The organism is Halomonas sp. G15 (assembly GCF_021282295.1).
Classification (GTDB): Bacteria; Pseudomonadota; Gammaproteobacteria; order Pseudomonadales; family Halomonadaceae; genus Halomonas; species Halomonas alimentaria.
In genome coordinates, this window is record NZ_JAJSPA010000009.1 from 1 (window position 1) to 55,739 (window position 55,739).

Genomic DNA, 55,739 nt, shown 5'->3' on the forward strand with positions numbered 1-55,739 from the left:
CACCCGGCCCATGGCACCCCCTTCGACATAACGCTAACGGCCCCCGCCCACCTAGTGGTGGACGGGGGCCGAAGGAACCTCCCTGGGGAGGGTACAACGCTCTGTAGCGCGATACTTCAGCCCTTGGCGACCAGCGCCAGGGCGTCATTCAGGGTCTTGCTGGGACGCATGACCGCACGGGCCAGTTCGGCGTCGGCATGGTAGTAACCCTTGATATCCACCGGCTGTCCCTGAACACCATTCAGCTCCTCGAGGATGGTCGCCTCGTTGGCCTCCAGGGTTTCGGCCAGACGCCCGAACAGCGCCTTGAGGTCGGCATCCTCGTCCTGGGCGGCCAACGCCTCTGCCCAGTACAGTGCCAGGTAGAAGTGGCTGCCGCGGTTGTCGATCTCGCCGACCTTGCGCGACGGCGACTTGTTCTCCTCGAGGAAGCGGCCGGTGGCCTTGTCCAGCGCATCCGCCAGCAGGGTAGCGCGCGTGTTGCCGAAGGTCTTGGCGAGATGCTCCAGGGAGGCGGTCATGGCCAGGAACTCGCCGAGGCTGTCCCAGCGCAGGTGGTTCTCCTCGAGCAGCTGCTGCACGTGCTTGGGCGCCGAGCCGCCGGCACCGGTCTCGAACAGGCCGCCACCCTCCATCAGGGGCACGATGGAGAGCATCTTGGCACTGGTACCGAGCTCGAGGATCGGGAACAGGTCGGTGAGGTAATCACGCAGGATGTTGCCGGTCACCGAGATGGTGTCGAGGCCACGGATCACACGCTCCAGGGTGTAACGCATGGCACGAACCTGGGACATGATCTGGATATCCAGGCCCTCGGTGTCGTGGTCCTTGAGGTAGGTGCGGACCTTCTTGATCAGCTCATTCTCATGGGGGCGATAGGGGTCGAGCCAGAACACCGCCGGCATGCCGGAGTCGCGGCAACGGTTCACGGCAAGCTTGACCCAGTCGCGGATCGGCGCGTCCTTGACCTGGCACATCCGCCAGATATCGCCCTCCTCGACATTCTGGGTGAGCAGCACCTCGCCGGTTTCCAGATCGGTGATATTGGCCACGCCCGCCTCCGGCACCTCGAAGGTCTTGTCGTGGGAGCCGTACTCCTCGGCCTTCTGGGCCATCAGACCGACGTTGGGCACGGTGCCCATGGTGGCGGGATCGAAGGCGCCATGCCACTTGCAGAAGTTGATCATCTCCTGGTAGATGCGGGCGAAGGTGGACTCCGGCATCACTGCCTTGACGTCCTTCATGCGGCCATCGGCGCCGTACATCTTGCCGCCGGCTCGGATCATGGCCGGCATCGAGGCGTCGACGATCACGTCGCTGGGCGAGTGGAAGTTGGTGATGCCCCGTGCCGAGTCCACCATGGCCAGCTCCGGGCGCTCATCGTGGCAGGCGTGCAGGTCGCGGACGATCTCGTCACGCTGAGCCTCGGGCAGGGTATCAAGCTTCTCGTAGAGGTTGGCGATACCGTTGTTGACGTCGACGCCCAGCTCATCGAACAGCGCGCCATGCTTCTCGAAGGCCTCCTTGTAGAAGATCCTGACGCAGTGGCCGAACACGATGGGGTGCGAGACCTTCATCATCGTTGCCTTGACGTGCAGCGAGAACATCACGCCGGTCTTGCGCGCGTCCTCGATCTCCCGCTCGTAGAAGGCCAGCAGCGCTTTCTTGCTCATGAACATGCTGTCGATGACTTCGCCTTCCTGCAGCTCGACACGGGGCTTGAGCACCCGGGTCTCGCCGCTGGCGGTAATCAATTCCATCTTCACGTTGCGCGGCCGATCCAGGGTCATCGACTTCTCGCCATCGTAGAAGTCGCCCTCATGCATGTGGGAGACGTGGCTGCGAGAGGCCTGGCTCCACTCCCCCATGTGGTGGGGATACTTGCGGGCATACTCCTTGACGGCCCGGGGTGCGCGGCGGTCGGAGTTACCCTCGCGCAGCACCGGGTTCACGGCGCTACCCATGACCTTGCTGTAGCGCGCCTTGACGTCCTTCTCCTGCTCATTGCTCGGCTCATCCGGGTAGTCCGGCAGAGCGTAGCCCTGGCCCTGCAGCTCCTTGATGGCGGCGCGCAGCTGCGGCATGGACGCACTGATGTTGGGCAGCTTGATGATGTTGGCTTCCGGCGTCTTGGCCAGGGCACCCAGCTCGGCCAGGTGATCCTCGACGCGCTGCTCGTCGGTCAGGTAATCGGGAAACTGGGAGAGAATACGCGCCGCCAGGGAGATGTCCCGAGTCTCGACCTCGACGCCGGCGGCGTCGGTGAAGGCGTCGATGACCGGCAGCAGCGAATGGGTCGCCAGCGCAGGCGCTTCGTCGGTGAACGTGTAGATAATCTTCGGCGTTTTTGACATGTTGGCGTTGATCTCTCTGGTCGCTGCGGTAGCAAGAAACGGGTTCGCTAGCGCGCTCACGATGACTGGAACGGGGACCCCGGCGTGCTCTCCCCAGGTTGTGATCCGGCGGGGATGCGCTCGGCACCGCGCCGCTGGCGGAGTCTCGGCAGGCCTTGTAATGACGATGCACTGCCGGCAAGCGGGCGCATTATACCAGCCACCCCGCCCCGGCGTATGCGCAATAAGGCTGACGCGCCCCTGCCATCCCACCCGGCTTGCCGGTAAGCTTGCCCCATGAGCAACCTCTATCTGCTGCACAAGCCCTACCGCATGCTGTCCCAGTTCACCGACCGCGAGGACGGCGACAAGGGGCCGCGCGCCACCCTGGCCGATGTGATCGACGTGCCCGGCATCTACCCGGCCGGCCGCCTCGACCACGATTCGGAAGGACTCCTGCTGCTCAGCGACGACGGCGAACTGATCCATCGCATCAGCCACCCCCGCCACAAGCAGCCCAAGACCTATCGCGTTCAGGTAGAAGGCACCCCAGGGGAAGACGCCCTGCAGGCGCTGCGGGCGGGCGTCGAGCTCGGCGACGGCATGACACTCCCGGCCAAGGTGCGCCGCCTTGCGCAGAGCGGGCTGCCGGAGCGCGACCCGCCGCTGGATCCGAAGCGCCACCCCGTGACCACCTGGCTGGAGTTGACCATCAGCGAGGGGCGCAATCGACAGGTAAGGCGCATGACCGCCCACGTGGGCCACCCGACCCTACGCCTGGTGCGGGTGGCCATCGGCCCCTGGCGGCTCGACGGGCTGGCCCCCGGGGAGTGGCGCCGCGAGACGCTGCATGCCCCCTCCGCCACCCGCCGCACTCAAGGGCCCCGCCGCGGGGCGCCCGGCAAGAGACCCACCAACAAGCGAGGAGGCAGACGATGAGCCGCTGGCACCCCTATGTGACCGTGGCCTGCGTGGTGGAGCGCGCCGGCGCCTTCCTGATGGTGGAAGAGGAGCGCGGAGGCCCGCAGACGCTGTTCAACCAGCCCGCCGGCCACCTGGAGCCAGGCGAGCGCATCCGGGATGCCGCCCTGCGCGAGGTGGAGGAGGAGACCGCCTGGCGGGTCGGCATCAGCGACTATCTCGGCATGTACGTCTACCAGGCCCCCGACGGCAAGACCTTCCATAGCCACGCCTTCCTCGGCATGGCGCTGGCGCATATGGGCAATGATCTGGACCCGGCGATCCATGCAGTGCACTGGCTGACCCTGGAGCAGATCGAGGCACTGGAGCGCGAGGGGCGCCTGAGAAGCCCCCTGGTGCTGCGCCGTATCCGCGACGCCCTGGCCGGACGCTTCTACCCCATGGACGTGATTCACGAACGTTGAGCGCTCGGCGACCAGCGCCCGGATCATGTATAATCTCGCCCCATTTATGTCACACCGATTTCGAGGGCGCCCATGACCGCCACCCCAGGCAAGGTGATCGTCGGCATGTCCGGCGGCGTCGACTCCTCCGTCTCCGCCCTGCTCCTTCTCGAGCAGGGCTATGACGTCGAGGGCCTGTTCATGAAGAACTGGGACGAGGACGACGGCACCGAGTACTGCACCGCCAAGGAGGACCTGGCGGACGCCGAGGCCGTGTGCGAGAAGCTCGGCATCCGGCTGCACACCGCCAACTTCGCCGCCGAGTACTGGGACAACGTCTTCGAGCACTTCCTCGCCGAGTACCAGGCCGGGCGCACGCCGAACCCGGACATCCTCTGCAACCGCGAGATCAAGTTCAAGGTGTTCCTGGAGTACGCCGAGATGCTCGGCGCGGAGAAGATTGCCACCGGCCACTATGTGCGCCAGGGGGTCCGCGGCGGCCGTCCGCGGCTGCTCAAAGGGCTCGATCCCAACAAGGACCAGAGCTACTTCCTGCATGCCGTGCCCGAGGCAGCCATCGCCCGCACCCTCTTTCCGGTAGGCGAGCTCGAGAAGCCCGAGGTACGCGCCATCGCCGAGCGCCACGACCTGGTCACCGCACGCAAGAAGGACTCCACCGGCATCTGCTTCATCGGCGAGCGGCGCTTCCGCGACTTCCTCCAGCAGTACCTGCCGGCCCAGCCCGGGGTGATCGAGACCCCCGAGGGCGAGGTGATCGGCGAGCATATGGGCCTGATGTACTACACCCTGGGCCAGCGCCAGGGACTCGGCATCGGCGGGCTGCCCGACCATCCTGAGGCGCCCTGGTACGTGGCCGCCAAGGACCTCGAGCGCAACGTGCTCGTCGCCGTGCAGGGCAAGCACCACCCGCTGCTCTATACCGACTCGCTGGCCACCGAGGCCATGGAGTGGGTCGCCGGCGAGGCGCCGATGAGCGAGGGGCGGCTTACCGCCAAGACCCGCTACCGCCAGGCCGACGTGCCCTGCACCTTCCGCGCCCGGCCGGACGGCGGCGTCGAGGTGGTCTTCGACGAGTCCCAGCGTGCCGTCACCCCCGGTCAGTCGCTGGTCCTCTACGACGGCGAGATCTGCCTGGGCGGCGGGGTCATCCGCGAGACCTGGAACGCCGCGGAGGTGGCCGCATGACCGCCACCACGCCGATCCACCGCGTCCCCGACGACCCCACCACCCGCCAGGCCCTGGCCCTGGCCGGCGTGTTCCAGGCCGCTAGCCTGGTCGACGAGCTGGCCCGCACCGGCCAGGTCGACCAGCGTGCCTGGGACACCCTGATCCGCGCCACCCTGGACACCAGCCCCGAGAGCTTCGAGGCGATCTACGGCGGCCACCCCAACAACCTGCGCCGGGGCCTCGAGGTGCTCGAGGGGGTGATCGGTCGCAAGCAGGCCAACCCGGTGGTGCTGCGCTACGGCTTCACCCTGCTGCTGCTGATGAACAAGCTGCGCCGCAACACCGCGATGATGGACGCCCTGGGCGAGAAGCTGACCCGCATCCAGGGCCAGGCCGAGCACTTCGGCGCGACCCACGAGAACGTCGTCGCCAGCCTCGGTGAGGCCTACCAGGAGACGCTCTCCACCTTCAAGACCCGTATCGTGGTCCAGGGCGACCCCTCGCTGCTGCAGAGCCGCATGATGCCGGAGCGGGTGCGTGCCTGCCTGCTGGCCGGCATCCGCTTCGCCCTGCTCTGGCACCAGCAGGGCGGCCGGCGCTGGAAGCTGATCGCCCAGCGCGGCGCTCTGAAGAAATCCCTGGATCGGCTCGCCTGAGCCACTCTCCCCTACGCTGCACAACGCCTTCACGAACCGGAACACGCCCATGCAAGCCCAGCCGCACTCTTCGCTCCCCCTGTCCGCCCTGACCGCCCTCTCTCCCGTCGACGGCCGCTACGGCGCCAAGGCCGAACGCCTGCGCGAGCACTTCAGCGAGTTCGGCCTGATCCGTGCCCGGGTCATCGTCGAGGTCCGCTGGCTCGAGCGCCTGGCCGAACTGCCCGGCATCACCGAGGTGCCACCGCTCTCCGCCGAGGCTACCGCCTTCCTCCAGGCGCTGATCCGCGACTTCTCGGTGGAGGACGCCGAGCGCATCAAGACCATCGAGCGCACCACCAACCACGACGTCAAGGCGGTGGAGTACTTCCTCAAGGAGCGTATCGCCGAGGTGCCGGAGCTCCACGCTATCAGCGAGTTCGTGCACTTCGCCTGCACCAGCGAGGATATCAACAACCTCTCCCACGGCGTGATGCTGAGCGACGGCCTCAAGGCGCTGCTGCCAGCGATGCACGAGGTGGCCGACCAGGTCGCCCGCCTGGCCCATGAGCACGCCGAGCTGCCGATGCTCTCGCGCACCCACGGCCAGACGGCGAGCCCCACCACCCTGGGCAAGGAGATGGCCAACGTCGCCTATCGCCTGCGCCGCCAGCTCAAGCTGATCGAGGGCGTGGAGATACTGGGCAAGATCAACGGCGCCGTGGGCAACTACAACGCCCACCTGACCACCTACCCCGAGGTGGACTGGCAGGCCAATGCGCGCACCTTCGTCGAGGGGCTGGGCCTGACCTTCAACCCCTACACCACCCAGATCGAACCCCACGACTATATCGCCGAGCTGTTCGATGCGGTGTGCCGCTTCAACACCATTCTCATCGACTTCGACCGCGACGTCTGGGGCTACATCTCGCTGGGCTACTTCAAGCAGAAGACCGTGGAGGGCGAGATTGGCTCCTCCACCATGCCCCACAAGGTCAACCCCATCGACTTCGAGAACTCCGAGGGCAACCTGGGCCTTGCCAACGCGATCCTCGGCCATCTGGCCCAGAAGCTGCCGATCTCACGCTGGCAGCGCGACCTTACCGACTCCACGGTGCTCAGGAACCTGGGCGTGGGCCTGGCCTATGGCCTGATCGCCTACGAGGCCGCGCTCAAGGGCATCGGCAAGCTCGAGGCCAACCCGGCGCGCATCGCCGAGGACCTCGACGCCAGCTGGGAGGTGCTCGCCGAGCCGATCCAGACCGTGATGCGTCGCTACGGCATCGAGAAGCCCTACGAGAAGCTCAAGGAGCTGACCCGCGGCAAGCGCATCGATCAGGCCGGCTTCGCCGCCTTCATCGATACCCTGGAACTGCCGGAAACCGTCAAGGCAGAACTCAAGGCGCTGACCCCGGCCACCTATATCGGCAACGCCGCCGAGCAGGCGAGGAGCCTATGAGCCCCACCACACCGCTGGCCATGCTGGGCGGCCTCTCTGCCGCCGAGTTCCTGCGCGACTACTGGCAGCAGAAACCGGTGCTGATCCGCGGCGCCTTCGCCGACTTCCAGTGCCCGCTCTCCCCCGACGAGCTCGCCGGTCTCGCCTGCGAAGAGGGCGTCGAGGCGCGCCTGGTCGAGGAGCACGGCGCCCGGGGTCCCTGGCAGGTCAGCCACGGCCCCTTCGATGAGGCGACCTTCGCATCCCTGCCCGACCGCGACTGGACCCTGCTGGTCCAGGCGGTGGACCACTACGTGCCCGAGGTGGCCGAACTGCTCGAGCGCTTCGCCTTCCTGCCCCGCTGGCGCCTCGACGACATCATGATCAGCTACGCCCCGCCGGGGGGCAGCGTCGGTCCCCACGTCGACCAGTATGACGTCTTCCTGCTCCAGGGCATGGGGAGCCGCCGCTGGCAGCTGGGCGGCCGAGTACCCGACGATGCCGCGATCATCCCCGGCATCGACCTGCGCATCCTCGAGCGCTTCGAGGTCGAGGCCGGCGACGACTGGGTGCTGGAGCCCGGCGACATGCTCTACCTGCCACCGGGCTGGGCCCACCACGGTGTCAGCCAGTCCGACGACTGCCTGACCCTCTCGGTGGGCTTCCGGGCCCCCTCGGCCGACGAGGCGATCGTCTCCTTCGCCGACTTCCTGGGCGACAAGCTACCCGACTCGTTGCGCTACGCCGACGCCGGCATGGCCCCGCCCGTCGACCCCGGCGAGCTCGATGACGCCGCCGTCGAGCGCATGCGCCGTCTGATCCTCGACACCCTGGACGACCCCGCCCGACTCGCCCAGTGGTTCGGCCGGGTGATGACCCAGCCCAAGTACGCCGACCAGCTGGTGGCCAACGAGACGCCCACCGCCCCAGCAGAGCTTGTCGCCGCACTACAGACGGGCGAGGAGCTGGTGCGCACCCCGGGCTCCCGCTTCGCCTGGCATGCCCTGGACGAGGGTCGCGCCACCCTGTTCGCCGACGGCGATGGCGCCGAGTGCGCGCTGCCACTGGCCCGGCTGATCGCCTCCGAGGCGGTGCTGGATGCCGAGCTGCTGGTCCACGAGGGGGCCGATGCACTGCTCGCAGCGCTGCTCGATGCCGGCAGCCTGGTCTGGGCGGAAGAGTTCGAAGAGTAGCGGCCTGCCACCGCATCAGCCCCGAGTACGGAAAGGAATGACATGCAAGAAGCCAAGCTTGAGATTCGTGAGGGACGCTGGGAGGCGCTCGGTCCCGAGGCCACCGAGATCCGTCGGGTGGTCTTCACCGAGGAGCAGGGGGTCTCCCGGGAGGAGGAGTGGGACGGCCGTGATGGCGAGTGCCACCACTTCCTTGCCCTCCTGAATGGCCGGCCGGTGGGCACCGCCCGCCTGCTGCCAGATGCCCATGTCGGACGGGTCGCGGTGCTCGCCGAGGCGCGCGGCCATGGCATCGGGGCGGCGCTGATGCACGCCGCCATCGAGGCCGCCCGCCGCCACGGCCACGCCGTCGTGGAACTCGCCTCCCAGACCCATGCCCTCGAATTCTACTCCCGGCTGGGCTTTGCGGCCCATGGCCCGGAGTTCCTCGACGCCGGCATACCGCACCGCAATATGCGCCTCCTGCTGGGCGACCGCTGAGCCAGCCCTCCCACCTTCAAACGAAAAATCACTACAGGAAGTCCCCGCAGGGCGGCTTCCTGTAGTCGAGCTACAACCCTGCCTTACCCTAAGGGGCGATTGTTGTGTCCCGCCGCCATGCGCCATAGTGCTGATCAAGGCGAGTGAGCAAACACCTGTTTAAGGTTTTTTTCAGGCCTGTCTCATACAGATGTTTCAAATCCGCCAGTGTTCGACCAAGGCAGCAGAGACAGACCGCCTTCGATCGATGACCCTGATCTCACTTCGCAGGTGCAGCATCGAGAGGCACCGGCAAGCGACCAACACCCGAGCGATTTCCCTGAGAGAGGATGGCCCCATGTCATACCAGGAAGATATCAAGGCACTGTCCCAGCTTCGTGAAGCCATGCAGGGCAAGTGGGCAGACATCAGCCCCGAGAACGCCGCCCGCATGCGTGCCCAGAACCGTTTCAAGACTGGCCTGGACATCGCCAAGTACACCGCGAAGATCATGCGCGAGGACATGGCGGCCTACGACGCCGACAGCGCCAAGTACACCCAGTCACTGGGCTGCTGGCACGGCTTCATCGGCCAGCAGAAGATGATCTCCATCAAGAAGCACTTCGGCACCACCAAGAGCCGCTACCTCTACCTCTCCGGCTGGATGGTCGCCGCCCTGCGTTCCGAGTTCGGCCCGCTGCCCGACCAGTCCATGCACGAGAAGACCGCCGTCTCCGGCCTGATCGAGGAGCTCTACACCTTCCTGCGCCAGGCCGACGCCTGGGAGCTCAACCACCTGTTCCGCGACCTGGAAGAGGCCCGTCAGGCCGGCGACAGCGCCAGGGTGACCGAGCTCGAGAAGGCGATCGACAACCACGAGACCCACATCGTGCCGATCATCGCCGACATCGACGCCGGTTTCGGCAACGCCGAGGCCACCTATCTGCTGGCCAAGCAGATGATCGAGGCGGGTGCCTGCTGCATCCAGATCGAGAACCAGGTCTCCGACGAGAAGCAGTGCGGCCACCAGGACGGCAAGGTCACCGTGCCCCACGAGGACTTCCTGGCCAAGATCAACGCCGTGCGCTACGCCTTCCTGGAACTCGGTATCGACGACGGCGTCATCGTTGCTCGCACCGACTCCCTGGGCGCCGGCCTGACCCAGAAGATCGCCGTGACCAACGAGCCGGGCGACCTGGGCGACCAGTACAACAGCTTCCTCGACGGCGACGTCATCGAGAAGGCCGAAGACATCAACAACGGTGACGTGGTCATCAAGCAGAACGGCAAGCTGGTCAAGGTCAAGCGCCTGGCCTCCGGCCTCTACCAGTTCAAGCCGGGTACCGGCGAGGACCGCGTGGTGCTGGACTGCATCACCAGCCTGCAGAACGGTGCCGACCTGATCTGGATCGAGACCGAGAAGCCCCACGTCGGTCAGATCGCCGGCATGGTGAACCGCATCCGTCAGGCGGTGCCCGATGCCAAGCTGGTCTACAACAACAGCCCCTCCTTCAACTGGACGCTGAACTTCCGCCAGCAGGTGTTCGACGCCTGGCAGGAAGAGGGCAAGGACGTCTCTGCCTACGATCGCGCCAAGCTGATGAGCCCGGAGTACGACGCCACCGAACTGGCCAAGCTGGCCGACGAGTGGACCCGCAACTTCCAGCGCGACGCCTCCCGCGATGCGGGCATCTTCCACCACCTGATCACCCTGCCCACCTACCACACCGCGGCACTCTCCACCGACACCCTGGCCAAGGGCTACTTCGGCGACGAGGGCATGCTGGCCTACGTGGAGGGCGTGCAGCGCCGCGAGATCCGCGAAGGCATCGCCACCGTCCGTCACCAGGACATGGCCGGCTCCAACATCGGCGACGACCACAAGGAGTTCTTCCACGGCGATGCGGCCCTCAAGGCCGGTGGCAAGGACAACACCATGAACCAGTTCTGAGCATGGTGACGCACTAGACGACTGGAACCTTGGGGAGGCTCACGCCTCCCCTTTTTTGTGTGCGCAAATTCTATTACCGCCGGTGAATATCCACTTTTCTTGTCACCTTATCGGGCTAGAATGAACAGCAATCGCCCGCCCGGTGCTGGCCAAGCATGGTGGCCCCGGGTAAACTCGGCTTAACAAAACAGTGTTCGCTCACTCGACAGGAAGTCATCGAAGCCATCGCGCTCGGTGAACGCCCCAGGAGGTCAAGCATGATTCCCATGAAACGTCTTCTCCCCGCACTCGCCATCGGCGCCCTGACGCTGGCCGGCTGTGCCAACACCGCTTCCATGGGCGGCAACGTCTACAGCAGCAACCAGGTCGGTGCCGAACAGACCGTGCGCTTCGGCACCATCCAGGCCCTGCGCCAGGTGCAGGTCCAGGCCGACAGCCGTGCCGGCGGCATTGTCGGTACCGGCGGTGGTGCGGTGATCGGTGGCCTGCTGGGCAACCAGGTGGGCGGTGGCTCCGGGCGTACCCTGGCCACCGCAGCTGGCGTCATCGCCGGCAGCGTGGCGGGCAGCAAGATCGAGGAGTCCGCCAACCGGGTCAGTGCCTGGGAGATGGAGATCCGTCGTGACGACGGCATCGATATCGTGGTCGTGCAGAAGGCCGACCAGGCCTTCCAGGTCGGTCAGCGCGTGCGCCTGATCGGCAGTGGCAGCAATATCACCGTCGCCCCCTACTGAGGCACCGGCGCTCATCGCTGCCTGGTGATGAACTGGCAATGCCGGTTTGAAATGCCGGCATAAACAGAGAAAGGCCCGCGGAGAGATCCGCGGGCCTTTTCGTTTCTCTTGGCGGGGGAGCACCGAATGGCCTGGCCAGTGGCCTGGCCAACGGCTCAGTGGAAATCCACCTTGCTCATCGCCCAGCCACCCAGCTTGACGGCGACCAGCACCAGGATGCCGACCACGATGGCGGTCATCAGAACGTCCACCGGACGCACCAGGGTGGTGGCACCGACCACGGCCAGGGCCAGGCTCCAGACCACGCTGTTGTTGCCACCGGTCTTCATCGCCTGGGGCAGGAGGCAATCCAGCGATGCACTCAGCGACGGCCAGCGCTTGAGCGAGAGGAAAAGGATCGCTGCGAAGGCGATCAACCAGATCACGACTTGGGCCATGGGGGTCTCCAGGATTCGAGTGAGTGTCGTTGGAAGATTCGAGTGGACGCTAGGTTAGCCCCGGCACCGGGGCGACGCAACCATCCGAAGGTCGGCGCTGATGCGGGTGAACACGACTCAGGATGGTGGCGAAGATCCTGAAAATGCCCCATCGCCCCTGACAGGATGTGCCCGTCGCGTTACCATGCCCACGACATGCACTCACCGAAAGGTTCTTCAATAATGCAGATTGCGCAAAATTCCGTTGTCGCGTTCCACTACACCCTGACCAATGACGCAGGTGAAGTGCTGGACAGCTCGGAAGGCCGCGAGCCGCTGACCTACCTCCACGGCGCCGGCAACATCATTCCGGGCCTCGAGAAGGAGCTTGAGGGCCGCGCTGCCGGCGACAAGCTCAATGCCACCGTGACGCCCGCCGAGGGCTACGGCGAGAAGCAGGAGCAACTGGTTCAGGAAGTGCCGCGGGATGCCTTCCAGGGCGTCGAGAGCATCGAGCCCGGAATGCAGTTCCAGGCCCAGACCCAGGGCGGCCCGCTGATGGTCACCGTGACCCAGGTCGGTGGCGACACCGTCACCGTCGATGGCAACCACCCGCTGGCAGGCCAGACCCTGAACTTCGACGTCGAGATCGCCTCGGTGCGCGAAGCCAGCGAGGAAGAGGTCGAGCACGGTCATGTGCACGGCGAGGGTGGCCACGAGCACTGAGTCACTCAGTGAGCGACACCGCATCGTGAAGGGGCAGCCGATTGGCTGCCCCTTTTACGTAGGCATGCCGGTGACGAGTCAGCTGGCGGCGGCGCCCTCAGGACGCCGCCGCCACAGCCAGATGGCGATGGACAGCGTCACACCCAGCACCAGCCAGGAACCCAGTGCCACTCCCCTCCAGCCGCCCAGGTGCCAGAACGGCTCCAGCCAGAACACCCCGAGGCTGGCGCCGGTGTAGTAGAACACCAGATAGAGTGCCGAGGCGCTGCCCCGCGCCTGGCGCGCATGCCGCCCCACCCAGCTCGAGGCCATGGAGTGGGCCACGAAGAAGCCGAAAGCGTTGATGGTCAGCCCCACCAGGATCAGCGACAGGCTGTCGGAGAGCGTGACCAGGGTGCCCGCCATGAAGATGGCGATGCCCATCATCATGCAGGCCGGCTGGGAGAGATGGCGCACCAGTCGCCCGGAGAGCGACGAGCCCAGGGTGCCGCCCAGGTAGGTGAGGAAGATCAGCCCCAGCAGGGTGCCACCGAGGTCGAAGGGCGGAGCCGCCAGACGGAAGGTAATGTAGCTGTACTGGTTGATGAAGATCAGGAAGTTGAGCCCGCCGAGCAGGTACGCCGAGAGCAGGGTCGGGTTGCGCAGGTGGGCAGCGAGATCCGCGACGGCGCCGGCCAGCTCGAAGCGGCGCGGCGTGAAGCCCCGCGACGGCGGCAGCAGCTTCCAGAACAGTGCCACCCCTGCCAGGGTGATCAGCCCCACCGCCAGGAAGCCGGACGCGCTGCCGCCCAGCTCACCCATGCCACCGCCCACCACGCGCCCGCTGATCCCACCCAGGGTGTTGGCACCGATATAGAGGCCCACGGCGGCCAGCATGGCATCGGGCTCGAACTCGTCGCCCATCCAGGCGATGGCCACCGCCGGCAGGCCACCCAGCACGAAGCCCTGCAGGGTGCGCAGCGCCAGCAGGGTCTCGAAGTTGGGCGCCAGGGCCAGGGCCAGGGAGAGCAGTCCCGCCGCCAGCAGGCTGAGACGCATGATGCCGGCGCGGCCGATGGCATCCGACAGTGGCCCGAAGACCAGCAACGAGGCCGCCAGCGCCAGCGTGGCCAGCGACATCACCAGCCCCACCACCAGCGTCGAGACACCGTAGGCCTCGCGCAGGTCAGGCAGCAGCGGCTGCGGCGCATAGAGATTGATGAAGACCAGCAGCGAGCCCAGGCTCAATGCCAGGGTGGCTCGCCACCAGGCGGCGCTGCGTATGCGAATCATGACAGACCTTGAATGGCGGGCGCCCTGCCCCCTCAGGCGTCGACGTCGGCCTGCAGGCGCTGAGCCAGGTTGGTCGGCTCCAGGGCACGCCGAGCCTGCCAGTAGTGGCGGCGCCAGTAGCTGTTGTCGAGCTTGGAGATCATCACCCCTCGCGAGGAGGAGGCGTGCAGGAAGCGCCCCTCGCCGACATAGATGCCGACGTGGCGGTAGGTGCCGGGCGGCCGGAAGAACACCAGATCGCCCGGGGCCAGCTCATCGCGTGCAACGGGACGCCCCTGGCTCACCTGCTCACCGGTGGTGCGCGGCAGGGAGAGCTGGAAGGTCTCCTCGAAGACATTCTGCACCAGAGCCGAACAGTCGACTCCTCCCCGGGAGGTACCGCCCAGGCGGTAGGGAGTGCCCACCCAGCGCTCGTGCTGGGCCAGCAGGGCCTGACGCACCAGCGCCGGCGGCGGATTGCCGAGACGACGCGCCTCGAGGATGGGGTTGTCCACCGGCGACATCATGGGGTCCCAGCCCCCGGGAAGGCCCGGCAAGTCACGGGAAAAATAGGGCTCCTCGGCGTCGAGGGAAGCGCGATCCCGCGACGTCGAGGCACAGCCGGCCAGCACGGCCAATGACACGACAACCAGCAGGGTACGGCACAAGGGGTTGACGACCATCCTGCAGCGACCTCTTCCCTGAGCCACGCCCGCCGGCATCGTGGATCCGGGGCGGGGAGCAACGCTGTGGCAGTGACGCCGGCCAAGGCCGGTAGCACTGCCGAAGCGGCCTGTCGGCGGCTCGAGTGATACGGGGCTCCCGACAGGTGGAGCCATGGCATATTCGGGAACGACTATAAACCAGCATCGCGGGGCTGGCGAGCCCCGCGCATCGCCTCAGTGCAGCAGCCGGGCGTCGCCCGGCAGGGTATCGATATGCATCGGCGCCCAGTGACGCGGCCGGGCACCGGGAAATTCCAGGCTGGCCCAGGGTCCCGCCAGGGGCGGCGCGGCACTGAGCCAGGCCACCAAGGCCTGACGAAGGCCCGCCAGGAAGCTCTCGCGCTCCGGGGTCTCCCCCATGAAGAAGGAGAAGCCGGCGTAGAAGCCGCGGGCGTAGGCATCCCAGCCGGAGTAGTGGGACGCGGCCAGGCCGTGGGCTCGCTCCAGCACCCTGTCGAAGGCCGCCGACTCCAGCCAGCCCAGCTGGCGACCGGCGACCGCCAGGTCCACCGCCTGGGCCAGATCCCAGGCCGTGAGGTCGGTCTCGTTGCAGCCATCCTCGTTGTCGCGAACCCGCTGCAGGCGCAGCAGGTGGGTGCGCTCCTCGTCACTGCACTCGCCGCTCTCCAGGGTGGCGATCTCAGAGGCGAGGCGGGCCGAATTGAGCGTGTAGGGGGCGTAGTTGATCTGGTACTCCTGGCGATCACCGTTCTCCAGCAGGAAGTCCAGGAACTCGCTGAGCTCCTCGGCGGAATGCAGGCCGTAGTGGCCATCGACCCACTCGCGGATGGCCACCGCCTCACGCTCGCTCTCGCGGTGCGGCACGCTCCAGGGCGGACTGTTGAGCGGCCCCACCAGTGACAAGGCGGTAAACTGCGACAGCCTTGGGCGGGGGCCGGGCTCACGCCACTCGTCGACCCGCCAGTCGAGCCAGTGGAACAGGCTGCCGGGATCCTCCAGGTGCCAGCGGATCTCCAGGGCGAGAGTCGGCTGGTCCTCCTCCGGGAGCAGCGAGTCCCAGCTGACCCAGGCCTCCAGCAGGCGTCGGGAATCGGGGTAGAAGCGACACAGCGAGCCGCGCAGCGCCTCGGCCAGGGCCGCCAGCCCGTCGACATCGAAGGCCTCGCTGTCGAAGGCCATCTGCAGGTAGAAGGCGTACTTCTCTGCCATATGGATGGTCGCCGCATGATGGCTGGCCCGACGCAGGCCATCACGCTGGGCCAGCGCGGCAGGCTCCGCCACCCCGAAGGGCGTCTCGGCCGGCGGCAGGGCTCCGTGGGCCGCATCGGCAGCGAGCTGGTTCAGGTGGTGCGCCTGGGCCGGCAGCCAGTAGCGTTCCAGCGCCGCGACTCCCTCTTCGGGATGCAGGTCGAGATTCTCGGCCAGAAAACCCAGCGCATCGTCACGGCGCGCCGCGCTCACTGCCACCGGTGGTCCCTGGCGCACGGCGAGCTCCGGCTCTCGCACCGAAGCCAGTGCCAGCACCCAGTGGCGAGGATCGGCCCTCCAGCCTCGCATCGCATCACGGGCCGGCGCCAGCCGCTCCTCGTCGACCAGCCCCTGAAGAGGCACCCGCCAGGGGCTCAGCGGCGACTGCAGCAGCAGGCGCCAGTCGCTCTCGAACGCTCCCAGCAGGTCGCGCCCATCGAACAGGCTGCGTCCGCGCTGATAGGCCCTCGCCAGGGCCGACCAGTCGCTGTAACGGTGCTGGATCAGGTCGGCCGCATGCAGGGCGAAGGTTTCGGCCTCCTCGGCCTCGAGCCACCCCAGGCAGGCGCCCGCCCAGGCCAGGTCCACCAGGCGCAGCCAGTCCCAGGCGGCCCACTCCAGCGGCTCGCCCTGATCCAGGAAGGCCAGCAGGGTGCGACCGTAGCGACGCTCGTCCGCCTCCAGCCCAGCGCACCAGGCACGACGGGCATCGTGATCCAGAGCCAGCAGCCGAGTGGCATCCAGGTCCCAGCCCTGGCGGTCGCCCTGAGCTCCCAACCAGAGCAGGACCCGCAGCAGGTCCTCGCGGCTGTGCACCCGCCAGTCCTCGGCGAGCCACTCGGCCAGGCCCGCCCAGTCGTGCTCGCCGGCGGGCAGGGCCAGCACCGGGGCAAAACCGGCGCGCAGCCGCCAGGCCGCCGCGCCACCGCTGCCGGGCCAGGGTGCCTCGGGACGGTCATGCACCGCCAGCCACTCGCCGAGACGGTCCCAGGTGATTCCCTCCCCCTCGTGTTCGAGCACCGCCAGCGCCTCGCAGGCATCGGCGAAGCCATCATCGCCGCGCACCCAGCCATCGGCACTGCGCGCGCGGCGCAGCGCTTCCAGCCAGGCATCCAGATCGCGATGGTGGGCCACGACCTCGCCGGCCAGCCAGTGGGCCCAGGCGCGCGCCTGGGCCTCGTCCAGCCAGCCCGCGGCCGCGCCCAGGGCGGCCAGTTCGAGAGCCGCCAGCAGCCTGGCAGGGTCGGCATCGGCACCACCGGTACCCAGTGACTCCAGCAACCGCCAGCCAAGCTCACCACGATCGGGTACCGCCAGGATCGACAGGCGAGCACGGGCATCTTCCGGCTCCACACTGAGCGGGTCGGGGTCGAAGGCCCAGTCACAGAGCACCAGCTGCTGGGCCCACCAGGCGTTCAGGAGATCGATCAATGCTCACCTCGATATCAGGTCGCAAGGGCCGCTCGCAGCGGCCGGGAGATGTCGACGTGGGAGTCGTCCGGCGTCAGTGACACTGGGCGCCGTGCTGTCAGGGGCCATGATTTCAGGCGCCATGATTTCAGGCGCCATAGTGTAGCGGAAAGCATCGCCGGCGCCGATGACTGGCGCGATCTTTCATCCATCACCGTTAGCGGATGCCATCTGCTTGGCGCAGCGTTTTAAATAATGCACACTGCGTAAATTATGCCAACAACTCCCCCGGAGGACCCATGCCAGAGCTGCCCGATATCCTGATCCCCAAGGCCTTCATCGCCGGCGAGTGGCACGATGCCGAGACGCGCTTCGCCGTCACGGACCCCGCCAGTGGCGAGGTGCTCGCCGAGGTACCCGACCTGGGCGCCGACGCCACCCGCGACGCCGTGGCCGCCGCCGAAGCCGCCTGGCCGGCGTGGCGGAAGCGCACCGCCAAGGAGCGGGCCAACCTGCTGCGCGGCTGGTATGACGCCATCATGGACCATCAGGAGGCACTCGCCCGGCTGATGACCCGGGAGCAGGGGAAGCCGCTGGCCGAGTCCCGGGGCGAGGTGGCCTACGGCGCCTCCTTCGTGGAGTTCTACGCCGAGGAGGCCAAGCGCCTGGCCGGCGAGACCCTGCCCAGCCACGGCGTCGACAAGCGCATCCTGGTGTTCCGCGAGCCCATCGGTGTGGTGGCGGCCATCACCCCCTGGAACTTCCCGCTGGCGATGATCACCCGCAAGTGCGCCCCGGCGCTGGCCGCCGGCTGCCCGGTGGTGATCAAGCCCGCCGAGGCCACGCCGCTTACCGCCCTGGCGCTGGCACGCCTGGCCGAGCTCGTCGGCTTCCCGGCCGGAGTGATCAACGTGGTCACCGCCAGTCGCCCGGCCGAGGTCGGCGAGGTGCTGACCAGCGACCCGCGAGTACGCAAGATCTCCTTCACCGGCTCCACCCCGGTGGGCAAGAAGCTGCTCGCCCAGTGCGCCGGCACCGTCAAGAAGGCCTCCATGGAGCTGGGCGGCAATGCGCCCTTCATCGTCTTCGACGACGCCGACCTGGACGCCGCCGTGGAGGGCGCCATCGCCTCCAAGTACCGCAACTCCGGGCAGACCTGCGTGTGCACCAATCGCCTGCTGGTGCAGGACGGCGTCTACGACGCCTTCGTGGAGAAGCTGGCCGCCCGGGTGGCCGAGCTCCGGGTGGGCAGTGGTCTCGAGGAGGGCGTGGCCCAGGGGCCGCTGATCAATGCCGCGGCGGTGGAGAAGGTCGAGGCGCACATCGCCGACGCCCTGGCCAAGGGGGGGCGCCTGGTCACCGGCGGCAAGCCCCACGCCCTGGGTGGCACCTTCTTCGAACCTACGGTGATTGCCGATGTCAGCGAGGAGATGCGGGTCGCCCGCGAGGAGACCTTCGGTCCCCTGGCACCGGTGTTCCGCTTCGCGACCGAGGAGCAGGCCATCGCCATGGCCAACGCTACCGAGTTCGGCCTCGCCGCCTATTTCTACGCCCGCGACTACCGTCGCATCTGGCATGTCATGGAAGGGCTGGAGTATGGCATGGTGGCGGTGAACGAGGGGATCCTCTCCACCGAGCTGGCCCCCTTCGGCGGCGTCAAGGAGTCAGGCCTCGGGCGCGAAGGCTCCCACCACGGCCTGGATGAATATACTGAACTAAAATATGTGTGTGTCGGCGGCCTGTAACGTCCGCCACTCAACCACCAGGAGGCAACATGACCAACGCTGAACTCAACGACCTGAAGAAGCGCTACGTCGCCAACGGCGCCGCCAGCCCCGCCACCCAGTTCGCCGACCGCGCCGAGAACGCCCTGATCTGGGACGCCGACGGCAACCGCATCATCGACTTCGCCGGCGGTATCGGCGTACTCAATATCGGCCATCGCCACCCCAAGGTGGTCGAGGCGGTCAAGGCGCAGCTCGACAAGGTGATGCACACCTGCCAGACCGTGATGCCGTACGAGGGCTACGTGAAGGTGGCCGAGCAGCTCAGCAAGGTCACCCCGGTGCGCGGCCACGCCAAGGTGATGCTGGCCAACTCCGGCGCCGAGGCGCTGGAGAACGCGGTCAAGGTCGCGCGGGCCGCCACCGGCAAGAACAACGTGATCTGCTTCGACGGCGGCTACCACGGCCGCACCTTCATGACCATGGCCATGAACGGCAAGGTCGCCCCCTACGCCGCCGACTTCGGTAGCATGCCGGGCAACGTCTTCCGCGCGCCCTACCCGGTGCCCTACCACGGGGTCAGCGAGGATGAGGCCCTGCGCGGCCTGAAAATGGCGCTCAAGACCGACGCCAACCCCCGCGACACCGCGGCCATCGTGCTCGAGCCGGTGCTCGGCGAGGGCGGCTTCTACCCCGCCCCGGCCAGCTTCCTCAAGGCGATCCGCGAGATCTGCGACGAGCATGGCATGCTGATGATCATCGACGAGGTGCAGTCCGGCTTCGGCCGCACCGGCAAGATGTTCGCCATCGAGCACAGCGGTGTCGAGCCGGACATCATCACCATGGCCAAGAGCATGGCCGACGGCATGCCGATCTCCGCCGTGGTGGGCACCGACGTGCACATGGACGCCTCCGGGGCCAACTCCCTGGGCGGTACCTACACCGGTAGCCCGGTCTCCTGTGCCGCGGTGCTGGCGGTGCTGGACGTCTTCAAGGAGGAGAACATCCTCGAGAAGAGCCAGGCGCTGGGCGAGAAGCTCGGCAAGCGCTTCGAGAAGTGGCAGCAGCAGTTCGACTGCGTCGACAATGGCCGCCACATGGGCGCCATGGCCGCCATCGACCTGGTCTCCGACAAGGCCAAGCACACCCCGAATGCCGACCTGGCGGCGGCGCTTTGCAAGCGTGCCCGCGAGAAGGGCCTGATCCTGCTCTCCTGCGGCCTCTACGGCAACACCATCCGCTTCCTGATGCCCGTCACCATCGAGGACGAGGTGCTGGAAGAGGGCCTGGCCATCGTCGAGGAGTCCCTCAAGGAGCTGGTGGGCCAGCCCGCCACCGCCTGATCCCGGCGACCCCGTCCGACCTCACCGCCCGGCCAAGTGCCGGGCGGTGCTCGTTTTGAACGCTCAGTACCTCCCTACTTGCATGGATAACAGCCAGCCAGGAAGATAGCGGCGTCCACCGCGAGGCCATAGCGTGATACTCAGAACCCTCTCCCTGCTGCGCTCCCTGCAGGGCGCCAGCCACACCGCCGACGAGGCCCGCGCCAGCGTTCAGCAGGCCAGCGACTACCGCTGGCTGCGCGACCAGCTGCGCCACGGCACCGTGGTCGACGAGGAGGCGCACCTCGCCGACGGCACCCCGGCACTGGCCGTCGCCCTCGCCTACCCTGCCACCGCGAAGCGCCTGGCCGGGGGCAGCTGGCCCGAGACCCCCGAGGCCCGCGAGCGCTGCCACGTGGCCGGCACCCACGCCTGTCGCGCCGCCGGCGCGCCGGCCTACCGCACCCTGGAGAGCCTCTCCCGGGGGGTCGCCGAAGGCGCCATCTCCATACTGCGCGACGCCGCACGTTTCCAGTACCTGCTGGAACGCGACGCCCTCGAGCTCGCCTGGCGGCGCCCGCAGCGACTGCCGACTGGCCTCGCCGCCGCCCTTCCCGAGTCATCCGGCGCCAGCGGCTGGTTCCTGCTCACGCTGCGCGTGCCCGGCACCACACCGCCTCCCCGCCTCACCGGGGCCTGGCTCGACGAACGCCTCGACCGCTACCGACGCATCCTGCCCAGGCCGGGCTGAGCCCGCACCCGCCAGACTGTCACCGACGCGCCCAGGGTCTACCGATACGTGCGGGCTGCGACGGCGCAAGTAAGCTGCATGCCTGGGGTGACCCCTGCACCCCGAGCGGCAATTTGCCGCAATCCTGCTAGGCTGGAATAACGTAATACCCGAGCAAGGGACGACTCCGGCACCAAAACCACAAGCACAAAAAGGGCCGGCGCCAGCGGGAAGCTGGCGTCCGGTCCTGCCAGGAGCAGCGCCATGACAAAACTCCCCCCCGACACCAGGACTCGCGGCCTCCATGAGCTCTACGCCGAGGACCCCGAGAACGCGGACCGCCTGCTGTGGAACCGCGAGGTCGACCCCGTGACTCGCCGCGGCTTCCTCAAGCGCTCGAGCCTGCTGGCCATGGCGGCCGCAGTGGGCGGCTCGATTCCCTTTGCCGACAAGATGCCTGGCGGCCTGATCCCGGCGGCCCTCGCCCAGAGCGAGGAGCCCTTCACCCTGGAGGGCAAGGAGGGACTGACCGTCCTCAACGACCGTCCGATCAATGCCGAGACCCCGGCCCACCTGCTCGATGACGACATCACCCCGGCGAAGTACATGTTCGTGCGCAACAACGGCATCCCTCCCGAGGTGGAGAGCATCGACGCCGACACCTGGGAGCTGGAGATCGGCGGGGAATCCTGCGAGAACCCGCAGACCTTCACCATCGCCGACCTCAAGGAGAAGTTCGAGCATCATACCTACCAGCTCCAGGTGGAGTGCGGTGGCAACGGACGCAGCGAGTACGTGCCCTCGGCCAGCGGCAACCAGTGGACTACCGGCGCAGTGGCCTGCCCGACCTTCACCGGCGTGCGCCTGCGCGACGTGCTGGAGGCCTGCGGGACCAAGGACGATGCCGTCTATATCGGCTACTACGGCGCCGACCGTCATGCCAGCGGCGACCCTGGCAAGGACCCGATCTCGCGCGGCGTGCCCATGTCCAAGGCTCTGGAGGACGAGTCGCTCATCGCCTGGGCGATGAATGACGAGGACATCCCCTACCTCAACGGCTACCCCCTGCGCGTCGTCTGCGGCGGCTGGCCGGGGTCGGTCTCCGGCAAGTGGCTCAAGCGCATCGTGATCCGCAACCAGAAGCACGATGGCACCAAGATGGGCGCCCCCTCCTACAGTGTGCCCAAGAACCCGGTCGCCCCGGGCAGCGTGGTGCCCAAAGAGGACTTCGTGACCATCGAGTCGATGCCGGTGAAGTCGCTGGTAACCTTCCCGAAGTCCGGGATCGACCACGCCATGGGTGAGACGATGACGGTTCGCGGCCACGCCTGGGCCGGCGACCTAGCCGTGAAGGAGGTGCACGTCTCCATCGACTTCGGCGCCACCTGGCAGAAGGCCGAATTGAAGGAAGCCCCCAACCGCCTGGCCTGGCAGCGCTGGACCACCGCCGTGGATTTCCCCGAGACCGGCTACTACGAGGTATGGGCCAGGGCCACCGACGAGGAGGGGCACTCCCAGCCCATGGTGGTGCCGGGCTGGAACCCCAAGGGTTACCTCAACAACGCCTGTCACCGCATCGCGGTCCAGGTGGCCTAGGAGGTAGCCATGATGCGTTTCAAGAGGCTTATCAACCCGCTGCTGGGTGTCGCGATGCTCGGCTTGCCGCTGAGCGTCGCCGCCCAGGAGAGCGACCCCGATACCGGCCTGGTGATGGCCGAGGGTTGGGAGACGGTACGCAGCAACTGCACCGCCTGCCACTCGGCCAACCTGGTGACCCAGAACAGCGGCACTCGCAACCACTGGGAGTACCTGATCCGCTGGATGCAGGAGACCCAGGGGCTGTGGGAGTTCCAGCCCGAGACGGAGGACACCATCCTCGACTACCTGGCCCAGTACTACGGTCCCAAGGAGGATACCCGCCGTCCGGCGCTACCGCGCACGTTGATGCCGGACAACCCCTACCCGACGGTCACCGACTCCGGCTGACGCGCCATCCACACACCGAGGCATCCACAGGCCCCTTGCGAGAGGCCTGGTCGCGTTGGCGCGTGGCCGGCCGAGGGTCAGGAGGTCAGGGAATCAGCACCGCCGCCCCGGAGAGGCGCCCCTCGCGCAGGTCATCAAGCGCCTGGTTGGCCTGCGCCAGGGGATAGGCGCGGGTCTCGGTACGAATCGGCACCCCGGGGGCCAGGGCCAGGAACTCCTCGCCGTCGCGACGGGTCAGGTTGGCCACCGACTTCACGCTGCGCTCCTCCCACAGCAGGCGGTAGGGAAAGCTCGGGATATCGGACATATGGATGCCACCGGAGACCACCACGCCACCGGGACGCACCTGGGCGAGTGCGGTGGGCACCAGATCGCCCACCGGGGCGAACAGCAGGGCGGCATCGAGGGGTTCGGGCGGTGCCTCGTCGCTGCCACCGGCCCACTCGGCGCCGATGCGACGGGCGAAGGCCTGGGCCTCGGCATCACCGGGGCGGGTAAAGGCGAAGACGCGCTGGCCGCGGGCGACGGCCAGTTGTGCCAGGATGTGCGCCGCGGCACCGAACCCGTAGATGCCCAGGCGTTGGTTCGCCTCGCCGCCGGCCAGGCGCCAGGTGCGGTAGCCGATCAGCCCCGCGCAGAGCAGCGGTGCACACGCCTGGGCATCGTCGCCGTGCACGGCAAAGCAGTAGCGGGCATCGGCCACGCAATACTCGGCGTAGCCACCATTGCGGGTGTAGCCGGTGAACTCGGCGCGCTCGCAGAGGTTCTCCTCGCCGCGCCGGCAGGGGGCGCACTCGCCGCAGGTCCAGCCCAGCCAGGGCACCCCGACGCGCTGGCCGATCGCGAGTCCACTCACCCCCTCCCCCAGTGCGGTGACCTCGCCAACGATCTCATGGCCGGGCACCAGCGGCAGGCGAGGTTCGGTCAGCTCGCCATCCACCACGTGCAGGTCGGTACGGCACACGCCACAGGCCAGCACCCGCAACTGGACCTCTCCGGCCCCCGGTCGAGGGCGCGGCAGGGTTTCCAGCACCAGCGGCTGGCCGGGGGCATGCAGGCGCATGGCGCGCATGGTCTCGCTCATCGGGCGTCTCCTGTCGGCTGACATCTTGGGCTCAGCCGACAGGATAGCCGAGGCGTCAGGCGACGACCTTGACCTCGTACCCGGTGTACTTGCGCAGGTTGATCACACCGCTGTCCAGTATCAGGTACTGCCCCTTGAGGCCCAGCAGGGTGCCGGACACCTCCGGGCTCTTGTCGAGGTTGTGGGAGACCACCTTGGTGGGATACTCGAGCACCGGATAGTCGAGAGCCACCGGTGTCTCGTCCAGCACGCGGATGGCATCCGCACCGAAGCGTTCACGCAGGTTGGCCAGGCCGGCCTCGAGGCGCGCCAGCAGGCGGTCCCGCTCGGCGGGCAGGTCGAGCGCCGTGGTCTCGCCCTTGAGCATGGCCCGCCAGTTGGTGCGGTCAGAGACCTCCTCCTTGAACAGCATCTCCACGAAGCCGGACTGCTGACGGGTATCCACGGCCAGGACAGGCAGAGCCTGGACGGCGCCCTGGTCGAGCCAGCGGGTTGGCACCTGGGTGCCGCGGGTAATCCCCACCTTGAGGCCCGAGGCGTTGGCCAGATAGACGATATGCGGCTGGAAACAGTGTCGCTCGGCCCACTCCGGCTCTCGGCAGGTGCCCTCGAAGAAGTGGCAGGTCTCCGGCTTGACGATACAGGTATCGCACTGGGCGAGGCGCTTGAAGCAGGGGTAGCAGTAGCCCTGGGCGAAACTCTTCTTCGTCGCGCGGCCGCAGTGGGTGCAGGCGATGGCACCGCTCCAGGCAAGCGAGAGCGGCTTGCCAAGGCGTTCATTGAGGTCGAGGCGCTGCTCGCCAGCGCGCAGGGTATAGCGGGCGGGCTCGCCGCCCTGCCCCGGAACGATGGCCATCTTGGTCAGGCAGCCCGTCACCTCGGCGGCCGCGGCGATGGACTCAGTCACGGCCGGCATCCTTGGCCAGGCCGGCCAGCGCGGGGTCGACATTCGCCCCGCTGCTGGCGCCGCCGCAGGTGCGCCGTTCGAGGTAGCCTACCCGCTCGCTCTCGGGCACATTGTTCTCCACCTCGTAACGCATCACTGCCTCGAGGCACAGCTCGGTCTGCTCGCGGGTCAGCATCCGGCCGTCGGGCCACTTGCGCAGGGACACCGCCTGCTTGAGGCTCGCGTAGATGGCCGGGGTCATCTGCTGGATCATGCGCTCGAAGGTCATATCGCTCATGGTTCATCTCTCTGTGTTCATACGCAATGCGGTGACGGCGAGATCAGCGCTGCCGGCGTGCCCGCCCGGAATAGTACCAGCCCAGCACCAGGCCCACGACCAGGCCACCCAGGTGTGCCTCATTGGCCACGTTGCCGAAGCCCACCGCACCGGCCATGTCGGTCATGGTGAAGAGCATCCAGCCGAGCATGAAGACCACCAGCATCTGGGGCACGAAGAAGCCGCTGCCCGGGGCGCGCCGCGACATCAGCCAGACATAGCCGAGCAACGCGAAGTCCACGCCGGACATGCCACCGAACAGCGCGGTGCCGACGGCGTACTGGGCCAGGTTGGCACCGATCCCGGCGGCAAGCAGGATCGTCAGCATGCGCAGGCTGCCCTGCAGCGCCTCGACCTGGCGGCCGAAATACCACAGCCAGAGCATGTTGAAGATCAGGTGCATCCAGCCGAAATGCAGGAAGGCCGGCGACAGCAACCGCCACACCTGGCCCGACGCCAGCGCCTCCGTCAGGCTACCCACCGACAGGGTGCCGGCCGGGCTGATCCCCAGAGGCACGATGGCAAGCAGCGCGATCACCAGATCGCCGAACACCGCCATGGCGGCAAACACCAGCAGGCACAGACCCAGGGTCGCCGCGGTGAGTGGCACCTGGCGCAGCACCGACAGCAGCGAGTCGGCATTGCCGGGACGCAGCGGCGGCGTCTCGACCGGCAGCGGCTCACCGCGCTGCCAGCGTCCCACCACCTCCACCATAGCCTCGTGCTGGGCCGGGTCGGCCAGCCACAGCAGCTGCCCCTCCGCCTCCTCGGTGATGCGATGGCCGATGCGCGCCGCCCACAGGGCGCGGCGCAACTCTCGGGTATCGGCATCGGCGGGCAGCAGCATCACGCGGTACATGGCATTACCTCGAGCGGAGGGGAGTGTCGGCGGCAAGCGCTGGACGGACACGCATAAAAAATCCGGCGGAGGGGGCCGCCGGACAAGAGCAAGGGATCATTCAAGGGAACACCTACTCAGATGGCGGATAGGGTCGGGAGTTCAGCCCCCGGCCCAGGAATTTTGTAACGGTTTGTATCAATCGAGATCGATCTCCCACGGCTGGGGACGCACCCGCTCTTCCCGGGGCACGCCCAGCCACACGAAATGGTCGGCATCCAGGCGCGACTCGCCGCTCCATCGATAGGCCACCAGACGCCCGAACTTGACCGCGCTGTAGTCCAGGCAGGCGATATTGGGAGCCGGCAGCGCGGGAATGCCCTCGCACCAGTAATGCCCGATGAACAGCGGCGGCTCGTCGAGACCATAATGGCTCAGGCGAGCTCGCTCCTCCGCCGTCAAGGGACGCTGTTCGAGGTCCCCCGGCAGGTTGTCGGGCTGGAACACCACATCGCCCCAGGTCTCGGGCGCCCGTGCCCAGAAGTGGGCGCGAAAGCTGCGGCGGGTGAAGCCATCTCCGGAGTGGATGTCCACGCCCAGCGGCAGGGGGATCTGAGTGCCACGCGTCAGGCGATCGAGGATATGAAAGGCCCGGGTGCCAGGCGCCGTGGACTCGACCAGGAAGGCCTCGTCCATGCGGCCATCGGGACGCCGCCGATAGAGCTCGTCGACCAGCGGCTGGTCCCAGCAGGCGTGCACCACCCGCAGGCCGTCGAGTTCCAGGCACAGCGGGATCTCCAGAAACCAGGCCAGGGCATCCTCCCACTCCTGGGGATGGTCCTGATACTGCTCCAGGGTCTCGCGAATGATGCGGTTGTTGCGTGGGGTATGCTCGCGCAGCCAGTCGCGCCCCAGTCCGGAGGGAGCACGCTGGCAGTAGGTCAGGGCATTGTACTCGTGATTGCCCATCACGATATGCGCCTCGCCCTCCTCCACCATGCGCCGGGCGATCTGCACCGCCAGCCGGATACGCGGCCCCCTGTCGACCAGGTCGCCGAGGAAGATCACCTTGCGCCGCGGATGGCGGTAGACCCCGCCACGCTGGTGGTAGCCCAGCTTCTCCAGCAGCGCGGCCAGGGTGGCACCGCAGCCGTGCACATCGCCGATCAGGTCATAGCCTTCGAGCCTCGCCCGCTTGTTCACGTCAATCTCCCAGGCGGTGGCTCCAGCCCAGCTTGCTGCGCAGGACCTCGTAGAAATTGTGTCCCACCGGATGCACCAGGTGCACCGTCTGGGGCTTGCGGCGAATCACCAGGACGTCGTCGGGCTTGGCCACCGCCCGGGTCTGGCCGTCGCAGCTGATATGCGGATAGGTCTGGTTGGTCTCGCCGATATGGATGCGGATCTCGCTTCCGGCATCCACCACGATGGGGCGACTCGAGAGGGTGTGCGGAAACATCGGCACCAGGGTCAGCACATCCAGCCGCGGATGCATGATCGGCCCGCCGCCGGAGAGCGAATAGGCCGTGGAGCCGGTGGGGGTGGCGATGATCAGGCCGTCGCTGCGCTGGCTGTAGACGAACTGACCGTCGAGGAACAGCTCGAACTCGATCATGCGCACCGCCTTGCCGGGGTGCAGCACCACCTCGTTGAGGGCGTCGCCGCTGCCCATCAGGGTGTCGCCGCGGTAGAGCTCGGCATCGAGCAGGAAGCGCTCCTCTACCTCATAGCGCCCCTCGAGCACCTCGCCCACCCGCTCCTCCAGCTCGTCGGGGGAGATATCGGTCAAGAATCCCAGCCGGCCACGATTGACACCAAGCACCAGGGTGCCGCTGTGACACAAGGTGCGAGCCGCGCCCAGCAGGCTGCCATCGCCGCCGACCACGATCACCAGGTCACACAGTTCGCCGAGCATGCGACGACTGGCCTCGGGGTGGCCATGGTCGAGCAGCACCGTGGCGGTACGATCCTCGACGATCACATGCAGGCCACGCTCATCGAGGAAGCGCATCAGCCGCTTGAGGGTCTCGACCACCTTGGCACTGCCCAGGCGGCCGATCAGGCCGATGTTGCGGAAGGGTGGCGTCTCGCGCCCCTCGGGTGTTCTCTGTTGGGATGGCATTCGGGGGCCTCTCGCATCGCAGCGGCTCATTATGGCGAGCGACCCGGTCCCGAGCAAACCGGACCTCAGGCCGCTTCCACCGAGCGCCGACGCACCCACCACTCGTTGAGCAGCAGGGCCGCCAGGATGATGGCGCCACCGAGCCCCAGGCGGGCGAGGTCGGCATCGCGGTTCCAGATCACCAGGTTGACCACCAGCCCGGCCGGAATCAGCGCGTTGTTCATGATCGCCAGCGCGCCGGCATCCACCCGCACGGCACCGAGGTTCCACAGGAAGTAGCCCAGGCCCGAGGCCACCAGGCCCAGCCACAGCAACACCCCCCACTGCACGCCGGTGGTGGGCAGCGCGGCGGCGTTACCGAGGAGTGCGAAGGCAGGTACCGCCACCAACAGGGCCCCTAGATAGAACCAGGCGAACACGCTGTGGCGCGGTAACGCGTCGGGAAGCTCGGCCGACAGACGCCGGTAACCCACCTGCCCCAGGGCGAAACAGAGGTTGGCACCCTGTACCACCAGGAAGCCCAGCCAGAAGCCGCTGTCCACATCGGCGTAGCGGATCACCGCGGCACCCAGCACCGCCAGCGCCGCGGTGGCCAGGTAGAAGGGGGTGAAGCGGCCGAACAGCGCATCGTCGAGCAGGGTGATATAGATCGGCGTGAAGATGGTGAACAGCAGCACCTCCGGCACCGACAGCAGCAGGAATGACTGGTAGAAGAACAGGTACATCACGCCCAGCTGCACCGCCCCCAACCCCATCAGCAGCCAGCGCTGCCGTCCTTTCAACAGCCGTGGGCGCAGGAAGGGCAGGAAGACCAGTGCCGCCAGCCCGACACGCATCAGCACCGCAAAGTAGCTGTCCACCTGGCCGGCCAGGTAGACGCCGATCAGCGAGAAGGAGAACGCCCACAGGACGGTCACACCAACCAGGAAGCCCATCGGTAAACCTCAATTCAAAAGAAGGTTTACCAAGCTTACAGGGAGCGCCACCCCACTGCCAAGAGGCTCGCGCCTCAGGGGCTCGAGAGCCGTCGCCAGGCGTATACCACGCCGGGTATCCAGCCCAGCAGGGTCAATGCCACGGCAATCAGCACCCGGCGAGCCGTCTGTCCGGCCAGACCAAGGGCCAGGGGCGGCAGCAGGACCGCGAGCAGCTTGAGTGCCAGGCGCAGTTTTGGCGGCTCCTCGTGAACAGTGCCCGACACCGCGGGAGTGGAGCGCCTGTCACTCTCCCCTCTCGGCGTAACGATGCCGACAGCGGTATCAGCGCGGGCGGCCCTCTCGTGCTCCAGGGCCCGGCGATGGGCCTCACGGTCAATCTTCTGGGTGATCGACTCGGCGCCCTCGGCCAGATCGTCGTGGTAGCGCTCCCACTCTTCCCAGTCATGGGGCGTGCCGGCCCGGGGGCGATGATCGCCGGCCTCCCGGGCACGGGCCCAGGCCTTCTCCTCCAGGGTATTGGGGCGTTCACGATCGCGTTCGCCGTCGATCCCCTGTCTGGCGAGGTATTCGCGTGCATCCATGGGCGGGCTCCGGAGGATCAAGGAATGGTGAGAACTTGGAGGGGGTGATGGCGCGCCGGGTTCCACAGACGCCGCCGAGCGTTGAAGCCGCCCGCCGGAGCGAGGCGGACAAGCCGCCATGGTCGGCTATGCTAAGGGCAAACCAGCACAAGGAGACCCTTCATGCCCAACAAGGCCCCCACCATCGTGCGTGAGATCATGTCCCGCGACTGCTACCGGGTCACCGGCAAGACCTCGGTCTCGACGCTGGCCGAAGGCCTCTCGCTGCACCGGCTGCCCGGCGTCCCGGTGGTCGACGACCACGACCACCTGATCGGCTTCATCTCCGAGCAGGACGTGATGGGCAAGGTGCTGGAGAGTGCCTACCTCAACGACGAACCACCGCTGGTCAGCGACCTGATGCGCCACGAGGTGCTCTCGGTATCCCCCACCAAAAGCATCACCGACCTGGCCCAGGAGATGCTCGGCAACAAGCCCAAGGTCTACCCGGTCGTGGAGCAGAACCGGCTGGTGGGCATCGTGACCCGCCGCGACGTGCTCAACGCCATCCTGCGCATGCGCCACCGCTGAGCGGCGACGACCTCGCCCCCCCCCACTTGCTCGCCCCGTCAGTCGACGGGGCGAGCGCGTTGTCGCCAACCGCCCGGCCCTGACTCGTCTCCCGAAAAAAAGAAGGCCGCCTCGAAGGAGGCGGCCAAGATGCGATCGAAACTGCCAGTGGGGCAACAGTGTTAGCGACTGCTATTGCGACTGGCTGTACAGGATCAGACAGCGGCTGGAGAAAAAGTTCGCGACACAACCGAATTTTTCTTGCCTCGCCGGGAATAGCCCTTGGTAAAACAGCCGCTTGGCGCCGCCACGCCGCCATCCCGGAAAAACCACCGGCTCGGGCTTGCATGGCTAAGCGGTTGGTTTTACTATCGATTCGGTATCGCGGGTGTAGCTCAATGGTAGAGCAGAAGCTTCCCAAGCTTAAGACGAGGGTTCGATTCCCTTCACCCGCTCCAACTGAATGTCATCAAGCGTCATCCTGCGACACACATTCCTCGCAACACCCTGATCCCTCTCAAAAAGCTGTCTAGCAACGTCAATAGACGTCATCGTGTATGGTATTGCCTCGTGTATGGAATGGTGTATGTTTCGCCCATACACACCACTCGCCATACAAGAATGAAGCGTACCGACATCAAACGCCGCCCTCTCGCGGATACCGTCCTGGCCAGCCTGGAGCCCGAAGAAAAGGAATATCGGGAGTCCTTCGGCCGCGATCGTCTGTACTTCGTCGTCAGCCCGAGCGGACGCAAGCGCTGGGAGATGCGGTTCAAGAAGCCGGACAATGGCCGCTGGGGCTGGATGGGGCTGGGCTCCTACCCTGATGTGTCCGCCAAGCTGGCACGTAAGCGAGCCGACGAGGCATTCGCCTTGGTTCAGCAGGGCATCGACCCGGTGAAGCACCGCAAAGAGCAACAACAGCTTGAGCAGGAGGCCGAAGCCAACCTGTTCCGGGTTACGGCCGAAGAGTGGTACGAGCGCAAACAACAGCTGGGGCGAGCACCCAAGACGCTGTACGGTATTCGGTTGTGGCTCGACAACGATGCCCTGCCAACTTTGGGCAATCATCCGATTGATCAAATCACTCGCGCACATTGCCGTGACCTCCAAAAGAGGATTGAGGACCGTAAGGCCTACAACACGGCGAAGAAGAGTCGCGTCTGGCTCAACCAGATCTTCGGCTACGCCATCGCCCATGACCGGACTGAGAACAATCCGGCCAGCAATCTCCTGGATGTCGCGGCGGTGGCCCCCTCCGCCAGCTCCTACCCTTACTTGCTGGAATCTGAGCTCCCCGACTTCCTGCGTGCCTTGCGGGCCTCGTCCAGCCGCCAGGTCGTGCTCTCGGCGGCGTGGATGGTGGTCTACACTGCTTCGCGCCCTGGCATGGTGCGCTTCGCCGAGTGGGAAGAGATCGACTTCCGAAAGAAGTTGTGGGTGATCGGCGCCGACAAGATGAAGATGCGCCGGGACCATGTCGTCACGCTTCCGACCCAGGTCGTGCAACTGCTCAAGGAGCTTCGCGAACTCACTGGCGATAACCGGTACCTGTTTCCAGGTGACGGCAGCAAGCTGCCAGTGATCTCCGATGCCGCTATCAACACCTGCTTCAAGAAGATCGGCTACCAGGGCCGCATGACGGGGCACGGTTCCCGTCACACGGCCAAGACGCTGCTTTCCGAGCATGGCTGGCCGAGCGACTGGACCGAGATCCAGCTGGCTCACAAGCTGCCCGGCATGGAGGGCACCTACAACAAGGCCAACTATCTGAAATGGCGCGCCGGGATGATGCAGTGGTACTGCGACTATCTCGACGCGCTCGAGCTGGGTATGACCGACGAACAGCAGGAAGCCTTCGACGCCAAGGTCAAGCATCGCTAGTGCCTGCTGGACATCTGCTGGTTCTGCCATGCTTCGACCTCCTGCTTGACCCAGTAGAGGCGCGCCTGGCGGCCTTCGCTCATGGTGATCGGCTTGGGGAAGGTCGGATCTGTCTGCCGCAGCACATAGAGAGCCTGGCGGGTGCGACCGACCTTCTCGGCCACCTTGCTGGTCGGCAGAAACACGATACCCAGGTCTTCTTTCTCTGGAATCATCACTTCTCCCTCCATGTTCCTACGAGTCGATGCTTCAAGGCCTGCCAGCAAAGCGAACTGACCGGCCTTTTCCAAAAGCGCCTTCTATCTGCAAGCGCAGCCCGTCGCGCTCCTCGATGAGGTACTGCAGTCGCTCGGCGATGGCATCGACGCCCGACAGCGTGCTGGCAGGAATACCGGCGGCATCCAGCGCCATCCGCAAGCGGTGAAGGTCGACGGCGATCTCGAGGCGGGTGGTGCTTGCCCAGGATTCCGGCCAGTCGTTGTGGCGGCAGACGCCGCGCTGCCAGTCGCTGTCGAGCCGGTGCCAGGCCTCCACCGGATTGGCGTAGGCGGCAGGCAGAAGGTCGGGGCGCCGGGCGCACAGAGCCACGAAGCAGCGCTCTCCGGTGCTCAGCACACCGACCAAGTCAGCCTCTTCCGCCGGACCCACCCCACGGCGCAGAGTGGCAATGATGTGTTCGAGTCGAGCGTTCATCTCGAGCCTCCTGCCGGGGCGGTAGGCCGCCCCGGTGTCCTGTGGATGGTCAACGGATCGCCAGCCGGGTGCCGGTCGCCAGGTGGGCACCCGGTATGTCGTGATCCTTGAGCGCCGCCTTGAGCGCGGCACGGTCGACCTTGATGGTGGTGACCTCGCGCTTGAACTCGTCCGGCAGCCGGGCCTCGTCGTCGATCTCCACCGCCGGCGGGTTCTTGCGGATGGCCAGCTCGAACCAGGGTGACTCGATACGGCTGATGCCGGTGGCCAGCATGCTCTGCTTGAGGTACTCGCGCAGGCCCGCCGACCGGTTCTCGATGGCGCGGCGGCGCTGGGCCATGCGGGCCTCGGCCTCTTTGATCGCCTCGGCCGTGGTCTCGAGGTGGCGCAGGAAGGCGGCGACATTGACGGCCTTCTCCTGCAGCTGGCCCTCGAGGCCTTCCAGGGTATCGGCAATCGCCTCCGCTGGCAGGTCGAGCTCGGGGTCGGAGAGCGCCTCGAGGGCCTCAAGGTAGTCCTGGCGGATCTCGTAGAGAGTGGGGAGCGTCATTGTGATGACTCCTTGGCCCCGCCCGCCGGATGGCGGACGGGCGGGGCTCAGTCAAAAGGGATTTCGTCGTCGAAGTCCTGGTAGGCGCCAGGCTGCGGCGGCATTTGGGCCTGTGGCGCTGGGGCATGGCCATTCATCTGGCGACGGTGGCCCGCCTGCGGTGCCCTGCCCTGCCCGGCCTGCTGGTCGCGGGGAAACACGCTGACCCAGCCCTGCCACTCGGGCAGGCCCACGGGCACGGCATCGAGCTTGATGGAGGTGCCGCCGTCGTCGTGACGGAACACACTGCCAATCTTCAGCCAGCGGCCCTTGGTCTGGCCTTGCTGGTCCTGGTACTCGCCGGTCTTGATGGCGAGGTCATGGGTGAGATGTGCGCTCATCGTTGAAGCTCCTGGCGTGAGAGATAAGGAGTCCCGGCGCGAACCACGATCACGCATCCCAGCCGGCGTGCCAGCTGCAGCGCGGCCGGCACGGTGAGGCTTGCGGAGATGGCGATCATTGCGCCGCCCACTGGTCGAGACGTGCATCAAGGCGCTGATAGAGCGCTGGGGTGAGCTCCTGAAAGGAGCGCACGCGCCCATGGCTGGCCCGGGCCAGCCACGATTTGACCCGCTCAGGATCCAGGTTCAGCCGAGAAATCCGGGCCTCGAGGCGCTTGTGCTGGGCCTCGCTGATGCGGCCTTGCGGCGCTGTTGCTGCACGCGCCGGCGGTACTCGACCTTGCGGCGCACCTTGGCGCGGGTTTCGGGTCGCTTCTTCCAGGTTTTGCCCATGACTCATGTCCTCCAGATCCTGGGTGAACACCTCGGAGAGCCCCGCCATGCGCAGCGTGGCGTCGATATGCGCACTCTTGGCGGCCATCTTGAGGCTCTTGTTCAGGTCGCCGCCGTCCTGCTTCAGACTGCGCGCCCCGACGCCATCGGCGACGACGTTGCCGCCGGCATCGTGGATCTCGCAGCGCAGGATGACGTGCACCAGGCCCACGCCGTGCAGCGCGGCCTGCTCGTAGTCTCCCAGCGTCGGGTAGTGGATGGTGACGCCCAGCATGCCGCAGATCTTCTCGGCGCCCGGTTTCCACAGGCTCGGTTTGCTGGGCCCACGGCGGGTGGGGATGCGGCCGAAGTCGACGCCCTCCACCAGCGCCCCGCGCACCCACTCCATCAGCGCCCGGCGGTTCTGGCCGCGGCGGTCGAGGCCAGAGCGGAACACCTCGGCCGGCAGATCCAGGGGGGAGACGGCGGTGGTGGCCGGCAGCCGCTGGGCTGCCGACTCGTCGCGTTGTTGTTCAATGAGTTCCGACATGACGGAGCCCCTCGTTCCCGAGCGCGCTCCACTCACGGAGAATGCGCTTGGCCTCGCGCCGGTAGCATTTCGCATCCTTGCCGCTGAGCTGGCCAGGGCGGAAGACGCCCTCTTCGCGCCAATCCTGGCGCGCTTGCCATTCCGGAGAGATATACTTATTCTTCATTTCAGTGGTCCTCGCTTCGGATCATGCTTTACCTGCGCCCTGGTGCCCTCACACCGGGGCGCAATCACATCAGGCCGAGCCGTTCGGCCTTGTCTTCTCCCGCCAGCTGTTCCTCATCCCAGGCTGCTGCCCTCGCCCACTCCTCGAGCTGACGCTGATGCGCCAGACCCCAGGAATGGACGATCTCGACCAGCAGGCCGCGGGCTTCCAGATAGGCGGTGAAACTCTCGATGGCGCTCTCGTCGCCCTCGTCGAATGCCTCGACCTTGAGTGCCGCTGCAGTCATGCCGGCACGCCGGTAGTCGATGTCACTGTCGAAAAGATGCGGATTGGCCATGGTGTGCCCTCCTCAGTGGACGACCCGCGGACGAGCGCCGGTAGCCTGGCCATCGAGCCACTGCAGCAGCACGCGCAGGTGCTCATGGCTGGGCATGGCCGCCGACTGGCCGTTGACGATGCCGCGGGCCTGTTCGACCACCGCCTGCTCATAGGCTGCCAGTTCGCGGCGCAGGCAGGCGCGGTGCAGCGCCTCGTCTGTTGTGATGAACTTGTGTGACATGATCACACCCCCTTTTGTAATGAATACACCGGCTTTTCCCTTTAACGCGCACGAACCTGCCGAAAAAAATCGCGATGACATATTAAATGTCATATTGACATAGTAGACCAAGAGCGACATATTTCCAGGGGAATAAATGTCAAAACGACATGTTTTTTTGTAGGAAATTGCCGACAATTGGGCTGCGAGATAGCGCACCAAGGATTACTCAGAACAAGGAGGGAGCCGGGCACCACAGCCAGGCTTGTGACCAGATGCCGCCACCCGGACAGGGCATCCACCTGCCGGCCCCAAGCGGTTCGAGCACCTGGCCGAACACCACCACCGGCAGGCCGCGCCGCACGGCGAGACGGCAGGCCCGCCAGCTCCCAGTTCCTGGCTGGAAGGCCACCAGGCCCGCCGAGGCGGTGGCCACCACCCGAGCGGCACGCTCGGCCAGGCGAGCGCGCACGGGAACACTCGGGCCGCCGCCAGCCCACCAGATGACGCACCCACCGCTTGACGCAATGGCCCGCACGCTGGCAACCGCCGATACCTGGCATGCCCCTTCACCGCCTGGACCAAAAGCCGCCAGCACCTGGAGCGATGCCAACGGCACCCGCCCGGCTAGTGCCGACGCTATGGCGGCGCGATCCGCACCGGTGGCGCACCCCGTGACCAGGGAATGGCCACGCACCACAAGCATGCAGGCCACCTCGGCGACCTGCTCAACAACGGCGGACGGCACCTGCCGCCCGCCCACAATGGCTATGCAGCCAACCACGCCAGTGACCTACGCAGCTGCGCGAGCGACCAGCCAGGCGGCACGACCAGCTTGACCTCGGCCGTTGCCCCGGTGCGCTTGCCTGGCCGAGGCCAGGCCTGCCAGCCTTGACGGCGCAGCACCCACCAGGCGGCCACCGCCTGGGCCCGTGACGGCACCGGGATGCACACGCAGGCCGGTGCCGGGTTGCTGCCCCGGCGCGCCATGCGCTGCGCCCACACCCAGCCACCGGCGCAGCGCTGTTGCACTACACCGCCCCCATACGCGACACCACCACTGACGAACGACATGACCCACCTCAACCCTTCTTGTACTGTATAAAAGTATAGTACATAATGGATATTTTTCCAGTTAAAACAACATATTAGAAGAAATGGCGCCGCGCGAGAGTGAAGGACAAGCGGCAAATCGCGGGGGCCCCGCGCGGGGGTTGGCGCGGGGTTCCGATTTGCCGCTTGCCGTAACGAAGCGCCCACGCTGCCCCCACCGGGGGCCGGACCGCGGGGGTTGGCGGACCGGCCCCCGGATGCCCCGCCGGCGAGGCGCGGGGTTGACCTTCATCTTGGGGTTCACTCAGGCGGAGACCCCGCTGCCACGCCTGGCGGTAGGCAGCCGGGCAATGACAAGCGGGCGCTTGCGCCCGGCCTTCATGGGGTTTGGATTTGGGTTGGGGTTGGGGTTGGGTATGCGCAGGCGCGAGCGAGGAACGAGCTTGCGCCGGAGCATGGGGTTGGGTGAGGCGTGCGCGAAGCGCTGGCCGAACCAGAGTGTGCGGGCGTCAGCCGGCACGCGGGGTTAAAGGGGCGGGCGAGGCACGAGCCGGCCCCGTCGAGGCGGAGCGTGTGAGGAACGAACAGGCGGAGCCGTCAGCGCGCGGAGCGCAAGAGCGCCAGGGATGCGCAGGGTGGCGAAGCCAGCCCGAAGGGCCGAAGCCCGGAGCAGCCCGGCCCGCGGGCGAGGAACGAGCCGGCGGGGGCGCCCAGTCTCAGGAGGAGCCGTTGGTCCGGGGTGCACTCACCGAGCATCACGACTTCTTCATGTCCTTCACGGCGCGCAGCAACAGATCACTGATGATGTCGGATCTGGAATGCTTTGTTTTCCGTTCCAGCGTCAACAGAGCGTCCTCTGCCTCTACAGGCAGCTCAATCAGCATGGCTTTTGGTGGGTAGACCTCCCCATGCTCACGAGTGGCCGCCAGCCACCGACGTATCTCCAGCTGCCGCCTGGGGCCGACGCCATGGATCCGACCATCCTCGATATCACCGCTCTCCCACACTTTCACCAGATCGGCACGGCTGCGGATACCAGCGTAGCGGAGGATGGAAACCGTCGTGCCATCAAGGCCATCCCACCAGGGCTTTTCATGCTGCTGGCGTGCGATCTCCTCCCGGACCAGCAACCACCGCTCGACGGCCTGCGGGGTGCAGGAAAAGTGTTCCGCGATCTCTTCGATCGAGTGACCCTGCTCACACAGCTGCCAGGCCCGGCGGGCCTGATCTTGAATCAGCGCCATGATGTCAGCCTCCTTGCCAGTGACCTCTGTCAGCATAGCAACGCTCATCCGAGCTGCTGGACGGCAACGAGACCTGACCGGCAAAGGATGCAGCCAACAAGGCAGGTAATCCTTGGTACCATTGGCGGCAACACTCAATCGACGCCCGCAGGTGACGCAATGCCGCAAGCCCCCGAGATCTTCAAACGCAGCCTCGACGACATCAAGCTCGACGGTCTGCCGCCGCGAGATGACCCGGGCTTCGAGGATGCCGTCCTGCAGACAATCACGCTGCAGTAAGCCGCCAAGGGCTACACCGCGGCGATCGTCGTCCAGGATGGGCATGTGTTGGGGGTGGCGGTGCCGCAGGAGGGCGTCGAGCCCAAGCAGTACGTCCTGGGCCTGCTCGAGCATCGCTTCCTCGAAGATGCCCTGCCGGCGCTCGAGATCATGGCCGAGATGACCGACGACCCTGAGATCCTCTACAACTACGGCGTCTGCCTGTCGGAGATGGGGCGCGTCGAGGAGTCGGTGGCTCCGCTCAAGGCGTGCATCGAGGCCGAGCCCGACTACGCCCATGCCTATGCGGCGTTGGGTTTCTCCTACGTGAAGCTCGGTGAGCTTGCCAAGGCCGAGAGCACCCTGTGCGATGCGGCTGCCAAGCTACCTGACGACCTGTGGATCAACCGCAACCTGGCCGGTCTGCTGGCCAAGCGCGGCAAGCATGAAGATGCCAAGCCGTACTTCGAACGCGCCCTGGCCGCCAACCCCAAGGATGTCGGCACCCTGTACGGCCTGGCGCTGAACCTGGAGGAGCTGGGCCCACAGAACCACGAGCAGGTCATCGGCATCTACCAGCGCATCATCGAGCTGGAGCCGAACTCACCGATCGCCACCGAGGCCAAGAAGGCACTGAGCCGCCTGGCCCAGGGCTCCATGAAGGAGAAGGCCGATGGCGGCCTGCGCATGGACGCGGTGATGTACATGACCGGCGCCTTCGAGACCTTCGGGAACATGGAACAGCAGGAGCTGGCGAAGGTGGTCTTTGAGATCGCCAAGCTGGGCGAGAGTGGTCTCTCCATCAATGACCCGGACAAGCGCTACACGCTCAAGAGCCTGGACGGTGATTTCTCTGGCCTGCAGCTGCTGTCGATGATGCACGTCGGCCTGAAGCAGATCGATCCGTCGCTGGACACCCAGTCCGGCCTCGATGCCGAGTACGACGCCGCCAGGGCCATGGCGGGCAAGTAAGGCGCAGCCTCGCCGGCCGGGAGCTCACCACTCCCGGTCGCTTCCCAGGATCACGCAGTGGTGCCGCGCTCCCGCCAGCCGCGTGCCGCAGCAGGCGCAGGGGCCCGCGGAGAACACGTCGTCCTTGTCGCTATCACCTACCGCGATCTGCCCCTGCTCACGCTGGATCTCGGCGATTGCCTCGCGAATCTCCCGTTCACGGGCCTCGGCCTCATCCTCACCCAGCGAGTAGTCCAGCCCGGTGGCATCGTCGTTGGCGATGATCATCAGGCAGTCGGTGCAGACCATGAAGTCGTCGTCGATGATGGCCAAATTCATGCTTTGCTCCTCAATAAGCATGGATGGCGGCAAACTCACCGGACCGGATAGCAGGCATCGCCCCAGTGACGGTGGGCGTTGTCCAGCAGGATGGCGATGATGGCCGGCACCACCTCGCCCATGATGTTGTTGGCGTCGCGCAGCTGCTCGCGGTTCACCGAGCTGCCCCAGGTGGCCCCGCCGTGGATCAGCTGGTTGCGCAGTGTATAGAGCCGCTGGAAGACGATGCTCAGCACCGTGCCGGTGTCGTGATTGGCCAGGGCCGCATGTGCCGCTTGGCGGGCCGAGGCAAAGCGTACCTCCCAGTCCTCGCTGCCGGGAAGGCCGTTCTGGTGATCCCAGTAGGACTGGAAGACATAGCGATTGTCGAGCAGCACGCGGATCGCCCCGGGGTAGCGGCTCCACACCAGCTGGTAGAGATAGTCGTGATTATCCAGCTGGCTCAGGCGCTGCAGGAACTCCCCCAGCAGGCGGCTCTCGGGTACGCGCATCTCACCCAGGTCGTTGGCGTAGGCGGCGTTGAAGGCGATCCACAGGAAGATGAAGCGGCCGTCGTCGTCATCGCACAGCTCCGAACGCAGCAGCCAGCTCAATGCCCGGTGGATGCGCAGGCCAATACCCTCGGCGTGCTGGTGGCGCTCGGTCCGCTGGCGAGCCTTCAGATGCGTGTGGGTCATCCACATGACGGCCTCCTCCTTGAGATCGTGGGTGTCACGAGAGTATGGCGCATGATCCCGCCCCTTGCCGGAGCGGTTCAGTCGTCCACCGCCTCCACGCCCACGGTCTTGTTCGCGCCCACCTCGTAGCCACTGACTAGCACGTAACGGCTGCCGCGTCGGCGGTCGGCCCACTTGCCGCGGTAGAAGCGTTCGTCACGCAGCTGCCGCCAGTACGGCGACACCGAGCGTGGGGCGGTCATGGCCAGCTTCAGCTCGCGGTCCTCGCGGTCCTCGCGGTCGACGCCGATATGGGCGAAGGGCACAAACCAACTCCAAGCTCCAGGGCATACCTATGCGCTCTGCCGCGTTATGAGCCATTGGCCATCACTCATTTAATTTTGCGATCAAACTCTGGTTCTATCCAACCATCGAAATCCCTAATAAGCGCTTTTATCCGAACAAGCATCGGATTCGTCTCGCCTTTCCGGTATCCCATAAGGACTGGCACTTCGAGACCGGACTCGGAGATCTCGCGAAAGACGACATCATCCCGTGCGATTCTACGGGCGGCAGCCGGAATCAAGGAGACTCCGGCATTTGCTCCGACCAGTCCGAGAGCGGTCTGTAGGTCTCTTACTTCAAAGGCGATGACCGGTCTCAGGCCTTGGTCGTGGAAGTACCGCATCACCAGATCGGTATAGCTCGGCCGCGGCAAACGTTGGCCGAGGATCAGGGGCTGCGCAGCAATGTCGCGGAGGCTTATTTCGTCGCGTGAAGTCAGGAAGTGCTGTCTGGGAAGGGCTAGAAGTAGGCGGTCCTTGTGGATCACTTCCATTGAAATAGTGTCGTCGTCGAAGTGCAGCCGACCGAAAGCAACGTCGATACGTCCCGAACAAAGCGCGGCAACCTGCTCTGGCGTCGTCATCTCGTGGAGTTCGAGTTCCACATCGGGCTCGGCGAGACGCAACCTACGTAGCAGTTCCGGCAGCTGGTCGTAGAGTGTAGATGCGACGAAGCCAACACTGATGCGCGCCTGCTTCTCGCGCCCGAGAAGCCGTGTCCGGCTGCGCACGTCTTCGAACCGCTGCAGCATGTCTGCTACGTGCTCGAAAAAAAACTTACCCGCTGGTGTCAGTGTAAGCGGCCTCCCCCGATCAAGCAGCCGAACGCCCAACTCGTCCTCAAGTTGCTGAACCTGACGGCTGAGTGGTGGCTGGGAGATATTGAGCTTCTCCGCCGCACGGCTGAAGCTGCGCTCTTCCGCGACGGCAGTGAAGTAGAGAAGTTGCCTCAGTTCCATGAATTATACCTCTCCGGTATGAAAGTACAGCTATAAGGTTGCGGCTAACAGATTGATATTCAGATATAACATGAAGCGTCACCGAGCGCTGCTAAAGACAGCGCATCACAGATAAGTACAAGCTAAAAAGACTTTTCTGCAATTAGGCAGCCGGCATGGCGAGCTTGCAGGGGAGCGTGACTAGAGAGAAGCCAATGCGAAACAAGATCACATCCGCAGCCGAAGCCATTTCGATCATCCGTAACGGCGATTCCATCTGCACGTCCGGCTTCGTTGGGGTTGGAACGCCCGACCATCTGCTGAAGGCGCTGGAGAAGCGCTTTGAGGAAAGCTCGGCCCCGCGCGACCTGACGCTAGTCTACGCGGCCGGCCAAGGCGACGGAGGAGACCGAGGCCTCAACATCATCGCTTACGAGGGGCTGCTCAAGCGGGTCATCGGCGGCCACTGGGGCCTCATGCCCAAGATGGTCAAGCTGGCGGTAGACGAGAAGATCGAGGCCTACAACTTGCCGATCGGCGCCATTGCCCATCTCTACCGGGATACCGCGGCCGGAAAGCCCGGGATGCTCAGCCACGTCGGCATCGGCACTTTCGTCGATCCGAGGCTCGAAGGCGGTAAGCTGAACAAGCGCACGACCGAGGATCTGGTACGGGTGATGGAGGTCGATGGCCGGGACTGGCTCTATTACAAGTCGATCCCCCTCAATGTCGCGCTTATCCGAGCGACGTCTGCCGACCCCGAAGGAAACATCTCGACTGAACGGGAATGCCTCGACCTCGACGCCCTGTCGCAGGCGATGGCGGTCAAGAATTCGGGCGGTATCGTCATCGTCCAAGTCGAGAGGATCGTGAAGTCGAAGTCGATCAAGCCGCGCGACGTGTTAATCCCCGGTGCGCTCGTCGACTGCGTCGTCGTCGCAGAGCCAGAAAACCATCACCAAACTTACGGTACCGTCTACGATGCCGCCTTCAGCGGCGAGGTAAGTGTACCGATCGGCTCCTACAAGCCGACGCCGCTCGACGTCCGCAAGATCATCGCCCGGCGCTGCGCGATGGAGCTTCGCCCAGGAGCCATTGTCAACCTAGGCATCGGTATGCCCGAGGGCATCGCCGGTATTGCGGCCGAGGAAAGGGTGGACGAACTCATCACGCTGACCACCGAGGCCGGGGTGATCGGAGGTATCCCGCTCTCGGGGATGGATTTCGGAGCGGCGCTCAACGTCGATGCCATCATCGCTCAGAATCAGCAGTTCGACTTCTACGACGGCGGTGGCCTGGATCTCGCGTTCCTCGGCATGGCCGAAACGGACGCCAAGGGCAACGTCAACGTCAGCCGCTTCGGCGATAAGATCGCCGGCACTGGCGGCTTCATCAACATCACCCAGAACGCGCGTCGTGTGGTCTATTCGGGCACCTTCTCGACCGGCAAGCTCGGTTTCGAGACTGGCGACGGGACGTTGCGCCTGACGAATGACGATGGCACCTGCAAGTTCCGCGACAGCGTCAGCCAGGTGACCTTCAGTGGCGAGGTCGCTCAGAAGACAGGACAACCCGTCATCTACGTCACCGAGCGTTGCGTCCTGGAGCTGACGGACGAGGGCCTCGAGCTCATTGAGGTCGCACCCGGCATCGATGTCGAGCGTGACATCCTCGCCAAGATGCCGTTTCGCCCGATCGTGAGAGACGTTCAGGAAATGGACGCTCGCATCTTCCGCGACAAGCCGATGAGCCTGCGTGAGCTGCTTCTGGAGCTGCCGCTCCCAGACCGGATCGTTCACGATCCGGCGCGCAATATTCTGTTTCTCAACTTTGAGGGGCTGAAAATTGCAAACGAATCAGACCTGGACGAGTTGCGTGCCGCCGTTGAGACGAAATGCGACAGGATCGGGCATCGCGTCGACGTCATAGTGAGCTATGACTCATTCGAGCTCGCGCCGGAGCTAGAAGCCGACTTCGCCCGCACCACTGCCGAGCTCGAGCGTACTCACTATGCACGCGTATCCCGCTACACCACCAGTGCCTTCATGCGTCTCAAGTTAGGGCAAGTACTCACCCGCGAGGTGCAGCCACACCTCTTCGAGACGCGGCGAGAGGCGCAGGCCTTTCACGAAGCTGTTTCCGAGTAGGTTCAGCGGAAAAACTCCCGAATAACAACCTTCATTACAGCGCATGATAGGAGAATAACATGTTGAAAAGAGCACTCATCACGGCGGGCGCCGGTGGCATCGGCGCCGCTATCGCTCTCAAGGCTAAGGCCGACGGCTACGATGTCACCATCTCAGACATCGACATCGAGACGGGCGAGAAGCTCGCCGCCGAGAACGGCTTGACCTTCATTGCCTGCGACCTAGGCGACGAAGCGCAGGTCGTCGAAATGATCGAGAAGGTTGGCCGCGTGGACCTGCTTGTCAACAACGCCGGCATTTCAGGTCCAACCACCCCCATCGCCGAGCTCGCCACCAGCGACTGGAACAAGGTCTTTGCGATTAATGTGACCGCCACCTTCATCGTCTGCCGCGAGATGGTGCGCCTTATGAAGTCCACTGGCGGCAGCATCGTCAATATCTCTTCGGTCGCAGCCAAGATCGGCTATCCCAACCGTGCCGCTTACGCCGCGTCGAAGCGCGCGGTACTAGGTCTCACCGCTTCGCTTGCCCGCGAGGTCGGCCACGACGGCATCCGCGTCAACGCCGTCCTGCCAGGTACCGTTCGCGGCGCGCGGATCGACGATGTCATCGCCAAGTTTGCCGAAGCGAACGACATGAGCATCGAGGACGCGCAGGCCACCTATCTCAAGCGCCACGCCGACGGCCGGTTTGTCGAGCCCGAGGAGATCGCTTCGCTGGTCGTCTACCTAGGCTCCGACGCGGCCCGCTCCATCACGTCCGAATTCATCAGCATCGACGGCGGGTTCGAGTGAATCGCCGCACCACAATTACAACCAAATGGAGAACTCCATGAGCACGAAGAAAGTCATCGTCACCATCGCACCCACCGGCGGTATGGCGACCCAGGCACAGAACCCGAATCTGCCGATCACACCCGAGGAAATTGCCCGCGACACCTACGATTGCTACAACGCAGGAGCAAGTGTCGTCGCTATTCATGCCCGCCGCGCCTCGGATGGTCTCGCCACCTGCGATCCCAACGTCTATCGCGACATCAACGAACGTGTGCGGGCTAAATGCGACATCGTGATTAATAACTCGACCGGCGGTGGCGTACACGGTGACATGATCGGCGAGGCCTCGGACGGCCAATGGGAGATCCTCTGGGAAGAGCGGCTGAAGGGCATGGAGGCAGGTGCCGAGATGTGCACGCTCGACGCCACCACCATCATCGCGAGCTTCGAGGGCAAGGAGCTGATGATGAATACCTCTCCCTCGCGCAGCCGACGGCTGGCCGAGATGATGCGTGAGCGGGGCATCAAGCCCGAATGGGAGGTATTCAGCCCGACGCACATCGTGCAGGACCTCGCCACTCTGCTGAAGGAAGGATTCGACGAGACGCCGACTTATGTCAACCTCGTCATGGGCGTTCACAAGGGCTTCCAGAACGCGATGCCGTACTCGCCAAGGAACCTTCAGTTCATGGTCGACTGTCTACCCGAGGACTGCATCTTCGGCGCCAGTGGTATCGGCCCCGCGCAGACGCCCACTGCGGTCAACTCGCTGCTGCTCGGCGGCCATGTCCGCACCGGGCTCGAGGATAACCTCTACTACCGCCAGGGCGAACTCGCCACCAACCAGATGCTGATCGAGCGGGTGGTCCGTCTCGTCCGGGAGATGGGCTACGAACCCGCGACCCCCGCCGAGGCGCGCCAGATACTCGGGTTGCCGCTTAAGAACGTAGCGGTTCAGCCGGACTTCGCACTGGCGTAACTTCCCGGTCCCGGATCCGGCCGGGACCGTGCTTCTAAAATTACAACGTCACGCCCCGATCCAGTCTCGGGGCGCAGGGTGCATTCATGCTCCCGTAATCCTCGTAAGGATGGATACTGTCATGGGAAACGAGCTACTGAGCCTGGGCGGCATTGTGCTGGCCCTCGGTCTGCTGATCTACCTCGCCCTTCGGGGCTACAGCCTTCTGCTGATGACGCCGGTCCTGGCCGCCCTGGTGGCAATCTCCGGCTCGATCGACATAGTAGAGGCCCTTCGCGACAACTACATGCCCGCCTTCGCCAACTTCGTCGCACGGTTCTTTCTGATCTTTCTCTTCGGCTCTATCTTTGGCCAGCTGATGGCGGACAGCGGCGCGGCAACGAGCGTGGGCCGCGGAATCCTCCGTGTCACCGGTGAGAGGAGCCGACTCGCGGTCATCGTTGCCATCGTCACCATGACAGCCCTGCTAACCTATGGTGGGGTCAGCCTTTTCGTGGTGATTTTCGCCGTCATTCCGATCGCACGGCCGATATTCAAGCGCATCGACATGGCCTGGCCGCTCTTCACCGGAGCCTTTGTTCTCGGCATGGGCACGTTCACGATGACCATGCTGCCCGGCTCGCCACAAATACAGAACCTGATACCGATTCCCTATCTCGATACTGACCCGATGGCTGGCGCAATTCCAGGTCTCGTTGCGACCCTCTTCGTTATCCCCTTCGGCCTCTGGTGGCTGGTCCGCGAGGACAAGCGTTACCAGGCGCGCGGCCTCGGCTATGAGGCGACCAAAGGCAGCCTAATCTCACAGGAGGACACCCGCACCGAGTTCCCTGGCTTTGTCATGAGCGTCGTACCACTCGCCATTCTGCTCATCCTGCTCAACGTATTTAAGTTCAGCGTCGAACTCTCTCTCGCCTCGGCAATCGTGGCAGCCGGTGCACTGTTCTACAAGTATCTTGAGCAGCCCCTCAAGACTTTCAATCAAGGCGCGATGAACGTGGCCTCGCCGATCCTCAACACGAGTGCGGTGGTTGGTTTTGGCGGTGTCGTGACGGCAGTGGCGGGCTTCACCCTGATGAAGGTCGCCCTGCTCGACATACCCGGGCACCCCCTCATCTCGTTCGCAGTCGCCGTAAACGTCCTCGTCGGAATCACGGGCTCAGCATCGGGCGGTCTCGGCATCGCGTTGGATGCACTCGCGACGCAGTATCTGCCTCTCGTCAACGCCGAAGCACTTCACAGGATTGCGACGATCAGCTCAGGCGGCCTCGATGCTCTTCCACACAGCGGTGCAGTAGTAACGATGCTGATGGTAATGGGCTTGAGCCATCGCGAGGGATACAGGCCTATCTTCTTCTTGGCCGTCGTTGCTCCGATCATCGCTCTCGCCTTCGCGATCGCCGCAGCGATCATTCTCTACTGACCTCATTGAGGAGACTACCAATGCCAACAAAACCAATCCGATCAGTCGCAGTCGTTGGAACCGGCGTCATCGGCGCAAGCTGGGCCGCCCTCTTTCTCGCCCGAGGCCTCGATGTGCGCGCGACCGACCCTTCCCCCGGCGCCGAAGACCGCTTGCGCGCCACCATAGCCCAGCACTGGCCCGCCCTCGAACGGCTCGGCCTCTCACCCGGCGCGCGCCAGGATCGGCTGACGTTCGATGCCGACCTCGAAGCTGCGGTCGAAGGCGCGTATTTCGTGCAGGAGAACGGACCCGAGCGGATCGACATCAAGATCGACATCTTTCGACGTCTCGACGCCGTCCTGCCGCCGGAGACGATCCTCGCTTCCAGCTCGTCGGGTTTGCCGATGAGCGAGATTCAGTCGTCCTGTCGTCATCCCGAACGGGTCGTGCTCGGGCATCCTTTCAACCCGGCCCACCTGATCCCGCTGGTCGAGGTGGTCGGCGGCGCCTCGACCTCCGACGCCGCAGTTGCCGACGCAGTGGCCTTCTACGCCGCCATCGGCAAACGCCCGATCCGTCTGCGCAAGGAAATCAAGGGCCATGTGGCGGACCGACTACAAGCGGCGCTCTGGCGCGAAGCCTTTCACCTGGTCGACCAAGGTGCGGCGACGGTAGCCGACATTGACGCCGCGATCGCGCATGGACCGGGGCTCCGCTGGGCGCTATTGGGCCCGTTCCTGAATCTCCATCTCTCCGGAGGCGAGGGCGGCATTGCTCATGTGCTCGAACATTTAGGCCCCGCCATCGAGAGCTGGTGGGACGACCTCGGCACGCCGCGAATGACACCTGAACTCGTCGCCAAGGTCGTGCAAGGGACCGAAGAGACACTAGGAAAGTCGGGCGCCGCAGAACTCGGCTCCGCGCGGGACAAGGCCGTGCTCGAGTTCCTTGAGATTAAAAAGAACGCCGGGCTCCCAGAGTGAAAGTCCGGTTCCGGGCCAGCACATCGCTGGCCTTTTCAACAGAAGGGAAATCAAAGATGCCTGTCGGAGACGAAACACCCATACCTTTTATCGCCGAAAAGCAAATTCGGTTCCACCACTGCGATCCCGCCGGGATCGTCTTCTTTCCTCAGTACTTCGTGCTCTTCAACGAAGTGATCGAAGACTGGTACACCTTCGGACTCGATACCAGCTTCGTAGAGCAAATAACAAAGGACCGTGTCAGCACCCCTCTGGCGAAGGTATCCTGCGAGTTCCTAGCGCCGAGTCGAATCGGAGAAATCATTCGCATGACGCTGTCCGTAAAGTCTGTCGGCCGAACCTCGGTCACGCTTCAGATCGAAGGCAGTTGCGATGAAGAAGCCAGGGTCCGTGCGGAGCTTGTGGCAGTCAACGCCTCCCTTGAAACCCTGCGCCCTCTCCCCTTCTCAGACCAAGTCCGCGACCGGATACAGCGATTCATAGTCTGACGATAACAGGCGCGACAAGGGTTCTCAGAATTTTGCTCATTTCTCTAAATATTCCACCCCTACTGTCTTCCCTGACGCCACCTCGTAGCCACTGACCAGCACGTAGCGGCTGCCGCGTCGGCGGTCGGCCCACTTGCCGCGGTAGAAGCGTTCGTCACGCAGCTGCCGCCAGTAGGGCGATACCGAGCGTGGGGCGGTCATGGCCAGCTTGAGCTCGCGATCCTCGCGGTCGTAGCCGATATGCGCGAAAGGCACGCCCTTCTTCCCCTCGGGGTGTTTGTTCTTCATCCAGGTCGGCACGCCGCTCGACTGCGCCTCCGGGTAGGCAGAAAGGTACATGCCCAAGGAGAGCACGTAACGCACCACCTCGCGCAGGATCATGCCCTCCTCGTCCGCCAGCGGCGCGGCGCGACCGCCGGCATGCTCGATCGCCTCGCGGTTGATGAAGTCGCTGATCTGCTGCGGCGAGAAGGCGCCGCGAAGCATGGTCGGGTTGACGCTCGGCTGGGTGTCCAGCGGGTTGTGGATCGCCACCATCAGCCACGGCTCGCCGATGCCGAGCATGTCGACGCCGTTGGGATTGCCATGGGCGCCAAGGAAGATCTCGTAGCGGCCGGGCAGCGTGGTGGAGTCCACCCAGGTGACGAGGGCACCGTCCACCGGATGGCCATGGAAGGTCTGGCTCGTCGGGAACGAGAGGGTGCAGAACTCCCAGGGCCATGACCAGGCATCGCCCTGCACCTGGCTGAGCTTCACCGTCTGCAGCCACTGAGACAGAGTCGGCTCCGGCACCACCACCCTGCCCTCGCGGGCATGGTGCCACTCGAGCATCAGCACCTCGCCATTGATGGAGAGCGCGAGTTCCTGATCCTGCAGCATGCTGGCGAAGACCTCGGCCTCGACCTTGGGCTTCTTGGGCAAGCCCATCATCTTCATCACCGAGCGCACATAGCGGCGGGTGAAGCTGGGGTAGTGGCGATAGGTGGACTGGCTCATGAGTGGCTCGGCGTGGCAGAAGCGATGTCGTCAGGGTACATCAGCGATGGCGGCGGTGGGCACCGCCGCAGCCGCCGGCGTCAGCCGGGGGCGGGCCACAGACAAGAGGCTGATGCATGCGTCGGGGACTGGAGGGTGGCGCGAAGCGCGACCCTGTGCACGACAGCAGCGCCGTGGCCGCGGGCGTGAGCGGTTGGCCGGGGGTTGGGCGAACCGCCACGACCGAGGCCGCAAGCGGGCGACGGGCCCCAACTCTCGATGGGCAACCCACCAGCGACGTGCCGGCAGTCCAGGCGCCAGGCGGGGGTTGGCGTGGCGCTGGCACTGCCGGCGCGAGCGGCGAAGATGACTGTCAGGCAGCGACGTGGCCGCGAGGCGTCCTGCTGGCCGGGGGTTGGGCGAGCAGGCGCCGGAGCGGCCGCGAGCGGTCTACGGGGCGGAGTCTCTACATGCACGGCACCAGCGACGTGCCGCCCGGGGCGAACCGGGCCGGGGGGTTGGGCGCGGTGAGCCCCAAGGGCGGCGCGAGCGGCTCTGAAGGGGCCTAGGTCCAGTAGAACAAAAAGGCCAGCGACATGCCGGACAGGCCGAGTCAGGTGGGGCTTGGCGTAGAAGGCCAAGCGGCCGAGTTCTTTACCAAACGGGGGGCAATCACACGGGATTAGACATCTATTGGCTAGCGCCATTCGCTCAGCCAAAATATCCACTGCCAAGGCCAAGTTATGCTGATCCAGCAGCATGGCTCTGGAGAGACGGACAAAGTCAGCAACGGCAATGGCAATTGTTCACAGCGGGTCGTTCATTACTGTGTTGCAGTTTTCATAAGCCCTCAACTTCCTCGACTGCGGGTCAAAGTCTTCCGGTACAGCTAGCAGTGACAGGCTTGGTTATTGCGCCGACCCGCACACTTGTCTATCATCAAGAGCCATTTCCCTTGGGAAGAAAACGACATCCTCTACACACGCCAGTAGACGCTTGAATGAGTGGTGAATGTGCAAGACAAACAACCCCCCGAGAAGTCTGCTTCCGCTTCACAAAAAGCAGGAAAGGCTGGAAAACCCCTTCCCAGCCAGACTCTTATGCGTGGCTTGGACATCATCGAAGCCGTCTCCGAAGGAGTCAATGACATTGCCGAGCTTGCCGCCACAACCGGCATGACCTACAGCACAGCGCATCGCATTCTTTCGGCTCTCCAAGCACGCCACTACATCACCCGCGACCCTGTACGTGGCTACCGCCTTGGTCGAAAATTGCTGGAGCTCGGCTCCCTTGCCTATTCGCAGATTGATCTGGTTCGCCTGGCTCACCCCATCCTAGAGAAGCTGGCAAAAGACACCTCTGATACCGTTCACTTTGGCTATGCCGAAAAGGATCACGTGATTTATCTTGATAAGCTCTCAAGCCGGCGCGCCGTTGAAATCAGTTCGCGCGTTGGCGGTATAAAGCCGCTTATCTCGACAGGCATCGGCAAAGCGCTAATGCTAGACGCCGACGAAGACACATGGCGCCTTTTGTACGAGCGCAATGCCCACCTGCTGCGTGAACCTGGCACGCTACAACAGTGGCTTCTCACCATGCGGGACTATGCCAGCAAAGGTTGCGCCTACGACCTAGGCGAAGATGAGCAGTCTATTCGCTGCGTTGCCGCGCCGATTCGCGACAGCAGCGGCCATATCATTGCCGCCATCAGTGTCTCCAGCACGCTTGAGCATATGAGCACGGCACGCATGGAGCAACTGGAGACGGCCGTGCTAGATAGCGCCAGGCAGATCAGCGCTGAACTCGGCGCCACCATCTCCTAACGCCGCCAGCACCTCTACTCAATCAACGATTTTTCCGGGATTTAATATACCCTTCGGGTCAAGAGCACACTTCATCCGTTTGATCAGATCAACTTCGGCCTGACTTCGGCTATGACCCAAGTAGGGTTTCTTGTGGGTGCCGATGCCATGTTCTGCGGAAACGGAACCGCCCAGTTCGCGAGTGACGCCATAGAAAGCCTCTTCCATTTCACGCTGGGTCTGCTGACGATCGTCTGGCAGCGGCCCAACAACAACATGCAGGTTACCATCGCCCACGTGACCAAAGTACATGGCATGAATATCGGGGAACATCTCGTCCATAATCTGGCGCAGGCGCTCAACGCACACTCCAATTTGAGAAATGGGGAAGGAAATGTCGAAATTGAGGGTCGGCGCGTAGGAATCGAGCATCTCAGCGACCGAATCGCGTAGCGCCCAGAAGTCGTCCGCATCGGACTGAGATTGCGCCACGGCAGCATCCAGCACCCATCCCTGCTCCAGCGCATGCTCAAGCACAGCATCGAAGCGATCCGCGTTGCCTGCAGGCTCGGCTGACTGCATATCCATCAGCACGTACAGGGGGTAATCATCATCCAGCGGCGCACGAATGCCGCCCGCCGTGGTAGCCGAACGGTAGTAATCGTTCCACATCACTTCATAGGCGCTCACCAGTCCCGATAACCTTTGCTGAGCATAGCGCAGCAGTAATACAACCGAATTAAAATCCGGCAGTGCAATCAGTGCAGTGTTGGCGCCTGTGACCCCCGCATGCAAGCGCAGCACGGCGCGTGTAATAACCCCCATGGTGCCTTCAGTACCGATGAAAAAGCCCTTAAGGTCTGGCCCAGCATTATTCTTCACCATCTTGTTCATCATGGGCAAAACGGTGCCATCCGCCAGAACCACTTCAAGCCCCAACACTAGGTCGCGCGCCATGCCATAGCGAATCACCCGATTGCCGCCTGCATTCGTCGCGATGTTGCCCCCCACCTGGCAAGAGCCCCGCGCACCCAGGTCCAGTGCCAGCAAAAACCCCGCCTCCTGAGCAGCTTCCTGTGCGACCTGCAATGGTGTGCCAGCCAACACGGTGATGGTGGCCGACGCGTGATCGACTTCTTCGACACCACTCATCCTCTCAAGCGAGATCACCACCGCACCGGCTGAAGGCACGGCACCGCCCGCAAGTCCCGTCAGCCCTCCCTGCGGCACCACCGGCCATTGGTGGGTATGACAGACCGCCAGCGCCTTGGCAACGTCTTCCGTGGCGCGGGGCCGCAAGAACGCCAGCGGCATCTCACCGCGCTTGCCGCTCCAATCCCGAAGATACTTGTCGCTGATCGCTGCGCCCACCAGCACCTCGCTCTCCCCCAGTGCGGATTGCAGTGCGGCCAGCACGGCCACGGCGGCCGCATTTGGGGTGTCCAGATCGGAGGACGGAAAATCGGTCATGGCAAAGGGTCCTTACGTCGTCGTTATATAGCTCTTGGTGATGCCTTGATCTCAGGCTCAATTGGCATAGCAATTCTCATATTATGAGATCGGCATTCAATCCTTGCAAAAACGGTATCACGAAACTAGACTCCGAAACAGGTTACAGCGCTGCCCCCACTTGGTGGCCAATCGCTGGAATCGGCTTGGTTTGGTCACGAATTCAGCAGGACACGAGCCGCAGTGTTCGATTGCGGCAAGTATATCCATGTGGAGACAACACAATGACAGGCACCCTTCCCAAGCGGTTTTTCCGTTCCGCAGCCCTAGCTGCTGGCCTCTGCGCCGTTATTTCTGGCCCCACCCTTGCTCAGGAAATGGTTCTCAAGGCAGGCCATGCGGCTTCCACCAGCAATACTGGCCACAAGGCATTTGAATTCTTGGCTCAGGAACTGGCTGACAATACCGATGGCCGCATCAGCCTTGAAATCTACCCCAGTTCACAACTCGGCAGCGAACGTGAGCTGGTTGAGAGCATCCAGCTAGGCAACGTCGACATGACATTTGTCTCGTCGGCCGTGCTGGGCAACTTCAACCCGCAGTTCTTTGCCCTGGACATTCCATTCATGTTCAAGGACCGGGATGACGTATACCGGGTGCTGGACGGTGAGATTGGACAAAACCTGCTGACCAGCCTCGAGCAAGTGGGGATCAAAGGTCTTGGCTACTGGGAAAATGGGTTTCGGCAGCTGACCAACAGCAAGCAGGACATCCGCTCGCCCGAAGACCTTGAGGGGATGCGTATGCGCACCATGGAAAACGCTGTGCACCTTGAAGCCTGGCGCAATGTCGGCGCCAATCCGGCCCCGCTGGCCTTTGGTGAACTGTTCACGGCCCTACAGCAGGGCACCTTCGACGCACAGGAAGGGCCCATCAACCTGTTCTACGACATGCGCTTCAACGAGGTTCAGAAGCACATCACCAAAACCAACCACGTCTACTCACCGTGGCCCATACTTATCAATCCCAATATTTACAACAGTCTGAGCGACGAAGACAGGGTGATCTTGGAAGAAGCCGTCGCCAAATCGATAACGTATCAGCGTAACTTGGCGCAGCAGGCCGATGAAGCAGCCATTGCCGCCATGTCCGATGTCACAATCACTGAATTGTCTCCTGAAGAGCTTGAGGCCTTCGCCAGCCATATGGACCCCATCTATGACATGGTAAGGGAGCGCGTAGGCGACGAGATCATTGATGACATCCTGGCTGAAATAAAATAAGACCCCTTCAGCCTGCTACCATAACCGTAAGAACTAAGTCGTAAGCACTAACGCTCGCCGAGGCACCACCCACCCGGCGAGCGTTAGTGCAGACCTAGGTCGGCACTACACTCCACGGCAAACTGTACCGTACACAGTGTCTCGCCGTTGGCTAAATCTCGGACATCACAACATGTTCAAGTTTCTCGATAAACATCTTGAAGAAATATTTATGGTATTTCTTCTATCCTTGATGTCGATATTGATCGGTGCACAGGTATTCATGCGATATGTCATGAACGACTCGCTGACATGGTCGGAAGAACTGGCCCGATATGCCTTTATCTGGGCCACGTATATAGGGGTCGCAAGCGGCGTCAAACGCAATGCTCATATCTGTGTGGAAGCCGCTGTGACTAAGCTGCCAGCTCTCTACCAGCGCTATGCCGCTATAGTCGCCCACATTCTGTTCATTGCTTTCGCCATACTGGTCATGAAAGAAGGCTATGCACTGACACAGAAAATTCTCTCGTTTGGACAAAAATCATCTGCTCTTGGGATTCCCATGGGATGGATTTACCTCGCACCCACGGTGGGTTTCGGCCTGGTTATAGTTCGCCTGATCCAGCGGATCGTGTTCGAGATCCAGACGATCCGACGCAGCCACGGTGAGGTAAAATCGTGATTACCCTCTTGCTATTTGGTTCCTTTCTAGTTTTTTTACTTTTCAGTGTCCCTATTGCCATCTCGCTAGGGTTGGCATCCTCCTTTGCCTTACTGTTCAGCGGCAAGGTCAGCAGCACCTATATTGCCCAAGGGCTTGTCACCTCTATCGACTCCTTCCCGCTTATGGCGGTGCCCTTCTTTATTCTGGCGGGTGACCTGATGGGCGAAGGTGGCCTGTCTCGACGATTGTTGAACGTCGCCAACGTTTTTTTTGGGCGTTATACCGGCGGGCTGGCCGTTATCGGCGTAGTAACATGCATGTTCTTTGCCGCTATCTCCGGATCTGGCCCTGCCACGGTGGCAGCGATTGGTGGCCTGCTCCTACCCGCCATGGCGCGGGCCGGCTATGAGAAAGGCTTCTCTGTCGGCGTCATCGCGTCTGCGGGTAGCTTGGGCATCATCATTCCACCCAGTATTCCCATGATCATCTACGCGGTATCGGCCAACGTATCTATTACCGAGATGTTCATTGCCGGTGCGGTGCCAGGCCTGCTGATTGGTCTGGCGCTCATCCTTACTGCCTATATCAAGGCCCGCAGAGCGGGTTATACCGGCAGCCAGACCCGATACACCACAAAGGAAAAGCTCGCTACGCTATGGGAGGCAAAGTGGGCACTACTGGTACCGGTGATTATCCTAGGGGGAATCTATGGCGGCATCTTTACACCTACAGAAGCCGCGTCAATTGGTGTCATATATGGATTTTTAGTAGGCGTATTCGTCCATAAAGAGATCAAGATAAAGAGCCTTTACGAGGTGATTAGCAGGTCGGCACTGACCTCTTCCACCGTCATCGTCATCGTCGGCACTGCCACCATCTTTGGGCGCATGCTAGCGATTGAACGCATTCCCTTCATGATTGCTGAGTCTATCGTCAATCTGACCGACAACCCAATTCTCATACTGATGATGATCAACGTACTGCTGTTGATCATTGGTATGTTCATGGAGACGTTGGCCGCAATTATTATTCTGGTTCCAATTCTGCTTCCCGTGGTCGTCGCGGTCGGAATCGACCCCGTGCACTTCGGCATTGTGATGATCCTCAATCTAGCCATCGGAATGGTAACACCGCCAGTGGGGGTAAATCTGTTCGTGGGTGCTCGTGTTGCCGGCACGTCATTGGAAAAGGCATCCGTTGGTTCGATTCCTTTTATCTTGGCGATGTTCGCCATGTTGGCCTTGGTGACATACGTGCCGTGGATATCCCTGGCGCTTGTCAAACTGATGGGGTGAGATACAACCGCCCGTCAATGTTTTCTGAAAATCACATATCAGGAGTCAGAAATGGCACAGAAAATCAAAACAGCTATCATCGGCCCCGGCAACATTGGTACCGACTTGTTGGCCAAGCTGATGCGCAGCCCCTTGCTGGAGCCCGTCTGGATGGTGGGGGTAGACCCCGAATCTGATGGCTTGAAGCGGGCCGCTAAATTAGGCATAAAAACGACAGCGCAAGGTGTGGACGGCCTGCTGCCCTTCGTCAAAGAAGACGACATCAAAATCGTCTTTGACGCCACCAGCGCCTATGTCCATAAAGAAAACGCCGATAAGCTGACGCCTCTGGGCGTGCTGATGATCGATCTGACACCGGCGGCTATTGGTCCTTTCTGTGTACCGCCGGCCAATCTGAAAGAACAACTGGGGCGAGGGGTCAACAACGTCAATATGGTCACCTGTGGCGGCCAGGCCACGATCCCCA

Annotated in this window: 58 protein-coding genes and 1 tRNA gene (1 of these 59 running past the window's edge); 30 read left to right on the top strand and 29 right to left on the bottom strand. The window is 64.4% G+C overall.

The features are described 5' to 3' along the window. Positions 1–116: 116 nt before the first annotated feature. On the bottom strand, positions 117–2,354 hold the full coding sequence (locus LWH48_RS06175) for an NADP-dependent isocitrate dehydrogenase (protein ID WP_232911879.1): 2,238 nt from the start codon (positions 2,352–2,354) through the stop codon (positions 117–119). A gap of 276 nt (positions 2,355–2,630) precedes the next feature. On the opposite strand from LWH48_RS06175, the gene LWH48_RS06180 reads away from it, so the two are divergent. The 9 genes from LWH48_RS06180 to LWH48_RS06220 all read left to right on the top strand — a co-directional run bounded on the left by LWH48_RS06180 (position 2,631) and on the right by LWH48_RS06220 (position 11,295). Next, positions 2,631–3,272: a pseudouridine synthase gene (locus LWH48_RS06180; protein WP_232911880.1), complete on the top strand. Its 642-nt coding sequence runs from the start codon at positions 2,631–2,633 to the stop codon at positions 3,270–3,272. After that, positions 3,269–3,718: an NUDIX domain-containing protein gene (locus tag LWH48_RS06185; RefSeq protein ID WP_232911881.1), complete on the top strand. Its 450-nt coding sequence runs from the start codon at positions 3,269–3,271 to the stop codon at positions 3,716–3,718. The genes LWH48_RS06180 and LWH48_RS06185 overlap by 4 nt, the downstream gene beginning before the upstream one ends. A 72-nt stretch (positions 3,719–3,790) precedes the next feature. Further along, a complete protein-coding gene (gene mnmA / locus LWH48_RS06190; RefSeq protein WP_232911882.1) occupies positions 3,791–4,903 on the top strand; it encodes a tRNA 2-thiouridine(34) synthase MnmA in 1,113 nt (370 codons plus the stop codon). Continuing rightward, positions 4,900–5,541: a high frequency lysogenization protein HflD gene (gene hflD, locus LWH48_RS06195; RefSeq protein ID WP_232911883.1), complete on the top strand. Its 642-nt coding sequence runs from the start codon at positions 4,900–4,902 to the stop codon at positions 5,539–5,541. Before mnmA ends, hflD begins: the two co-directional genes overlap by 4 nt. 49 nt (positions 5,542–5,590) lie before the next feature. Further along, positions 5,591–6,979 carry an adenylosuccinate lyase gene (gene purB / locus LWH48_RS06200; RefSeq protein ID WP_232911884.1) on the top strand — a complete coding sequence of 463 codons (1,389 nt, stop codon included), beginning with the start codon at positions 5,591–5,593 and terminating at the stop codon, positions 6,977–6,979. After that, positions 6,976–8,151: a cupin domain-containing protein gene (locus LWH48_RS06205; protein WP_232911885.1), complete on the top strand. Its 1,176-nt coding sequence runs from the start codon at positions 6,976–6,978 to the stop codon at positions 8,149–8,151. The genes purB and LWH48_RS06205 overlap by 4 nt, the downstream gene beginning before the upstream one ends. A 42-nt stretch (positions 8,152–8,193) precedes the next feature. After that, positions 8,194–8,631, top strand: coding sequence for a GNAT family N-acetyltransferase (locus tag LWH48_RS06210; protein ID WP_232911886.1), 438 nt, complete (start codon positions 8,194–8,196; stop codon positions 8,629–8,631). Between the two features lie 337 nt (positions 8,632–8,968). Beyond that, a complete protein-coding gene (locus LWH48_RS06215; RefSeq protein ID WP_232911887.1) occupies positions 8,969–10,561 on the top strand; it encodes an isocitrate lyase in 1,593 nt (530 codons plus the stop codon). A gap of 266 nt (positions 10,562–10,827) precedes the next feature. Beyond that, a complete protein-coding gene (locus LWH48_RS06220) occupies positions 10,828–11,295 on the top strand; it encodes a glycine zipper 2TM domain-containing protein (RefSeq protein ID WP_232911971.1) in 468 nt (155 codons plus the stop codon). A 155-nt stretch (positions 11,296–11,450) separates the two neighbouring features. On the opposite strand, the gene LWH48_RS06225 is transcribed toward LWH48_RS06220, so the two are convergent. Beyond that, positions 11,451–11,732 carry a hypothetical protein gene (locus LWH48_RS06225; RefSeq protein WP_232911888.1) on the bottom strand — a complete coding sequence of 94 codons (282 nt, stop codon included), beginning with the start codon at positions 11,730–11,732 and terminating at the stop codon, positions 11,451–11,453. 222 nt (positions 11,733–11,954) lie between these two features. On the opposite strand from LWH48_RS06225, the gene LWH48_RS06230 reads away from it, so the two are divergent. Continuing rightward, positions 11,955–12,437, top strand: a complete 483-nt coding sequence (locus LWH48_RS06230; protein ID WP_161432474.1) for an FKBP-type peptidyl-prolyl cis-trans isomerase — start codon at positions 11,955–11,957, stop codon at positions 12,435–12,437. A gap of 78 nt (positions 12,438–12,515) precedes the next feature. On the opposite strand, the gene LWH48_RS06235 is transcribed toward LWH48_RS06230, so the two are convergent. The 3 genes from LWH48_RS06235 to LWH48_RS06245 all read right to left on the bottom strand — a co-directional run bounded on the left by LWH48_RS06235 (position 12,516) and on the right by LWH48_RS06245 (position 17,053). Beyond that, a complete protein-coding gene (locus LWH48_RS06235) occupies positions 12,516–13,709 on the bottom strand; it encodes an MFS transporter (RefSeq protein ID WP_232911889.1) in 1,194 nt (397 codons plus the stop codon). A 32-nt stretch (positions 13,710–13,741) separates the two neighbouring features. Then, complete coding sequence (locus LWH48_RS06240; protein WP_232911890.1) at positions 13,742–14,371, bottom strand: C40 family peptidase; 630 nt, start codon at positions 14,369–14,371, stop codon at positions 13,742–13,744. A gap of 216 nt (positions 14,372–14,587) precedes the next feature. After that, positions 14,588–17,053: a DUF1266 domain-containing protein gene (locus LWH48_RS06245; RefSeq protein WP_232911891.1), complete on the bottom strand. Its 2,466-nt coding sequence runs from the start codon at positions 17,051–17,053 to the stop codon at positions 14,588–14,590. 278 nt (positions 17,054–17,331) lie between these two features. Between LWH48_RS06245 and LWH48_RS06250 the strand changes: the two genes are divergently transcribed. The 5 genes from LWH48_RS06250 (at position 17,332) to LWH48_RS06270 (ending at position 22,794) form a co-directional block, all read left to right on the top strand. Beyond that, positions 17,332–18,777 (top strand): NAD-dependent succinate-semialdehyde dehydrogenase, encoded by a 1,446-nt coding sequence (locus tag LWH48_RS06250; RefSeq protein ID WP_232911892.1) that lies wholly within the window; start codon positions 17,332–17,334, stop codon positions 18,775–18,777. Between the two features lie 29 nt (positions 18,778–18,806). Next, positions 18,807–20,099, top strand: coding sequence for a 4-aminobutyrate--2-oxoglutarate transaminase (gabT, locus tag LWH48_RS06255; RefSeq protein WP_161432479.1), 1,293 nt, complete (start codon positions 18,807–18,809; stop codon positions 20,097–20,099). 133 nt (positions 20,100–20,232) lie between these two features. After that, on the top strand, positions 20,233–20,829 hold the full coding sequence (locus LWH48_RS06260; RefSeq protein ID WP_232911893.1) for a hypothetical protein: 597 nt from the start codon (positions 20,233–20,235) through the stop codon (positions 20,827–20,829). A gap of 243 nt (positions 20,830–21,072) precedes the next feature. Beyond that, the gene (locus LWH48_RS06265; RefSeq protein WP_232911894.1) at positions 21,073–22,404 is read left to right on the top strand and encodes a sulfite oxidase; all 1,332 of its coding nucleotides are present in this window, start codon (positions 21,073–21,075) and stop codon (positions 22,402–22,404) included. Positions 22,405–22,413: 9 nt separating this feature from the next. Next, the gene (locus tag LWH48_RS06270) at positions 22,414–22,794 is read left to right on the top strand and encodes a hypothetical protein (RefSeq protein WP_232911895.1); all 381 of its coding nucleotides are present in this window, start codon (positions 22,414–22,416) and stop codon (positions 22,792–22,794) included. An 85-nt stretch (positions 22,795–22,879) separates the two neighbouring features. On the opposite strand, the gene LWH48_RS06275 is transcribed toward LWH48_RS06270, so the two are convergent. The 8 genes from LWH48_RS06275 to LWH48_RS06310 form a co-directional block, all read right to left on the bottom strand. Further along, a complete protein-coding gene (locus LWH48_RS06275; RefSeq protein ID WP_232911896.1) occupies positions 22,880–23,878 on the bottom strand; it encodes a zinc-dependent alcohol dehydrogenase family protein in 999 nt (332 codons plus the stop codon). 55 nt (positions 23,879–23,933) lie between these two features. Then, complete coding sequence (locus LWH48_RS06280) at positions 23,934–24,794, bottom strand: DUF2797 domain-containing protein (protein ID WP_232911972.1); 861 nt, start codon at positions 24,792–24,794, stop codon at positions 23,934–23,936. Beyond that, positions 24,778–25,062 carry a YeaC family protein gene (locus LWH48_RS06285; RefSeq protein ID WP_213313001.1) on the bottom strand — a complete coding sequence of 95 codons (285 nt, stop codon included), beginning with the start codon at positions 25,060–25,062 and terminating at the stop codon, positions 24,778–24,780. Before LWH48_RS06285 ends, LWH48_RS06280 begins: the two co-directional genes overlap by 17 nt. 43 nt (positions 25,063–25,105) lie before the next feature. After that, complete coding sequence (locus LWH48_RS06290; protein ID WP_232911897.1) at positions 25,106–25,960, bottom strand: rhomboid family intramembrane serine protease; 855 nt, start codon at positions 25,958–25,960, stop codon at positions 25,106–25,108. Positions 25,961–26,137: 177 nt separating this feature from the next. Continuing rightward, entirely contained in the window at positions 26,138–27,142 is a 1,005-nt protein-coding gene (locus tag LWH48_RS06295) for a metallophosphoesterase (RefSeq protein WP_232911898.1), read from the bottom strand. Between the two features lies 1 nt (position 27,143). After that, positions 27,144–28,061 (bottom strand): NAD(+) kinase, encoded by a 918-nt coding sequence (locus tag LWH48_RS06300; protein ID WP_161432487.1) that lies wholly within the window; start codon positions 28,059–28,061, stop codon positions 27,144–27,146. 65 nt (positions 28,062–28,126) lie between these two features. After that, entirely contained in the window at positions 28,127–28,996 is an 870-nt protein-coding gene (locus tag LWH48_RS06305) for a carboxylate/amino acid/amine transporter (protein WP_232911899.1), read from the bottom strand. Between the two features lie 74 nt (positions 28,997–29,070). Further along, positions 29,071–29,580, bottom strand: coding sequence for a YqaE/Pmp3 family membrane protein (locus LWH48_RS06310; RefSeq protein WP_232911900.1), 510 nt, complete (start codon positions 29,578–29,580; stop codon positions 29,071–29,073). Positions 29,581–29,742: 162 nt separating this feature from the next. Between LWH48_RS06310 and LWH48_RS06315 the strand changes: the two genes are divergently transcribed. The 3 genes from LWH48_RS06315 (at position 29,743) to LWH48_RS06325 (ending at position 32,013) form a co-directional block, all read left to right on the top strand. Beyond that, a complete protein-coding gene (locus tag LWH48_RS06315) occupies positions 29,743–30,150 on the top strand; it encodes a CBS domain-containing protein (RefSeq protein ID WP_023005815.1) in 408 nt (135 codons plus the stop codon). A 363-nt stretch (positions 30,151–30,513) separates the two neighbouring features. Next, positions 30,514–30,587 (top strand) — tRNA-Gly (locus LWH48_RS06320). A 163-nt stretch (positions 30,588–30,750) separates the two neighbouring features. After that, the gene (locus LWH48_RS06325; protein WP_232911901.1) at positions 30,751–32,013 is read left to right on the top strand and encodes a tyrosine-type recombinase/integrase; all 1,263 of its coding nucleotides are present in this window, start codon (positions 30,751–30,753) and stop codon (positions 32,011–32,013) included. On the opposite strand, the gene LWH48_RS06330 is transcribed toward LWH48_RS06325, so the two are convergent. The 10 genes from LWH48_RS06330 to LWH48_RS06375 form a co-directional block, all read right to left on the bottom strand. Then, the gene (locus LWH48_RS06330) at positions 32,010–32,228 is read right to left on the bottom strand and encodes a helix-turn-helix transcriptional regulator (protein ID WP_232911902.1); all 219 of its coding nucleotides are present in this window, start codon (positions 32,226–32,228) and stop codon (positions 32,010–32,012) included. The genes LWH48_RS06325 and LWH48_RS06330 overlap by 4 nt on opposite strands. 34 nt (positions 32,229–32,262) lie before the next feature. Then, positions 32,263–32,706, bottom strand: coding sequence for a hypothetical protein (locus LWH48_RS06335; protein ID WP_232911903.1), 444 nt, complete (start codon positions 32,704–32,706; stop codon positions 32,263–32,265). Positions 32,707–32,755: 49 nt separating this feature from the next. Beyond that, positions 32,756–33,256, bottom strand: coding sequence for a siphovirus Gp157 family protein (locus tag LWH48_RS06340; protein ID WP_232911904.1), 501 nt, complete (start codon positions 33,254–33,256; stop codon positions 32,756–32,758). Positions 33,257–33,303: 47 nt separating this feature from the next. Beyond that, positions 33,304–33,636: a hypothetical protein gene (locus tag LWH48_RS06345; protein WP_232911905.1), complete on the bottom strand. Its 333-nt coding sequence runs from the start codon at positions 33,634–33,636 to the stop codon at positions 33,304–33,306. A gap of 115 nt (positions 33,637–33,751) precedes the next feature. Then, the gene (locus LWH48_RS06350) at positions 33,752–34,558 is read right to left on the bottom strand and encodes a hypothetical protein (RefSeq protein ID WP_232911906.1); all 807 of its coding nucleotides are present in this window, start codon (positions 34,556–34,558) and stop codon (positions 33,752–33,754) included. A 230-nt stretch (positions 34,559–34,788) separates the two neighbouring features. Continuing rightward, complete coding sequence (locus LWH48_RS06355; RefSeq protein WP_232911907.1) at positions 34,789–35,061, bottom strand: hypothetical protein; 273 nt, start codon at positions 35,059–35,061, stop codon at positions 34,789–34,791. A 12-nt stretch (positions 35,062–35,073) separates the two neighbouring features. After that, complete coding sequence (locus LWH48_RS06360) at positions 35,074–35,283, bottom strand: hypothetical protein (RefSeq protein ID WP_232911908.1); 210 nt, start codon at positions 35,281–35,283, stop codon at positions 35,074–35,076. Between the two features lie 208 nt (positions 35,284–35,491). After that, on the bottom strand, positions 35,492–36,046 hold the full coding sequence (locus LWH48_RS06365; RefSeq protein ID WP_332875617.1) for a DNA-processing protein DprA: 555 nt from the start codon (positions 36,044–36,046) through the stop codon (positions 35,492–35,494). Then, entirely contained in the window at positions 36,031–36,294 is a 264-nt protein-coding gene (locus LWH48_RS06370; protein WP_232911910.1) for a hypothetical protein, read from the bottom strand. The genes LWH48_RS06365 and LWH48_RS06370 overlap by 16 nt, the downstream gene beginning before the upstream one ends. 776 nt (positions 36,295–37,070) lie before the next feature. Next, a complete protein-coding gene (locus LWH48_RS06375) occupies positions 37,071–37,952 on the bottom strand; it encodes a hypothetical protein (protein ID WP_232911911.1) in 882 nt (293 codons plus the stop codon). Between LWH48_RS06375 and LWH48_RS06380 the strand changes: the two genes are divergently transcribed. Then, positions 37,893–38,789 (top strand): tetratricopeptide repeat protein, encoded by an 897-nt coding sequence (locus LWH48_RS06380; protein ID WP_232911912.1) that lies wholly within the window; start codon positions 37,893–37,895, stop codon positions 38,787–38,789. The genes LWH48_RS06375 and LWH48_RS06380 overlap by 60 nt on opposite strands. A 24-nt stretch (positions 38,790–38,813) precedes the next feature. On the opposite strand, the gene LWH48_RS06385 is transcribed toward LWH48_RS06380, so the two are convergent. The 4 genes from LWH48_RS06385 to LWH48_RS06400 form a co-directional block, all read right to left on the bottom strand. Beyond that, on the bottom strand, positions 38,814–39,107 hold the full coding sequence (locus LWH48_RS06385) for a hypothetical protein (RefSeq protein WP_232911913.1): 294 nt from the start codon (positions 39,105–39,107) through the stop codon (positions 38,814–38,816). Between the two features lie 35 nt (positions 39,108–39,142). Beyond that, on the bottom strand, positions 39,143–39,790 hold the full coding sequence (locus LWH48_RS06390) for a HEPN domain-containing protein (protein WP_232911914.1): 648 nt from the start codon (positions 39,788–39,790) through the stop codon (positions 39,143–39,145). Between the two features lie 71 nt (positions 39,791–39,861). After that, positions 39,862–40,089: a hypothetical protein gene (locus tag LWH48_RS06395; protein WP_232911915.1), complete on the bottom strand. Its 228-nt coding sequence runs from the start codon at positions 40,087–40,089 to the stop codon at positions 39,862–39,864. A gap of 65 nt (positions 40,090–40,154) precedes the next feature. Further along, positions 40,155–41,066 carry a LysR family transcriptional regulator gene (locus LWH48_RS06400; RefSeq protein WP_232911916.1) on the bottom strand — a complete coding sequence of 304 codons (912 nt, stop codon included), beginning with the start codon at positions 41,064–41,066 and terminating at the stop codon, positions 40,155–40,157. A gap of 194 nt (positions 41,067–41,260) precedes the next feature. Here LWH48_RS06400 and LWH48_RS06405 point away from each other — a divergent pair, with 194 nt between their 5' ends. The 6 genes from LWH48_RS06405 (at position 41,261) to LWH48_RS06430 (ending at position 47,823) form a co-directional block, all read left to right on the top strand. Continuing rightward, positions 41,261–43,192 (top strand): acyl CoA:acetate/3-ketoacid CoA transferase, encoded by a 1,932-nt coding sequence (locus LWH48_RS06405; protein ID WP_232911917.1) that lies wholly within the window; start codon positions 41,261–41,263, stop codon positions 43,190–43,192. A 59-nt stretch (positions 43,193–43,251) separates the two neighbouring features. Continuing rightward, the gene (locus LWH48_RS06410; protein WP_232911918.1) at positions 43,252–43,986 is read left to right on the top strand and encodes an SDR family NAD(P)-dependent oxidoreductase; all 735 of its coding nucleotides are present in this window, start codon (positions 43,252–43,254) and stop codon (positions 43,984–43,986) included. Positions 43,987–44,023: 37 nt separating this feature from the next. Continuing rightward, the gene (locus LWH48_RS06415; protein ID WP_232911919.1) at positions 44,024–44,947 is read left to right on the top strand and encodes a 3-keto-5-aminohexanoate cleavage protein; all 924 of its coding nucleotides are present in this window, start codon (positions 44,024–44,026) and stop codon (positions 44,945–44,947) included. 121 nt (positions 44,948–45,068) lie between these two features. Beyond that, positions 45,069–46,370: a GntP family permease gene (locus LWH48_RS06420; protein ID WP_232911920.1), complete on the top strand. Its 1,302-nt coding sequence runs from the start codon at positions 45,069–45,071 to the stop codon at positions 46,368–46,370. 20 nt (positions 46,371–46,390) lie between these two features. Then, the gene (locus LWH48_RS06425) at positions 46,391–47,335 is read left to right on the top strand and encodes a 3-hydroxyacyl-CoA dehydrogenase NAD-binding domain-containing protein (protein WP_232911921.1); all 945 of its coding nucleotides are present in this window, start codon (positions 46,391–46,393) and stop codon (positions 47,333–47,335) included. Between the two features lie 56 nt (positions 47,336–47,391). Next, positions 47,392–47,823 (top strand): acyl-CoA thioesterase, encoded by a 432-nt coding sequence (locus tag LWH48_RS06430; protein WP_232911922.1) that lies wholly within the window; start codon positions 47,392–47,394, stop codon positions 47,821–47,823. A gap of 36 nt (positions 47,824–47,859) precedes the next feature. On the opposite strand, the gene LWH48_RS06435 is transcribed toward LWH48_RS06430, so the two are convergent. Beyond that, positions 47,860–48,819, bottom strand: a complete 960-nt coding sequence (locus tag LWH48_RS06435; RefSeq protein ID WP_232911923.1) for a hypothetical protein — start codon at positions 48,817–48,819, stop codon at positions 47,860–47,862. Between the two features lie 986 nt (positions 48,820–49,805). Here LWH48_RS06435 and LWH48_RS06440 point away from each other — a divergent pair. Continuing rightward, positions 49,806–50,621 carry an IclR family transcriptional regulator gene (locus LWH48_RS06440; RefSeq protein ID WP_232911924.1) on the top strand — a complete coding sequence of 272 codons (816 nt, stop codon included), beginning with the start codon at positions 49,806–49,808 and terminating at the stop codon, positions 50,619–50,621. A gap of 18 nt (positions 50,622–50,639) precedes the next feature. On the opposite strand, the gene LWH48_RS06445 is transcribed toward LWH48_RS06440, so the two are convergent. Continuing rightward, positions 50,640–52,070 carry an FAD-binding oxidoreductase gene (locus LWH48_RS06445; protein ID WP_133484221.1) on the bottom strand — a complete coding sequence of 477 codons (1,431 nt, stop codon included), beginning with the start codon at positions 52,068–52,070 and terminating at the stop codon, positions 50,640–50,642. A gap of 263 nt (positions 52,071–52,333) precedes the next feature. Between LWH48_RS06445 and LWH48_RS06450 the strand changes: the two genes are divergently transcribed. From LWH48_RS06450 to LWH48_RS06465, 4 genes are all read left to right on the top strand, one after another. Beyond that, positions 52,334–53,332, top strand: coding sequence for a TRAP transporter substrate-binding protein (locus tag LWH48_RS06450; RefSeq protein ID WP_133484222.1), 999 nt, complete (start codon positions 52,334–52,336; stop codon positions 53,330–53,332). Between the two features lie 172 nt (positions 53,333–53,504). Beyond that, on the top strand, positions 53,505–53,996 hold the full coding sequence (locus LWH48_RS06455; RefSeq protein WP_133484223.1) for a TRAP transporter small permease: 492 nt from the start codon (positions 53,505–53,507) through the stop codon (positions 53,994–53,996). Next, a complete protein-coding gene (locus LWH48_RS06460; RefSeq protein ID WP_133484224.1) occupies positions 53,993–55,273 on the top strand; it encodes a TRAP transporter large permease in 1,281 nt (426 codons plus the stop codon). Before LWH48_RS06455 ends, LWH48_RS06460 begins: the two co-directional genes overlap by 4 nt. 51 nt (positions 55,274–55,324) lie before the next feature. Next, positions 55,325–55,739 carry the 5' end (the start) of an acetaldehyde dehydrogenase (acetylating) gene (locus LWH48_RS06465; RefSeq protein ID WP_133484225.1) on the top strand. Its footprint extends 482 nt past the window's final position, so only the first 415 of its 897 coding nucleotides appear in the window; it begins with the start codon at positions 55,325–55,327; its stop codon lies beyond the right edge, outside the window.

Excerpts from the sequence above, each read along its gene's own strand:
- LWH48_RS06175 (WP_232911879.1), bottom strand. The coding sequence starts at position 2,354 with ATGTCAAAAACGCCGAAGATTATCTACACGTTCACCGACGAAGCGCCT.
- LWH48_RS06180 (WP_232911880.1), top strand. The coding sequence starts at position 2,631 with ATGAGCAACCTCTATCTGCTGCACAAGCCCTACCGCATGCTGTCCCAG.
- LWH48_RS06185 (WP_232911881.1), top strand. The coding sequence starts at position 3,269 with ATGAGCCGCTGGCACCCCTATGTGACCGTGGCCTGCGTGGTGGAGCGC.
- mnmA (WP_232911882.1), top strand. The coding sequence starts at position 3,791 with ATGACCGCCACCCCAGGCAAGGTGATCGTCGGCATGTCCGGCGGCGTC.
- hflD (WP_232911883.1), top strand. The coding sequence starts at position 4,900 with ATGACCGCCACCACGCCGATCCACCGCGTCCCCGACGACCCCACCACC.
- purB (WP_232911884.1), top strand. The coding sequence starts at position 5,591 with ATGCAAGCCCAGCCGCACTCTTCGCTCCCCCTGTCCGCCCTGACCGCC.
- LWH48_RS06205 (WP_232911885.1), top strand. The coding sequence starts at position 6,976 with ATGAGCCCCACCACACCGCTGGCCATGCTGGGCGGCCTCTCTGCCGCC.
- LWH48_RS06210 (WP_232911886.1), top strand. The coding sequence starts at position 8,194 with ATGCAAGAAGCCAAGCTTGAGATTCGTGAGGGACGCTGGGAGGCGCTC.
- LWH48_RS06215 (WP_232911887.1), top strand. The coding sequence starts at position 8,969 with ATGTCATACCAGGAAGATATCAAGGCACTGTCCCAGCTTCGTGAAGCC.
- LWH48_RS06220 (WP_232911971.1), top strand. The coding sequence starts at position 10,828 with ATGAAACGTCTTCTCCCCGCACTCGCCATCGGCGCCCTGACGCTGGCC.
- LWH48_RS06225 (WP_232911888.1), bottom strand. The coding sequence starts at position 11,732 with ATGGCCCAAGTCGTGATCTGGTTGATCGCCTTCGCAGCGATCCTTTTC.
- LWH48_RS06230 (WP_161432474.1), top strand. The coding sequence starts at position 11,955 with ATGCAGATTGCGCAAAATTCCGTTGTCGCGTTCCACTACACCCTGACC.
- LWH48_RS06235 (WP_232911889.1), bottom strand. The coding sequence starts at position 13,709 with ATGATTCGCATACGCAGCGCCGCCTGGTGGCGAGCCACCCTGGCATTG.
- LWH48_RS06240 (WP_232911890.1), bottom strand. The coding sequence starts at position 14,371 with ATGGTCGTCAACCCCTTGTGCCGTACCCTGCTGGTTGTCGTGTCATTG.
- LWH48_RS06250 (WP_232911892.1), top strand. The coding sequence starts at position 17,332 with ATGCCAGAGCTGCCCGATATCCTGATCCCCAAGGCCTTCATCGCCGGC.
- gabT (WP_161432479.1), top strand. The coding sequence starts at position 18,807 with ATGACCAACGCTGAACTCAACGACCTGAAGAAGCGCTACGTCGCCAAC.
- LWH48_RS06265 (WP_232911894.1), top strand. The coding sequence starts at position 21,073 with ATGACAAAACTCCCCCCCGACACCAGGACTCGCGGCCTCCATGAGCTC.
- LWH48_RS06270 (WP_232911895.1), top strand. The coding sequence starts at position 22,414 with ATGATGCGTTTCAAGAGGCTTATCAACCCGCTGCTGGGTGTCGCGATG.
- LWH48_RS06275 (WP_232911896.1), bottom strand. The coding sequence starts at position 23,878 with ATGAGCGAGACCATGCGCGCCATGCGCCTGCATGCCCCCGGCCAGCCG.
- LWH48_RS06280 (WP_232911972.1), bottom strand. The coding sequence starts at position 24,794 with ATGCCGGCCGTGACTGAGTCCATCGCCGCGGCCGCCGAGGTGACGGGC.
- LWH48_RS06285 (WP_213313001.1), bottom strand. The coding sequence starts at position 25,062 with ATGAGCGATATGACCTTCGAGCGCATGATCCAGCAGATGACCCCGGCC.
- LWH48_RS06290 (WP_232911897.1), bottom strand. The coding sequence starts at position 25,960 with ATGTACCGCGTGATGCTGCTGCCCGCCGATGCCGATACCCGAGAGTTG.
- LWH48_RS06300 (WP_161432487.1), bottom strand. The coding sequence starts at position 28,061 with ATGCCATCCCAACAGAGAACACCCGAGGGGCGCGAGACGCCACCCTTC.
- LWH48_RS06305 (WP_232911899.1), bottom strand. The coding sequence starts at position 28,996 with ATGGGCTTCCTGGTTGGTGTGACCGTCCTGTGGGCGTTCTCCTTCTCG.
- LWH48_RS06310 (WP_232911900.1), bottom strand. The coding sequence starts at position 29,580 with ATGGATGCACGCGAATACCTCGCCAGACAGGGGATCGACGGCGAACGC.
- LWH48_RS06315 (WP_023005815.1), top strand. The coding sequence starts at position 29,743 with ATGCCCAACAAGGCCCCCACCATCGTGCGTGAGATCATGTCCCGCGAC.
- LWH48_RS06325 (WP_232911901.1), top strand. The coding sequence starts at position 30,751 with ATGAAGCGTACCGACATCAAACGCCGCCCTCTCGCGGATACCGTCCTG.
- LWH48_RS06330 (WP_232911902.1), bottom strand. The coding sequence starts at position 32,228 with ATGATTCCAGAGAAAGAAGACCTGGGTATCGTGTTTCTGCCGACCAGC.
- LWH48_RS06335 (WP_232911903.1), bottom strand. The coding sequence starts at position 32,706 with ATGAACGCTCGACTCGAACACATCATTGCCACTCTGCGCCGTGGGGTG.
- LWH48_RS06340 (WP_232911904.1), bottom strand. The coding sequence starts at position 33,256 with ATGACGCTCCCCACTCTCTACGAGATCCGCCAGGACTACCTTGAGGCC.
- LWH48_RS06345 (WP_232911905.1), bottom strand. The coding sequence starts at position 33,636 with ATGAGCGCACATCTCACCCATGACCTCGCCATCAAGACCGGCGAGTAC.
- LWH48_RS06350 (WP_232911906.1), bottom strand. The coding sequence starts at position 34,558 with ATGTCGGAACTCATTGAACAACAACGCGACGAGTCGGCAGCCCAGCGG.
- LWH48_RS06355 (WP_232911907.1), bottom strand. The coding sequence starts at position 35,061 with ATGGCCAATCCGCATCTTTTCGACAGTGACATCGACTACCGGCGTGCC.
- LWH48_RS06360 (WP_232911908.1), bottom strand. The coding sequence starts at position 35,283 with ATGTCACACAAGTTCATCACAACAGACGAGGCGCTGCACCGCGCCTGC.
- LWH48_RS06375 (WP_232911911.1), bottom strand. The coding sequence starts at position 37,952 with ATGCTCGAGCAGGCCCAGGACGTACTGCTTGGGCTCGACGCCCTCCTG.
- LWH48_RS06385 (WP_232911913.1), bottom strand. The coding sequence starts at position 39,107 with ATGAATTTGGCCATCATCGACGACGACTTCATGGTCTGCACCGACTGC.
- LWH48_RS06390 (WP_232911914.1), bottom strand. The coding sequence starts at position 39,790 with ATGTGGATGACCCACACGCATCTGAAGGCTCGCCAGCGGACCGAGCGC.
- LWH48_RS06400 (WP_232911916.1), bottom strand. The coding sequence starts at position 41,066 with ATGGAACTGAGGCAACTTCTCTACTTCACTGCCGTCGCGGAAGAGCGC.
- LWH48_RS06405 (WP_232911917.1), top strand. The coding sequence starts at position 41,261 with ATGCGAAACAAGATCACATCCGCAGCCGAAGCCATTTCGATCATCCGT.
- LWH48_RS06410 (WP_232911918.1), top strand. The coding sequence starts at position 43,252 with ATGTTGAAAAGAGCACTCATCACGGCGGGCGCCGGTGGCATCGGCGCC.
- LWH48_RS06415 (WP_232911919.1), top strand. The coding sequence starts at position 44,024 with ATGAGCACGAAGAAAGTCATCGTCACCATCGCACCCACCGGCGGTATG.
- LWH48_RS06420 (WP_232911920.1), top strand. The coding sequence starts at position 45,069 with ATGGGAAACGAGCTACTGAGCCTGGGCGGCATTGTGCTGGCCCTCGGT.
- LWH48_RS06425 (WP_232911921.1), top strand. The coding sequence starts at position 46,391 with ATGCCAACAAAACCAATCCGATCAGTCGCAGTCGTTGGAACCGGCGTC.
- LWH48_RS06430 (WP_232911922.1), top strand. The coding sequence starts at position 47,392 with ATGCCTGTCGGAGACGAAACACCCATACCTTTTATCGCCGAAAAGCAA.
- LWH48_RS06435 (WP_232911923.1), bottom strand. The coding sequence starts at position 48,819 with ATGAGCCAGTCCACCTATCGCCACTACCCCAGCTTCACCCGCCGCTAT.
- LWH48_RS06445 (WP_133484221.1), bottom strand. The coding sequence starts at position 52,070 with ATGACCGATTTTCCGTCCTCCGATCTGGACACCCCAAATGCGGCCGCC.
- LWH48_RS06450 (WP_133484222.1), top strand. The coding sequence starts at position 52,334 with ATGACAGGCACCCTTCCCAAGCGGTTTTTCCGTTCCGCAGCCCTAGCT.
- LWH48_RS06455 (WP_133484223.1), top strand. The coding sequence starts at position 53,505 with ATGTTCAAGTTTCTCGATAAACATCTTGAAGAAATATTTATGGTATTT.